Here is a 57,671-nt window from a genome sequence, read left to right as displayed (position 1 = left end):
AAAAAATCGGCGACCTTAAATAAAGGAAAAAGCTTAACATTAACTGCTACCATTAGTCCAAAAAACACCACTAATAAAACAGTGACATGGAAATCATCCAATACAAAAGTGGCAACTGTGAATAGTAAAGGACAAGTAACAGCAAAAGGTGCGGGAACAGCCAAGATCACGGCCAAAACGAGCAATGGCAAAACGGCGACAGCCACGATCACCGTACCTTACGTAAAAAATTTAAGTGCGGGAACTTGGAAAGCAGGAACAGATATACCTGCTGGGCGTTATCTGATTACGACCAAGTCGGGGAGCGGTAATTTGGTGATTACCATGAAGTCATACGACCGTTTTGTGAATGAAATTCTTTCGAGTAAAGATGATGGGTTTGGTGTCACTCACGTAGCGACTGATATTAAGGCCGGAGATAAAATAGAGATTATGGGTTTAAATAGTGTCCAGTTTACGCGTGTAAAAAATGTAAAATCCAATACGCTGCATGCAGGATACTGGACAGTCGGCAAAGACATATCACCTGGGAAGTATAAAATTACAACCCCAAGCGGAAATGGCAATTTAATTGTTCATAGGGGGAGCCGATTACTTGTAAATGAAATTCTTACAAATAAGTCTGATGGATTTGGAGTAAGAAGTGTGACAACTACACTTAAATCAGGGGATAAAATCCAGATATCTAGTTTAAACAAGGTGAATTTTACAAAAAAATGATGCAAGGAGGACGCCTTCTAATGGGCGTCTTTTTTTATCCATTAAAAAGATTCCGTTCAATCTACTTACTATACGCACAAGACACACTTATTTATCTCTCAGCATATTAATCAACTAAACAAGAAACGTCTAACATAGGAATTTGCCAGACATGTTATAATTAGACAATACTATTTCCAGTATTGGTATAGTACAGGAATTAAATGTAATTTTCCTATATAAAAAACTTATTCTCAGGGGGGAACAAATGAAAAAGCTATCTGCCATTTTTTTAATAATGTTAATTTTCTTTTCTTATCCAAGCCCGTTACACGCTGAAGTAGCCAAAGGAACCCAATCTACTGTTGAGAAGAAAATAAGCAAACTTGGTCATATAAACAATTCTAAAGTAAAAATCTATTCAAATTTACAATTAAAGTCATTTAAAACGGCTGGTTCCAAATTTACAAACCAAGTCTATTACATTAAAAAACAAGCAACTATAAAAAAAGAAATCTATTATTTAATTAGCAATCAACCCAGTGATACAAAAGGTGTGTTTGGCTGGGTAAAAGCTAAAGACATGTCGACTCGGCAGCATAAAGGAGTAGACAAAAAGAAAAAGACGCTTTATGTAAAAGGAACCGGGAAAGCTTTTAGTAAAGCTTGGGGTGGAAAAAAAGACTATGTATATAACAACTTGTCCAAATATAAAAATCGCTCTTTTCAAGTCCATTTGACCGAAAAGGTTGGAAACAATTTGTGGTACCGAGGGACGCTTGATGGTAAAACAGTTTGGATCTTGGGCAGCGATGTTGTACAAGCCAAGGAAAGCAAGACAAGCAAACTCGGCCATATCAAAAATTCAAAAGTGAGAATCTATAAAACGCTTGGTTCTCCATCTTCAATAGCTGCAGGTTCAACATATACCAACTTTGTTTATTACATAAAAAAACAGTCGATTATTAATGGAACCACCTATTATTTAATCAGTAAACAACAAAGCGATACAAAAGGCACGATTGGTTGGGTAAATGAGAAAGATTTATCAATAAGATTACATAAACACTTGGATAACTCAAAAAAGGATTTATATATTAAGGGAACTGGCAGTGCCTACAGCAAAATATGGGGCGGCCGGAAGGAACTAGTGTATAGTGATTTAAAACAACATACAGACAAAGTATTTAAGATAAATCTTGCTGAAAAGGTTGATAATGATGTTTGGTATCGGGGGACCTTAAATAGTAAAACGGTCTGGATTCACTCTTCGAAACTAAAAGAAAGTAAGAATACATCTACTCAAAATAACATGACTCTTAAAGAAGCCGTTGATATTCAAATGAAGCAAAAACCGCAAACGGATAAGTATCGCGATAAAAATGCTTTTGTTCACAAGGACTATATAAAAATTGAAAAGTCCGGAGAAATTATAGGGAATGAAATCGCCCTGCGCACTTCTCCAAAACTTGGAGATAATGTGCATACAACTCTCAAAAATAAAACCAAGGTAATGATTTTGGACACGGTCACCGGAGACCAATCTGAAGGAACCAACAAATGGTATAAAATAAAATATAACAATAAGGAGCTTTATGTAGAGTCCTCTTTGGTGGATCTAAAATCGACCACAGCTTCTGCCACATCAAATGTGGATGTTATGGAATCGGCAAATACAAACAGCCATGTATATGCGACCCTTGGAAAGGGAACTGAGGTCATAATTGTGAACGAGGGAGAAACCTGGCATGAAATTCAGCTTGGGACATGGAGAAACGCAAAGGCAAGTGACGTGGAACAATATTTAAGTCCAAACAACAACAGCCAGTATCAGCATTTACTATTATCTTCAAGTGCGGGTGTGTCTGCCGCTGAATTAAATAAAGTATTAGCTGGCAAGGGCATCTTGGACGGCCTTGGCAAGGCCTTTCTTGATGGTGGAACAAAACACAAGGTGAATGAAATATATTTAATTTCCCATGCGTTTTTGGAGACTGGTCAAGGGACATCGCAATTGGCTGAAGGAATTGAAGTAGGAAAGGATCAAGAGGGTAAAGCTGTACTTGTTACTTCCGAGAATCGAAAAAGCTTAAAGGAGATTAAAAAGGTATATAATATGTTTGGAATCAAGGCGTATGATTCCTGCCCAAACACTTGCGGTGCTGAGCATGCATATGAAAAAGGGTGGGATACACCTTCCAAGGCTATTATCGGCGGTGCAGAGTTTATTGGAAAACAGTATATCCATAATGAGTACAAACAAAATACCATCTATAAAATGAGATGGAACTTTGCTAATCCATCAAAGCAATATGCGACAGATGTTGGCTGGGCTGTAAAACAGACTTCAAGAATCGAGTCGATCTATAAACAGTTGGATCATACAAATCTGGAGTTTGATATTCCCAAATTCAAATAGAAACTAAAAGAAAAAGGCATCTAAGGTCAAGGGAAGCTGACCTCAGATGCCTTTATTATTTCGGAAAACAAGAGCGGTAGAAAATGAGACATTCCGCCGACTTTATGGAGCCTGTTCTAACGTTTCATCCTGTTCCTGTTCTTGTTCTTGTCCAGTCGGTTTGGCCATCTCAGTATTATCATAAGTGGCAATGTCCAGATGTTCTTTCAGCTTGCCTTTGACATCCGCCAGGCTATCTTCATTAATCTGCCAGTAATAAATATTCTGTCCCTGGCTGTTCATGATTCGTGTATCTTCACCCTCAAGTGTATAGGATTCAATGCTCAAATTGCCGGAAACAGCGTAATCAACAAAGGCTTTAATTTCATCGAACGTCATATCCGTTCTCATATTGTCACCGATCGCATCAATCACTTTTCCATATTTGGTTATTGAAGCTCCACTGGCAGCTTTTGCCGCAATGGCTTTCATGATCTCCTGCTGGCGTTTACCACGCTCAATATCGTTGTCCAGCTTTCTGGTTCTGGCAAGTGCCAAAGCCTCTTCGCCATCCAGCTTTTGCATTCCGGCTTCCAGTGAAATAGCACCAGCCTTGTCCTTAGAATTCTGTTCTGAGAAGGCATATGGAACATCCACATCTATGCCGTCTAAAGCATCGACAACAGCCATGAACGCTTCAAAGTCAAGACGAACATAATAATCAACAGGGATATCCAATAATTCCTCAACAGTTTCTATAGTGGCACGAGGCCCGCCGTACTTGTGGGCATGGTTAATCTTTGTGCTATAACCAACCTCTTTGATGTAGACATAAGAGTCACGAGGAATCGTCAACAGCTTCACAGACTTTTCCTTTTCATTCAAAGTGGCGAGCATAAGGGCATCGGAACGGGCATTATCGGAAAAACCACGTTTTTCACTCTCATCGATACCAATAAAAAGAATCGAGACATTATCAATGTGAGGGTCTACCTTTTTATCACGGAGATCAGATTTGCCACGATCATCAAAAAAGGCTCCGCCCATCATGTTCTCAGCTTTTTTATATAAGTATGTGCCATAAGAAGCGCTTACTGCTGCAACAAGCAGCAAAGGAAAAATCGCAAACCAAAATATACGCCTTCTGCGCTTCCGCTTTTTAGTTTCTGTAGAATTATGTCGTCCCATTTGGGGTGAACTCCTTTTCAATTAGAGATACGCTATTCTCTATCATACTATCATTTCACTCAACCGTACATACCTTTCATTAGAAAATTACCCTCTACTAATTGTTTCTGCACTTTTGTTTTTCGAGTAAATAGCTTGAATTAAGCGTATACTGGAGGTTCCTGTCGAAAATTCATTCCACTCATTTGCAAATTTCACAATTTGGTCATAATTATACTTGTTTGTTTGAATGGCTTCAACAAGCTCTTTTGAATTATAAACTACTGGACCTGGAACAAGCTGTTCGTAAGGCTCCCAGAAGCCACGGGACTTACCGTATTCCTCCAAATCGTACGCGAAGAAGATCATGGGTCTTTGTAAAAGCGAAAATTCAAAAGGAATGGAGGAGTAATCCGAAATTAAAAGGTCGGTTACTACCAACAAATGATTGATATCCGGGTAGTCGGAAACATCATATACAAAGTCTGGATATTGATTAGCAAAATCATAGTGGACAGCAGGATGAAGTCGCAACAATAATATATATTCATCTTTTAATTCCCGATACATATAGTCAATATTCAGCGGAAGGGACGTAATATTGAAATCACCCTCACGATAAGTCGGGGCATATAAAATGACTTTTTTCTCTTGAATGATCGGATATGTCTTTTTTAAAGCAGCTACGGTTTTCTGTAGGGCCTGCTCTTCAAAAAAGAAATCTGTCCGGGGAATTCCAGTTCGAAGAATATTTTCTTCTCTTATCCCGAAACTTTCCCGATAGATATCCGCCATTCTTTCGCCGCCGACAACAACATAATCGAATTTGCTATATACCCTTTTAAAGCGTTCAATCGCTTTAGGTGATCGACCTGCATTGGAAGGATCCTTAAGGCCAAATTGTTTAATCGCACCCGCTGCATGCCAAAGCTGGATACATTTCACATTCGGTTTAAATTTTACTGAAGCCAAAAAACCGAAATAATTGTCGATAAAAATCATATTTGACGTCGCTAAATGATAAATCGAACGTATCCAACCCCAAAAATGTCTCAACTCAAAATTCAATTCAATTCCATCGAAATTTACCCGACACGAATCAGTTTTTAACACAACAATTTTTTCATCAGTTTGCTTTTTCAGTTCTTTTAACGTAAACAAAACATTGTCCCCAAAGGAAGCAACGAAAGTTGTTTTCTTCTTTTGGGGACAAATGCTGAATATTGTAAAGAAAAAGCGAAAAACAAACAGATATAACTGAATTGCAACTTCCCTAGCCATTGTTTGCCTGGTTTAAATCATTCTTAATTTTTGTTGTTGAGATACCAACAGTCCTTGGAAGGTAAACAACATCGCAATATTCTTTTAAGAAGTCGAACTTCCCTTCCCAGTCATCACCCATTACAAAAACATCGACATCATGATTTTGAACATCTTCGACTTTTTGCTCCCAAGTATGCTCAGGAATGACCTCATCTACATACCGAATTGCTTCCAAGATCGCCTTACGCTGCTCAAAAGTGTAATAAGCCTTTTTCCCTTTTAAGGCATTAAACTCGTCAGATGAAATGGCCACAATCAAATAATCGCCGTATTCTTTTGCGCGGCGTAAAATATTGATATGCCCTGTATGGAGTAAGTCGAATGTTCCATACGTGATTACTTTTTTCATTATAGACCCTCCGTTAATAAGTAGGTACTATATCAATCGATAAAAGTCCGTCTAAATCCTCATCACTCATTATACTTGATTTATTTAAAAATAAAAACCACACTTTTAAGACCAAAAGGCCATACACTGAGAAGTTGTATGATTTTAAAGGTAGTTCGGCTGTAATCCGTTCGCTAGTAGCTTAATAATGAATTTCGCATAATATCACCCACTAGGTGAGGTTGCTAAATTCACCTAATGGGTATTATACCTGATTTCACCAGCTTTTGTGTGAATTTCAGATGAATTTTGACACGGTTTCAGGTCATTTCTTGTCAAAAGTGAAAAACTGATCCGGTAACCAATCGGCTCCAAATAATGCATCATAAACAATGCTTCTGTAATCATCCACCATCTCAAGAATGTCGTTTTCTAAGTTTTCATCCATAACTTTGCCTTGGTCTGTTACGACGAAATTATTCCCAATCCTTTTTACACCTTGATCTAATAACTCATCCATCAATCCTTGAAAAGGTGTTACAAAATAGTTCCCTTCTCTTAATAAAACAGTCGTAAAAAATATTGGAGATATACCATCTAATTTTAAACCTCCATCACTTCGACCATGATTCATATAAATAAACCATGGTGTTTCATGAAGTTGGTCATTCGGAAACTTCTCTTCAAAGCCTCTAAACAAACTTGGAAAATGATCTCCATATAGTAACAGATTTATTTTTTTATCGGAAGAAGCAAACTCCTTTACAAGCTGCTCTATAGCTTCATCCGAGGCTCTTAAACCTTGAAGATAATTTACTAATCCTTTCGCTTCACTTTCAGGATAAACATTAAAGTTAATCTCCGGTCGATAGTCCATATCTGGAATCTCTCCCGTATATGGTGAATGATTTTGCATAGTTAAGGCATGAATAAAGCCAACCTCATCATCACTCGCGACCCTTAACAAATCTTTATGGAATTCTTTATCTGCTACCCTCTTATGAGTCCCAAGTTTTCCTGTATGCTTAATTCCATTTTCTAAATATAAGAAGTTATCAAAACCAATAGCTTTGTATACAGAAAGCCTCTTATATAGGTGGGCTGTATACGGATGAATGGCCACTTTATCCTTTTGATAAAAATTCAAAACAGTATGGTGGTTCTTCGACTGGACATAGAAGTCAGAATAAGGTGTAACCGACAATGGTTCATTAAATACTTCTAGACTAAAAGAAGTTAAAACTGACCATTCTATATTTGCAGTTCCTCCGCCAATATACTGACTGTACATCTTTCCACCGATATGATCTTCTATCATTTTAGAAATATTTGGAGTTGGCGTTTCGTTTTTTATTAATCCAGGCAATTCAATAGGATCAATTAATGTTTCGCTTAAATAAAAAATTGTTTGGGAATCTTTCAATGAATTATCTCTATTTTTATTAATTTTTTCTGCTATTTTAGTATATTTATCGTTGATTCTATGCATGTTTTTTTTATGATAATGAGCTGGTTTATTCATATAATTAGGTTTAACTGTTTGGATAAAACTGGGAATAAAACCATTCTGCTGAGCCCGTAAAACAGGGTTCCAATTATGGACGTGTACCTCTTCATATTTCAACATGTATTTATTATAAATGCCTGGCTCTGTGAAAATGATGAATAACGGGATAAGAGCAATTAAAAGAATCCCAACCCTAGTCCTAATCCCTATTTTAAAATTCATTTTTTTGGATATTCCTTTACTGATGAAATGAAGAATAGCAAGTAGTGAAATAACCGATATAACAATGAGTAAAGCCATTCCAATTGGCACATCAATAAAAGATAATAGTTCCTTAGGCGATCCAATTGTCTGCAATTCCTTAAATGTAATAAATTCATTTCTCTCTTTCACTTTAATTTGATTTGCAAAGACAAGGGCACCGAAAAGTAAATTTGTCATTAATATACTTACAATAAAAGTGCCAAATATTGCATACATAATTAAGAAGATAACAAAAACAAATGAAACCCCATTGTAAAAAGATTCATTCACACTAAAATTTGTATCCATAGAAAAATCTACAAATAAACTTTTATTAAGCCATTCAACTATCACAGTAGAATTAAGTCCCATAACTATACAAATCAACAAAAAATATAAACCTAAAATAATCTCCTTTTTCCACTTAGACATCTTTCTTTCACTCTCTCGAAACATAGTTATAAAATTTAGTTAGAATAAACAAGATATTTGATATAGAAACATCCACTTAAAAATAGTTTAAATATTAATTAAGATAGGTATTGTATCTCCTACTTTTTATTGGAATAGTTTTAAATACTACAAAAAATTCTGTTTTATATTTTGATAATTTTCTGAATGATGACCAGTTCCTTTTATGATTGATAAACTAAGTTGGCTAAGGGTTCAATTGATTAATGAAGCAATTTCATAAACACCTTCATTTGACTGCAGTACTTTTTTATAAAGTTGATTCATAGTCGAAGCCCAAGAGTGTTCAACAAAGGAAGTGATCTTCTCATTAGCCTTGCGATATATGGCAAATAAGGAGTAATAGTGAATCTGAGATTACAAATAAATAGTACATAACCCCTATTAGAAACCACTAGTGTTGCATACGATTATTCCAAAGTTTAGACACATCTGAAAAAGAAAAAATCCTTTATAATGGACGGATAGGTGATAGCCTGTCCAAATCCATTACAAAGGAAAACCCTATGGACAAGCATACACTATTCACGTCATTTGGTAAATGGGTTAATCCCATCACCGATCAATTATTTGGTGATGGAGCTTTTCAAGTCCCACAAGATCTATATACAAAGAAACTAACTACCACAAGGTGTTTGCTTTTGTTCCTGTATGCCCAGCTACAAAAATGCGGGGGGTTAAGGGCCATCAGCGACGATCTGCTCATGAAGGACTTTCAAAAAGAATTGGGTTTGGATTTCATCAGTGCTTCACAGCTTTCCAGAAAAAACAGGCAGGTTGAACCCGTATGTCTCTTGCACATCTGGCAATCCCTGACACAGCGCGTTCGTATGGTATCTTGCGGGCGAAAAAGGCACATTTCGGTAAAGCTTCTTGATTCATCGACGATCCCACCTAGCCTTAATCTGTATGAGTGGGCAACGTTTCGTTCGACCAAGTCAGCCCTTAAGCTCCATTTACTGGTTGAGTTTATAAATGAACAAGACATCCAGCCGGAAAAATTGGCAGTGACACCAGCTGAATGGTCCGATGTGCTTGAAGCCCCACGATTTATAACAGAACTTGGTGTTACTCATGTGATAGACCGGGGATATTATGACTTCCAGCTGTTTGATCAGTGGTGCCATGATGATATGTTCTTTGCGACCAGGGTTAAATCCAATACCGTGGTGGATATCAGGGACTTAATCTATGATGATCTGGAGCAAAACGGTTTCCGTGAATCCTTAGTTATCATAGGCTCAGCCCAAAAGAAATGGACAATCACTTAAGGCTGGTTGAATTTTATGATGATACCGGAAAACTGTATCAAATCGTCACCAACCGTTTTGACCTGTCGGCAAAGGATATTTCTGAACTCTATTGATCCCGTTGGCAAATTGAACTGATGTTCAAATGGATGAAGCAGTATCTGCAGGTAAACCATATCCATGGCCGAACGGAACAGTCTGCTTTCTGACTTTGATGAACTGTTGGAAATTCTTCAGCCTACATAAGGAAAAGTCGACCGTCCCTCTAGTCTCCGATACTCAATTTACATATTTCACCAAATGGACATCGTCACCTTTGTTCGGAATAATGAGATAAATAACTTTAACTTTTTAATGCAACACTAGTGATTAGAAAGACGATTAAGAAATATATGTAAATTGCTACCAATAGTTTAATCTTTTATTTTGTGCCTGAGTCTATGCTCAATATTAAGTTAATTGCTGATTCAATTGATCTTAATCTCTTACCTTTTTTCATGTGTACACCTGCAAATTATATCATTAAACATTATAAAGGCTAATGAATATTTATGTATAAGTCAATTAAGTGTTGGTAGATATTTTTTCTCCAATTTTGTCATGAGCGTTGTTAAAAAACAAAAGTATATCCAAACAGTGTTTAATTTTAGATTGGATATTCAGTTATATATTGATGCCGAATGAGAAAAAAGAGTCACAGGGATTTAAAGGTGGTCTTCCCTCTTGTTTATTACAATATAATTAAATAAGAGGAACAGAGATTTTGTTTTCTCGTATTGTCTGTCTTATTAAAGTATTTTTGCTACTATGATTTCGAACTTCTGAGGCCGCGGATTATTAACCCAGTTCATGTTCCAATAGAGTACCTGTATCTTATCAACAAGGAGAGGCAGAAGGTAATATAGCTACGTAAAATCAAAATGGGCAGCAGGATGAAGCCGCAACAATAATATATATTCAACTTTTAATTCTTGATACATTTCCTCGATATCAAGTGGAACGGATGACACATTAAATTGATTCTCACGATAAGTCGGCGCATATAAAATGACTTTTTTCTCTTGAATGATCGGATAAGTCTTTTTTAAAGCAGCCGTGGTTTTCTGTAGGGCCTGCTCATCAAAAAAAATCTGTTCGGGGGATTCCGGTTCGAAGAATATTTTTTTCTCTAATCCCGAAACTTTCACGATCTGTCTGCCATTTCAACTTTTTTAACTAAACAAAACATTGCCCCCAAAAAGGGGAGCAACGAAAGTTGTTTTCTTCTTTTGGGGACAAAAGCTGAATATTGTAAAAGAAAAAGCGAAAACAAGCAGATATAACTGGATGGAGGTTGGAAGATAAACCACATCGCAATCTTCTTTTAAGAAGTAGAACTTTCCTTTCCAGTCATTACTCATTATAAAAACATCGACATCATGCTTTTGAACATCTTCGACTTTCTGTTCCCAGGTATGCTCAGGAATCACCTCATCTACATAGCGAACTGCTTCCAAGATTGCCTTGCGTTGTTCAAAAGTGTATTAAGCCTTTTTTTCTTTCAAAGCATTAAACTCGTCAGATGAAATAGCCACAATTAAGTAATCTCCATATTCTTTTGCTCGGCGGAGTATATTAATGTGTCCTGTATAAAGCAAATCGAAAGTTCCATACGTAATTACCTTTTTCTAAGGAAAAACCTCCATTAAATTGTTGAAGGATAAAGAAAAACTTACAAACAATTATACTAAATTTTTAAAGAATTACATATAAAAAAACAGTGAGAAGAAAAATTGAGTTGTCTAAAAAGCCCTTAAAATAAACCAGTTGGAGGAAAACATATTTTTTTGAAGTGACCCAAATGTTCAGGATAGAGATAAAAAAGCTGTTTAGAAAATAAGTGAATACTTATTTTCTAAACAGTCCCATAAAAAAGTCAACGTTCCATCATTCTTAAACGATATTTTCGTCTCTTAAAAAATTTACAATCCTTTCGGTATTTTTTCTATCATTAAATTCATTGATTTTTAGATATTTTTCTTGGTATTCTTTTTCTAAGAAATAATTTTGATCTATTGCTTTCTGTACTAAATTCATTAATTCCTTCGAACTATAAGCTATTGGTCCAGGTGCATTTCTATCATTAACAGGAGGGATTGCTTTATAATTCTGGATTAGATAGTCCTTTTCTTCCCAATAAAAAATAGGATAGGCACCTCTAAAAATTCCATCATATATGGCTGAAGAATAATCAGTTATAAAAACCCTTCCTTTTTTCAGGGCATCAGTAGGGTTTTTACTAATAATATGTTTGTATTTGGGCATATTTTCATAGATGAATTGAGAAAATTTATTATGAGGGACGATTAATAGCCTATCGATTAAACCTCTTTCTTCGAACGAATCCACTACTTTCATTATCGATTTATAGTATGAAGTTTTCTCAATATTGTTATTGTATACTAAGCTTTCTTCCCAGTAGCGATACGTAGGCATGTAAACAATTTTATCCGCATCTTTATCTAAGTATGCATAATCTAAAGTTGCCAATCCAGTTAAGATCAAATCTCTGTCATCGTAGCCCATTTTATAAAACTCATTTGCTTCTAATTGTGAACTAATGACTGATTTGTACATATTATATAGGTTTTTTCCTTTATGAAACCCAAAAGCCATGGGATTATCTACAGGTTTAGCAAACATTATACCATGTTGAAGAAAAATAAGAGGCACAGACATTATTTTACTACGAATACTATCTATATATAAGCGGTCATTTAGTAAATGGTTTGATAGTTCACTAGAAATAAAATAATTTGCACGGAAAATATTTAGGTAGTGTTTAAAGCTATATTTTTTTATTATTCTATCTCTGTATTTTTCTTTTAAAGATACATATTTATCAGAGTGTTTGTTAATTATATAAAAGTTCTCGGAAGAACGGGGGTTATGAGACATTACATTTTCAAAGACCCTAAATCCTGATTCATCTGCCCTCTCACTTTTCTTTTCAAAATAAAGGTTAGTGTTTCTTCCGCTCTTAGGAAAAATCTTCGCAAAGAACTTTGCAAAATTAATTTTTATTCTGTTGGTTAAAGTATATTCTTCGCTAAAAGGCACTAAAGTCACGGTCAAATTTCCATTAAGGTTCGTTCTGAGGACCAGTAATTGTTTTCCCCATTTTTTAAAAGCAAGGGTTTTTGCTTTTTTATCCTTGTGTTTTCTTCTAAGGTTATGGATTATAGTTTCGTTGTCGCCTACATATAAATTATTATGAATTTTATCGTTAATAATAAGGGATTCAATTGGCACTTTAAAATAACCAAACCTTTGAAGGAACTTTATAGATTTAAACGGTCTTACGAAGTTTCCTAGTTTGTGATTGTTAGAGTGTAAATATAAGCTTTCATATACACCTTTTGCTTGGTGAGCGTAATGAGTATACCTCCCTGCAAGGATCACATGTTTCTTTGTTAAAAATACCTTTAAATTAGGGTGATGACCAGTAACTTTATAAGGTGATCCTCTCATAATAAAGATATACTTTGTACTAGTATAAATATAGTACTTTACTTTATTTATATAAAAAATGCACAAGATATTTTGTTTTTTTGCTCCTTGTACAGCCTCTATATTAAATAATTTGTGTTTTTTACCTCTTATCACTTTTTTAAAATTAATATCAGTGCTCTCAAATTTATTACGTATTTCTATAATGTTATTATCAATCAAGTTAATATCTATTTCGTCATGCTTTCTCTCTATAGTTAATATCACTTTTTGTATTTGAAATTCTTTTCTAAATAGATCGTAGGTTATTACTATATTATATATATCATAATTGGCTGTGGCTATAACAGTATACCGGAAATCAATTGTAGTAAATCCCGCATCATAATGTATTCCATAACGGTTAACAGTCTCAGTTAAAAAGTCTTCAATAAAAAAAATAGCTTCTCCATCTGTGTTTTTTAGAACGAGTCTAGAAGAACCATATTGAACAAGTTGAACTTTTTCATCATAAAAGTTATTAATTTTATAGTTGAACCTATCATTACTTCTAGAATAGTTTCCAATCTCAACATTCTCCAACACTGTGTAGGCCATGTTGTTTTTAACATACATAAAAAAAATTTTTTGAGGACTTGGTTGGTACTTTAACAAGAGCTTATCTGTTGTCTCATAGGGGTGAACAGCCTTGGGCATGTCAATATTGTTTAAAGATAATTCTGTTGTAATTAATTTGTTGTCTTGTTTAAAAAAGACTTCAATATATTGGTCATTATATTCAAATACTTCCAAAGAAGTATCAAAGACCTTAATTAAGGAAACCTCATTGTTTAAAGTTTCCAAATAAGTATCAAGAGTATTCATATAGACACCTCATCTCCTAGAAAGCAAAGTTAACATAAAACTTCTATGAAAATATGTCATTAATATTGTTTGTAAGTTAGTTACTTTGATAAGTATACAAGTTGAACATAAAAAAAACAACGGAAGTAGTTCTTTATACCTATTAACAAAGGAATAAGTAAATTTCAACTGATTTTATCCAAAATGATCTGTATATTATACTTGTGTCATATAGGAAATCTCAATAATGTTAATAGGTCTGATATTTGTTGATCATTTTGAAAAAAGTATCAACATGTTATATGATATCGATAGTAATGTTACAGGTAAAGGATGATAAAAATATGCCTAAAAAAATAAAAGTAATGACAATTTTCGGGACAAGACCTGAAGCAATTAAAATGGCTCCGCTTGTACTTGAATTACAAAAGCAATCCGAACATTTTGAGTCTATTGTTGCTGTAACAGCTCAACATCGGCAAATGCTGGATCAGGTACTCAAAATATTTAAGATTCAACCTGATTTTGATTTAAATATCATGAAAGATCGCCAAACACTGGTAGATGTGACCAAGGCCGCTCTAGAAGGACTCGATCGTGTGATGAAGGAAATTAAGCCGGATATTGTTCTGGTTCATGGCGATACATCTACTACTTTTGTGGCTAGTCTAGCTGCCTTTTATAACCAACTCACTGTTGGTCATGTTGAAGCAGGCTTAAGAACGTGGAATAAATATTCTCCATATCCTGAGGAGATGAACCGACAACTAACCGGAGTTATAGCTGATCTTCATTTCTCTCCTACTCGGCAGGCGGCTAATAACTTGATAATTGAAGGAAAAGAAAAAACAAATATATTTATCACGGGAAATACTGCAATAGATGCTCTTAAAACAACAGTAAAAGATAAGTATGATCATGAAGTCTTAGAAAAGATAGGCTCTGATCGGCTTATTCTTCTAACCGCTCATCGTCGAGAGAATCTTGGGGAACCAATGAGGAATATATTTCGTGCTATAAAGAGGCTGGTCGAAGAATTTTTGGACATTCAAGTAGTGTACCCGGTTCATCTTAATCCGACCGTTAGGGAGCTGGCAAAGGAAATTCTCGATAATAACCCAAGAATTCACTTAATAGAACCATTAGATGTCATAGATTTCCATAATTTTGCAAGTAGATCATATTTAATATTAAGTGATTCTGGAGGTGTCCAAGAGGAAGCACCTTCTCTAGGGGTTCCGGTTTTAGTGCTTAGAGATACAACGGAACGACCTGAAGGAATCGACGCAGGCACCTTGAAATTAGCTGGTGTTGAAGAAGAAAAAATATACCAATTAACCAAGGAACTATTAACTAATAAAAACTGTTATGAAAAAATGGCTAACGCTGCAAATCCTTATGGTGATGGAGAAGCATCTAGAAGAATTTTAGAAGCTATTAGGTATTACTTTAAAGAAACCTCGGATAGACCAGCCCCTTTCATTTGAAAATCTAAATAGGGAGTGCTGAACGAATTAAATAAGTGCTGGTTCATCTTCACCTTCAAATAAAAAATATCGTTGGATAAACGCCGAAAAAGAAGCCGGATCCGGCGTTCCAGGTTCATCACTAGGAATTGTAACGCTATGACCGCTTCGCTCGTTTCTGGAAGGCGTGCTTGAATAAGGCCAAGCCGGTGATGGCGCTTACCTTCCCCAAAATTGCCTACTACTGCGTTGCGTTCTGCTGAATCCATTTGTGCGATTCTTTTTTGTTCGCTTTGATCCTTCTTTGATGAACGACCAAGTGGCGGCCCACTTAGGCGGATACCCTTCATCTTACAGTAATCCCGATTCTCACGATTTCGGTATATCTGATCGGCCAGTACAGCTTGGAGGTAATATCCGTAACGTTCTTATAATTTTCAATGGATTCTTGTTAGGTAAGTGCTTCGTTGTAGGGATCCTAGCTCATTTTTCTATTAAAGCGTATCCGTTCACAAGACTAATGGCAACTTTTGAACCAAACTCTACATTGGCTTTTGCCTGCCCACGTACAATGGGACGAACATGTGGCTGACTGATATTTACAATACGATCGTCTACTCGGTGTGAACGGTTTGTATAGATTTCCTGTTGTTGGCCAAACAGTTCAGAAATAACGAGAAGTTGTTTGTACTCCTGTTTATTCAAGGTATTCAAGGAACTTTGATCTTTGAGTCGACCAATAATTTGAAGATTTCGTTTCACATACCTAAGTTGTTGCCCCACTGTTTTTCGAACCTTTTTCTTATTTACACGTCGCTGCTTTGCGATCGCCAAATAAGCTTTACGTGCCTTTTGGCGATAGGTGTGTGGTTTCTTTTGTTTCTCCTGATTCGGTGCATGAAGCACGTCAATAATGTTTTCTAATTTTTCACGTGCTTCGTTCAATAGGTTTAGATTAGTAGGATAGGTAATGTCAGCGGGTGCACAGGTGGCATCCAACAATAATTTTCCTTGATAGCTTCCAGCACTCCCACTGGGGCAATGCTCCTTGGTTTCCGAATAGTTCTAATCTAGAGTTTGATATTTCGAGATTTAAATAAAAGTAGAGACGCCACGATTCTTTTAAAAGAAACAAGGCGCCTTTACTTATGTAATGGCCAAGATGCACTCGTAACCATCATTTAATACTTATAGCAAAGTTGTCTCCTACTGTAGTATAAAAATCAATTTTTTTATCATCATAATTTATGATCCTTCTTGCATCCATTTTGATGAACAGCTTTTTATATACAGCATATTTGATGAACGTTGCATAGCTTGATGAAGATAGTTCCACTAATTGTCCATACGGGATTTTTGTTTCATAAGCATGGTCTTGCAGGTGTCGTATGGGTAATTCAATCTCGTTTAATTCATTGTCCCTTTGGCGAATAGCGAAGGAGTTAATTTGATTAATTTCGTCCCCGTATATATTAAAACGTAGTACTAAATGCTCCTTTTCCTTCAGTGAGGTTGTATGATAAGCAAGCATATTAATTCTTGCAAATTGATATTTATCATTGAATGGAAGCCGATAATACGGCAAACCATTTTTAATGATAGTTTCTTTTGTATGGTCCTTAAGGCTCCAATCTATTAAAGTGACAATGTCGTCGAATCGTCCTTCTCTAAATAAATCCACTAGGACTTTATGCCACGGCTCAAAAAAATTTTGGGTGAAGTTATAACGTAATTCATTCGTCGTGTTTAAAACTTCGGAAAATTTTTTGAAGTATTCTTCCTTATTGTTGGATTTTAAAAAGTGATTTCTATTAAACAATCGTGTTATGCAATCAAACTCGTATAGTCTATTTAAAACCATTTTTTCAACTTTTTCCGGGAGTTGCTTTTCAATCACATATTTGATTACTTTGATATTTGTATCTGTTTTTTCAAAAATAGAAGTCGTGGTGGTTAAGCTCTTGTTATCTTTTAATCGGTTTGCATAATAAATAACTTCTTTTGATGTTGAAATTGAAGAGCAATTTGTAAGAACATCAATAAAGAATTGCTTATCTTCCGCAAATTTCATATTTGGGAATTTGAATTTATTTTCTTTTATAAAACTTGTCTTCATCATTCGTGCTGTTGGGCCTAGATGTTGAAATAAGTGAGGAATGCTGTAAGGATCGATGTGATCTCTTGTTTCACAGTTATTGTATTCCCCGACAATATTCATTGATGTATCTGTTACTTGAATGGTCTTCCCTATAGCATAATTATCTCCGGTTCTTTCTAAAGTTTCATAAAGGATCTCCAGGCCACTTTTATTGAACCAATCGTCAGAATCAATGAAAGTGATATATTTGCCAGCTGCCAATTCAATGCCTATATTTCTCGGAATGGCTGGCGATCCAGTATTGTTTTTTAGGAAAACTGGAACAATATTCTTATACATCTCAGCGTACTCCAGAATAATATTGCGAGAACTGTCAGTCGATTGATCATCCACAATGATCAACTGAATATTCTCAAATCCAATCGTTTGATTAACGACTGAATCGATGGTTTTCTTCATTGTTGCCTCAGCATTATAAACTGGCATAATGACAGTAACTTTATAGTTGCTATTTGGATTTAAAGAGTGAATATAATATCCTTCTTTATTATAATTAAATTGATAATTTGAAATTTCGTTCTGATCTTTTTTAGTTGTTCTTGTTTCTTTACCAGCATGTGAAAACAGCCAATCTAAAAAGCTCATTTTTTTCACTTCCCCCTATTACCAATCGTCAATTTAGTATACTGCTTTGCCTCCGCCGAATGCAAGGTAATCTCTAAATTAATTATATCCGTTAAATTGGTCTGGTAAACTTTTAAATGCTCACACTTCATTGATTACAATGCTCTATTTAGTATATAATTTTGGCTGTAGGTTTTTTGAGAGGAGCCGTATCTCACAATGTCTAACGGTAGAATAAGAAATAATACATTGATAAATATAAGCTTGAATGATAACTCATATGACATCGAATTATCGATTAGAAAAAGCTACATTGAGGACTGGGATGAATATTTCTTTACATTGAAACAGCGAGATGGAGTCAGGGAGATAGAAATATCTTCTGCAGTTAAGGAAGAGGCCTCTGAAGAATTTTTAATTCTTACTCTTACTCTTCCGGTCGAAAAGCATCTAGATCTGCAAATGAGTAAAAAAATCTGGGATATGTACATTAATAGAAGAAATGAGGAGGATGTATTACAGACAAGGGTCCGTAGCGAGAATGACTATCTCCGGTTTTATTCAATTATACTACCTGAACAGGGAAAAATGTTTTATCCATTTACAACAAGAAACAGGAGGCTTTCCTTTTATTGTAATGACTACTGCCTATTCGCAAATGTGGAAGAAGCAATTAATAAGGGTGACGAAATTGTTTTTTCTGGTCACTTGAATTATCCCCCTATTTTTTATGAAAAAGGTTACGAAATTAAAAAAATTCAAATGGTACTGACGAATAGTCTGGATGATGAGATAAATGTTATTCCACTTGAAGAAGTAAATAGGCCAGATCTCTATGAAAAGTATAGTGGTAATGAGCTATTGTCCAGGGCAGGGTTTAAAGGTGCTGTAAAAATAAATAAAGATACCAATATAGAAAGAAAACTATTTTATAAATTTTTTCTTGTATTGACATATGAGAAGGATGGACAGGTAGGGAATATACGAAGTAATAGGGTACGGTGGCTAAAGAACAATATTGAAGTTCAAAAGAAAGTGATACGTACCACAAATGGAAAACTTAAGGTGCAGATAAAGCCGACAAAGAAATCAAAGTTTCTATCGTTGCAAATATCAAATTACAAATTCAAAGAAGAGATTATTAATGAAGCTAAGAGAAAGTGGGTGAAATTCAGAAGAGGAAAGTTTGTACAAAAAATATATAAGAGTGCCTTTCAACTCTTGGGGAAATTGCCTGTTAAGAAGAATTTAATCATCTTTGAAAGTTTTCATGGTAAACAATATAGTGATAGCCCAAGAGCGATCTATGAATATATAAAAGATAAGAATATGGGCTATGATATGTATTGGAGCGCGGATCGAAGACATGTTTCATATTTCGAAAAGTTGGATGGGATTAAATCGGTTCGCCGCTTTTCTATAAAATGGTTGTTAATAATGGCTAGAGCCAAATATTGGGTGACGAATGCTAGGCTACCTCTTTGGTTGCCTAAGCCGAAAGGAACAATTTATCTCCAAACTTGGCACGGTACTCCGCTCAAAAGACTTGCAGCGGACATGGAAGAAGTGCACATGCCTGGAACAAATACTGACAAGTATAGAGCCAATTTTTTGTTTGAAGCAAGTAAGTGGGATTATCTGGTTTCCCCAAATGCTTATTCAACTAAAATCTTTAAACGTGCTTTTGGTTTTCAAAAAACAATGATAGAATCAGGCTACCCAAGGAATGATTTTTTAATTAATAGTAATAATGAAATGGCAATCAGAAAAGTAAAAGAATCGTGCCAACTCCCATCTGACAAAAAGATTATATTGTACGCCCCAACCTGGCGGGATAATCAATTTTATTCTAAAGGTAAGTACAAGTTTGATTTGCAATTGGATTTTAAGCTCTTGAAAGAGGAATTTGGGAACGATTATATAATTGTATTAAGGCTTCATTATCTGGTGGCAGAAAACCTAGACTTAACAGGTTATGAAGATTTTGTATTTGACTTATCTACGCATGATGATATTAGAGAACTTTACTTGATCTCTGATGTAATGATCACCGATTACTCCTCAGTCTTTTTTGACTATGCCAACTTAAAAAGGCCGATGATTTTCTTTGTTTATGACATAGAGGATTACCGGGATAATCTTCGGGGGTTTTATTTCGATTTCGAAGCAAAAGCACCTGGGCCATTGGTGAAAACGACAGAAGAGCTGATTGCGGAAGTGAAAAAAATAGATGAGCTTGGGTTCGTTCCATCTGAGAATATCGAGGAGTTTTATAATAAGTTCTGCTATTTGGAGGATGGACGCGCGAGTGAGAGAGTTGTGAAGGAAGTTTTTAAAAGTTAATGATCCAGAGGCGGTTGTTGCATAGTCAGCAGCTGCCTCTAATCTTTAATTGTCTTTTTCTCTGCCTACTTGTATAATTTACTAGGATATCGGCTTGAAAAACTGATGATTTTATCTAAGAAAAGCATCCAGATAAAACCAGGCTTTCGAAAGGACATACTGAATGAAATCTGCTATTACAGTAATTAAAGAGCAAATAGAGCATTTTTATTTGATCAGAAGGCTTTCACTTTATGAATTGAAGAGTAAAAATAAAAATAACTATCTGGGAATGGCATGGGAAGTAATTAACCCTGTCATACAAATTTTAATCTATTGGTTTGTGTTTGGAAGTATCCGCCAACGGGCCGATATAGAGGTAGTACCGGGGATGGAAGTCCCTTTCATCAACTGGCTCCTTGGGGGGTTTGTGTTGTGGACCTTCTTCTATCAATCTACAATCCAAGGATCCAAGTCTATTTATACAAGGCTGCGCATGTTATCCAGAATGAACTTTCCGATGAGCGTCATTCCTAATATCGTGATTTTTTCCCAATTTTATACACATTTGATTTTATTGGGAATCACGTTTCTTATTTTTCAGCTGTCAGGTTTTTTTGTGAGCATCTATTTTATTCAAATTATTTATTTTATTTTTGCCTCGTTTTGCTTAATTTTTGCTATATCGTTAATAACATCGACTTTATCAACGATTATTCGTGATGTTCATATGTTATTAAATGCGACATTGAGAATGCTTCTGTATCTATCGCCGGTATTGTGGCAAATAACCATGTTGGACGAACCTCTGCCGACAATCATGAAGCTGAATCCTTTATATTACTTAATTGAAGGATATCGATCTGCATTGTTTGGTACAGGATGGTACTTTATTGAACACTGGCAATATTCCCTATATTTCTGGGGATTCGTCATTATCTTGTTCTTATCCGGTGCCAAGATCCACTTGAAATTCAGAAGACATTTCATTGATTACTTATAGATGGTTGGGATCAGCATGGAAAAAGCCATTATTGTAAAAAACATTACAAAAAAATATAAGTTGTATAATGGGACGAAGGAGCGCATCTTAGATCTATTGTTGCCAAAAAGCTACGGTGAAGACTTTTTCGCTCTGGCCGATGTCAGCTTTGAAGCGGAAAAAGGCGACGTGATTGGATTTGTCGGCATGAACGGTTCAGGAAAATCAACGTTATCCAATATCATTGCCGGCATCGTTCCAGAAACGTCGGGCTCTGTCCAAGTGAACGGACAAGCATCATTAATAGCGGTTGCTGCCGGTCTTAAAGGTGATTTATCAGGCAGGGACAATATCGAATTGAAACTATTAATGCTCGGCTTTTCAAAAGAGGAAATTAAAAAACTTGAACCAGAGATCATTGAATTCTCGGAGCTTGGCAAATTCATTGATCAGCCGGTCAAGTCATATTCAAGCGGGATGAGGTCGCGCCTGGGGTTTGCCATTTCGGTCAACGTGGACCCTGATATACTGATTATTGATGAGGCGCTATCAGTCGGAGACAAGGCTTTTGCCGAAAAAAGTCTGGATAAAATGAAGGAATTCAAACAGCAAGGAAAAACCATGATCTTCGTTAGTCATTCGATTGGGCAAATGAAGAAATTTTGCGACAAAATTTTATGGCTGGAGTACGGAATGGTGAAGGATTTTGGTCCTGTAAATGAAATTCTTCCAAAATACGAGAAGTTCCTGAATGAATTTAAAAAGCTGTCCGGAAAAGAAAAAGAGAAGTACAAGGCGGAAGCGATAAAAAGGCAGCAAGAGGCCTTATTTGCAAAAGCTTAAAAGAAAATGCCTGCACAATGCAGGCATTTTTGGATTAGCAGCTCATAATTCTTCTTTTTTGGCTCATAAATGCACATTGCTGGATCATAGGCCGAATTTTCCGGATCATTAATCATCACTTTCCGCCAATTCCTAAGATCGAAGTCGATCTTCTTCCCCTCGTTGAACCACCATATTCATTATAATGCCGCAAATTCCTACTTCACATTCACCCCAAAGTTATCCCCAATCGTCGTATAAAAATCAATTTTCTTCCCGCCGTATGCGAAGATCCGTCTTGTGTTCATCTTGATGTGCAATTTCCTATAATCGTGATATCTAATGAAGAGGGTGTAACTTGCTTCATTTAATTGTGCAAGTAATTCCAGTGGAATTTCCACTTCAAACAGTCTCTCTTCGATTCGTTCGATGGGGAGGGTATATTCCTTCAATTCATTATCCCGCTGGCGGATGACAAAGCAGTTTACTTTATCAAGGTCGTCTCCGTAAATGTTAACCCGCAAAACAAACTGATTTTCCACTTTCACATGCTCTTTATACACCGCCAGCATGTTGATCCTCGCCCATTGATGTGGTTCTGCAAGCGGCAGCCGGTAGTAAGGCAGGCCATCTTCCCGTATCACCATTTCTTTTGTCGTATCTTTCAAGCTCCATTCAATCAATTTAACGATACTGTCATAGCGTTCCTGTTTGAACAGATCGACAAGCACCCTATGCCACGGCTCAAAGAAATTATCTGTAAAATCGTACTGTAGTCCCTTGGTTGTCTCGAGCACTTCTCCAAACTTCTTATAATATTTATCTTTTCGAATAGATCGAAGAAAGTGGTGCCTATTAAACAGCCTTGTTATGCAATCAAATTCATACAGCCTATTCAGCACCATCCGCTCGATTTCCTCTGGCAACTCCTTCTGGATAACATGTTTGACGACAGCCAGGTTCGTGTCCGTTTTTTCAAAAATGCTCGTCGTTCCCACAAGGCTCTTATTATCTTTGAACCGATTTACGTAGTAAATAATGTCTTTTGTTGTTGAGATGCTTGGGCAATTCGTCAGGACATCAATGAAAAACTGCTTGTCTTCCGCGAATTTCATGTGAGGGAAACGGAAGTTATAATCTCTTAAAAACTGTGTCTGCATCATCCGGGCTGTAGGCCCCAAGTGTTGAAAAATATGCGGAATGGAGCAGGGGTTGATCGACTCTCGGTATTCGCAGCTGTTATATTCTCCGGTCACAACGCGTTTATTGTTTTCCACTTTTATTGTTCGTCCGATTGCGTAGGGGTCACCGGTTTTTTCAAGAAGGTCATATAGAGCCTCAATTCCATTTGGGCTCAGCCAGTCATCCGAATCAATGAACATCGTATATTTGCCTCTAGCAAGGTCAATCCCCACATTTCTCGGCTTCGCAGGTGAGCCGTTGTTGTTTTTGAAAAAAACAGGAACGATATTTGGATATACGTCCGCATAATCCAAGATAATCGAGCGGGAACCGTCCTTCGATTTGTCGTCGACGATGATGAATTCAATCTCCTCAAAACCAATTGTTTGATCAATCACGGAATCAATCGTCTTTCGCAGTGTTTTTTCAGCGTTGTAAACAGGCATGATTACGGAAACCTTTGGATCAGGCCTTCCATTTGTTGGATGGATATAGTAGCCCTCTTGATTGTATGTATAGGAATCTGTAGCCGCTGCGGCTGATGTATTTGAAAAAATCCTAGTTAAAAAGGTAAGCATCTTAAACCTCCATGCAATTAATATAGCACTACCTATTATTTTCATTGAACGGTTTTTATAAACATCAACCGGTTTATGTACCCATTCATTGGACATACTTTGGGTATATCCAAAAATCAATGTGGTGATTAACTGTGAAAAAGAAACTGAGAAAACACCTGAAAAAACTATATAAAAAGATGTTCAGATTCATGGGCTCCTTTCTGCCCAAAGATCAAAAGCTTATCATCTTCGAAAGCTTCCTTGGAAAACAGTACAGCGATAATCCAAGAGCAATCTACGAGTACTTGAAGGAAAATTTTCCGACTTACAGGATGTACTGGAGTGTTGATAAAAGAACGGTTCATGAACTGGAGGATCGACCGATTAAAATCGTCCGCCGTTTTTCTTTAAAATGGCTTTTTCTAATGACAAGAGCGAAGTACTGGGTGACGAATTGCAGGCTTCCGCTTTGGATCAGCAAACCTTCCCAAACCATATATGTCCAGACCTGGCACGGAACTCCTCTAAAAAAGCTCGGCCTGGATATTGAACAAATTCATATGCCCGGAACAAATACGAAGAAATATAAACGAAATTTTAAAAAGGAAGCGGCAAAATGGGATTATTTGATTTCCCCAAATGGCTATTCCACTGAAATATTCAGGCAGGCATTTGATTTTAAGAAAAAAGTGATTGAGTCCGGGTATCCGAGAAACGATTTTTTAATCCAATCCAATAATGCCGTGGAGTCCGCCAAGATCAAGAACGCCTGCGGGCTTCCTATTGATAAGAAGGTGATATTGTACGCTCCGACATGGAGGGACAATCAGTTTTATGCCAAGGGGAGATATAAGTTTGATCTGCAGCTTGATCTGGATACGCTGAAAATAGAATTGGGAAATGAATACGTCATTTTGCTCAGGCTTCATTATCTCGTTTCGGAAAACCTGGACTTGTCCGGTTTGGAAGGCTTCGCATTTGATGTTTCGTCTTACGGAGACATCCGTGATCTGTATCTCATTTCCGATGTGCTGGTTACTGACTATTCATCCGTCTTTTTCGATTATGCTAATCTGAAGCGACCGATGATCTTTTTCGTCCACGATATTGAAGAGTACCGCGATCAGCTGCGCGGGTTTTATTTCGATTTTGAAAAAGAAGCGCCGGGACCGCTGGTTCGGACAACGGAAGAAGTGATTTCAGAAGTTCGTAGTATTGAGCAGTCCGAATTCACACCGTCCGAAGACTTTTATAAAAAATTTTGCCATCTGGAAACTGGGAAGGCTAGTGAGCAAGTGGTGAAAGAAATATTTCAATAGCAAAGAGGCGGGATTTTTGTGAAATCTGCCGTTATGGTCATAAAGGAACTTATTGAGAATTTTTATTTGGTCAGAAGGCTGTCACAGTATGAATTAAAAAGCAAAAATAAAAGCAATTATTTGGGAATGGCCTGGGAATTCCTAAATCCCATGATTCAAATATTGATTTATTGGTTTGTATTCGGCAGTATCCGTCATCGTGCGGATATTGAAGTAGTGCCGGGATATGAGGTTCCTTTTATTTATTGGCTGTTAGGTGGATTCATTTTATGGACATTTTTTTACCAGTCAACCATTCAGGGATCAAAATCCGTCTTTACAAGACTACGGATGTTATCGAGGATGAATTTTCCGATGAGCGTCATTCCGGCCATCGCGATTTTTTCACAGTTTTATACTCACGTTATCTTGTTCGGGGTCACGTTTGTGATTTTCCAACTGGGTGGCTTTTATGTCAGCGTGTATTTTTTGCAAGTGATTTATTTTGTTTTTGCCTCCTTTTGTTTGGTCTTTGCTATTTCTCTGATTACGTCAACTTTATCAACAATTATTAGGGATGTGCATATGCTGTTAAATGCGATGCTGCGAATGCTGCTCTATTTGTCACCGGTCCTTTGGCAATTTTCCATTTTGGAGGAGCCATTGCCGACAATTCTTAAATTGAATCCGTTGTATTATTTGATTGAAGGCTATCGTTCTGCGCTGTTTGGAACTGAGTGGTATTTACTCGTACACTGGCAATATTCCCTTTATTTCTGGGGCATTGTGATCACTTTGTTTTTAATCGGGGCTAACATTCATGCGAAATTCCGCAGGCATTTCATAGATTATTTATAGGTGTGATTAGTATGGAAAAAGCGATTATCGCGCAAAACATCACAAAAAAATATAAGCTTTACAACAGCAATAAGGAGCGTATATTGGACCTCATTACCCCCAAAAGCTATGGAGAGGACTTTTATGCGTTGGCGGATGTAAGCTTTGAAGCAGAGACAGGCGATTCTGTAGGCTTTATTGGCATGAATGGATCCGGGAAATCCACGTTGTCTAACATCATTGCCGGCATTGTACCTGAAACGTCTGGGAGCTTAGAGGTGAACGGAATAGCGTCTTTGATCGCGGTGGCGGCCGGATTGAACGGCGATTTATCAGGAAGGGATAATATCGAGCTGAAGCTGTTGATGCTCGGTTTGTCAAAAAAGGAAATTATTGACCTGGAACCGGAAATCATTGATTTTTCTGAGCTTGGAAAGTTCATCGATCAGCCTGTCAAATCCTATTCCAGCGGAATGCGGTCTCGTTTGGGGTTTGCCATTTCGGTCAATGTGAACCCGGATATTCTAATCATCGACGAAGCCCTTTCTGTTGGGGACAAGGCCTTTGCTGAGAAAAGTCTGGATAAAATGAAGGAATTCAAACGGGAAGGGAGAACCATGATTTTTGTTAGCCATTCTTTGGGACAGATGAAAAGATTCTGCGATAAAATTTTGTGGCTTGAATATGGAATGGTGAGGGAATATGGTTCTGTTGAAGGCGTGCTTCCCAAGTATGAACAGTTTTTAAATGAGTTCAAAGGGCTGTCGAGTAAAGAGAAGGCAGCTTATAAGGAGAAGGGAATGGAGAAGCAGCGTGAATTGTTGGAGCAGACTGTTCTGTAGTAACGAATTAACGCAGTGGGGGTCTGACCCCAGAAAATAAGACGGTGTTGTAAAAAATATTTTTAATTTTTATCCCCATAGGTTACAATCCTCTTAGACAGTCATTATTTTCCAATAGAAAGGTCAAGAGGATGAGACATATAAAAAGAACTCTTATTTGTATACTGATTATATTATTAAGTATGCCTGCTTCTGTATTTGCGGAGAATGAAATCGAGATAGATTCCAATCCCAGAATGCAGGTAAGCCCGCAAACAGGGGAACCGGCTGCGAATGTTTTAAATCAACCGGCTAAAAATTATATGCTGATCAGCAATGAATCTGTGAATCCCAATAGCAAACAGTCTACAGGGACTCCTGTCATCAATAACGAAAAATATCAATTAGAGAAAAATTTAAGACCAGAGGCCTTTCGAATGGATGTAAATCTTCCGTTCGATACCGAGAAACATGAAGATCGGAAGCTGCATGGAAGGTCTTTGATGTATAAAACTCTTAATAAAGTAGGGACAAAGCGGAATTTTAATGTTTTTGACTTTGATAAATTCATAGAATACAAGATTCAAGCCCAGCTTCTTTATATAGGAGAGAAAGCGAATGTATGGGGCTATGATAAGAATTTTACAAAAGAAGATGCAAAGAAGTTAGGCGATGAATTTGATGAAAATATTTACCCGACGATCACTGAGGATTTCGGGAATGAGTCCGATGTGGACGGCGATGGTAAGATCAATATTCTCTGTTACGATATAAAAGATGGATTCGAATATAACGGAGGATACATAGCTGGTTATTTTTACTCGAGGGATTTGTATGATGTGCCAGGCTCGAACAAGTCGGAAATTTTTTACATCGACACCTATCCGACAATGGGCATGGAATCAGAGAAAGATGTAACAGCCGCATACAGCACACTGGCCCATGAATTTCAGCATATGGTGAACTTTAATCAAAATGTTTTGGTTGAAGGCGGCGAGGAGATGGAGCCGTGGCTCGATGAAGGCCTGGCAATGGCAGCTGAGCAAATTTATACAGGAAGCGTATTAAAAGACCGGATTGATTATTATAATTCGTCCTATTCCGTTACAAACGGCCACTCCCTTTTGTATTGGGATGATTATGGGGACGTGCTGGCCAACTATTCCCTATCTTATCTTTTTATGCAATATGTAAAAGTACAGTCGAAACAGGGCGATGCAATTTTTAAAGAAATCATCAGTGATCCTAGCAATAGCTACAAAGCTGTTGAGAAAGCAGCCAAAAAATATATGGATCCCAAGCTTACATTCGGAAAATTAATGACGAACTTCCGAGCTGCCTTACTTTTAAAAGAAAAAAGCGGAAAGTACGGATTTAACAGCGAACCAGGCTTCAACACAATAAGGCCCCGCATTTACAAGGGATCTACCGCCAATTTACGGGGTGGGGGCGCGGTGGTTAAAGAAGCAACGGGCAATGAAACGATCCCAACTTCTAAAGGAAAGAATATTAATTACACCTTTTTTGGGCCCGGTGAGCCGAGAGATCACACAGCACCTGCCAAACCAGTTGTACAAAAAGTGAGTGATCGGGATACCGTTGTCAAAGGTAGTGCCGAGGCAGAAGCTACGGTATATGTAAAAGCAGGTACTGCAAATTTAGGAAAGGCCGTTTCTGATAGCCAAAAGTCATTCTCGGTCACGATTAAAAAACAAAAAGCCGGTACCAAGCTAGAAGTATACGCCGTTGATAAAGCCGGGAACAAAAGTGATGCGGCTACTGTGACAGTGATTGATAAAACGCCGCCAGCCATGCCAACTGTATCCAAGGTCAGCAATCGGGATTTGAAAGTGACCGGGAAAGCGGAGGCAGGCTCCAAAGTCACCGTTAAAGCCGGTGGCAAGGTCATTGGCTCAGCTACGGCCGATAAAGCTGGGAAATATGTGGTGACCCTGAAAGCGAAGCGAAAAGCCGGGACTGCTCTATATGTGAAAGCTACTGACAAAGCCGGCAACGCCAGCAAAGAGCGGAAAGTCATTGTGGTGGATAAAATCCCTCCCAAAGTACCTGAAGTAAATAAAGTAACAAATAAAACAACGACGGTTAAGGGCAAAGCAGAGAAGGGAGCCACTGTCTACGTGAAAAGTGGAAAAAAAGAGCTTGGTACTGCCGTCGTCAATAGTAAAGGCAACTTCTCTGTGAAAATAAAGAAACAAAAAGCCGGAACAGTTTTGAACATATATGCAAAAGATAAAGCCGGGAACACGGGCAAGGCAGCAAAAGTGACAGTGAAAAAAGCATAGCAAAAAAGAAGGTCGTCCTCAAAAATTAAATGTAAGTGATAAGGTTGCCAGTTCCTTTATCCAACAAATTTAGCGGAGACTTTCTAAATTAGAAAGACCGTTAGTAACCGCCAGAGGAGACCAAAAAAGTTATATATATGCGAACTTTAATCCCAAATTGCTTTAACCATCTTACGAACCTTCTTGGGATAAAGAAGAATTAACTCCAGCTCAAAGAATCGGGCTAATAGATAAGGCTTCTACAATATATTTCAGATAGAAGGAAGGTTCGTATGATGGATAGAGAGTACAAAATTTATGCGGAAAAAGTATTGAAACATCTCTTCTTAGGGGCGCAAGTTGACGGAATGCAGTTTGGGATGTCTCCAGCTACAATAAAGATTTATTTTACAAATTTCAAAGGTTCGGGTGGATCGGATGATTATGGTGGGCAATTATATCTCAACATCGAATCAAAATGGTGTTTATTTGATAGTCCACCCGAAAAATATCCATCAAATGAGGATGAAATTGAAGATTATTCTGAGGATGAAGAATACAGTAGAATTTATAAAATTAGGAGACAAAAAGTTGTAGATATAAAATTAGAAGAAAAAACACCGCATCTGTTTATAACATTAGAAAATGGGTATACAATTTTTGTGAATGGTTTTCACGAAAAATACGAATGTTGGCAAGCAGGAGTACAATTTGGCGACGAAACTTGGCTTGTAGTTTCAGTTCCTAACAATGAAATTGCTGCTTGGGCTCCTGATAGGTTTAATGCCGAATAAAAAATAGCTGATGGATGACAATCCATCAGCTATTTTTTCATGTTTACTGTGTTTTTTGGTGCGAAGTCACAAAAGATTTGATATTAGATTAACCTTGTTTGTATCTTAACACGGAACTCGGTTACCATAATAGGACGGCTTTTTTTTATAGATAATCAAAATTTAAAAACATCTAGCTTTTTTTAAATGAATGCATTATAATCAATTAAATCGTTCTTTTTCAAGAACGAAATAGGCCAATTTTGTGCACATTGTTCAGGTGTGCTTTTTTAGAAAATGATTGTTCTTTATAAAGAATTTTGTGAGGGGGGATATTGTGAGTCATGTTGGTTTTGATTACTCGAGCGCATTGAGCTTTTTCGACGAGTATGAACCGTGCCATTTCCAAGATACGGTTACCTTCATTCATGACCGACTGCATCAAAGTCATGGCAAGATGCTGGGCTGGGTTGATCTTCCTAGAGATAATGACCGTGAACGGATCCAGGACGCTGCAGCTAAAATTCAGAATCAAAGCGATGTCTTGGTGGTCATCGGCGTCGGCGGTTCTTATTTGGGGGCCCGCGCTGCTATAGAGATGCTCAATCATCATTTTTACAATGTCCTATCTAAGCAGGAAAGACGGACCCCTCAAATTTTTTATGTGGGGCATACCTTTAGTCCTGTCTACATTGCGGATCTGGTAAAACTGTTGAATGACAAAGATTTTTCAATAAACGTCATTTCAAAATCAGGAACCACAATGGAACCAGCCATTGCTTTTCGGATTTTCCGTAATTTGCTTGAGGAAAAGTATGGGAAAGCGGGAGCGCGACATCGCATCTTTGTTACAACTGATCAAAAGAAGGGAGTCTTGAAAGCGTTAGCCGATATAGAGGAGTACGAAACATTTGCTGTTCCTGACAATATTGGTGGTCGTTATTCTGTATTAACTCCAGTTGGTTTGCTTCCGATTGCGGTTAGTGGGATAGACATAGAAGAGGTTATGACTGGGGCAGAGCAGGCACGTTTTGACTTGGGGAAACCGGTTATCGAGGAAAATCCTGCTTATCAATATGCAGTCATTCGACATATTTTGTACCAAACAGGTAAAACGATAGAACTGTTCGTTCATTATGAGCCATGTTTGCGTTTCCTGGCTGAATGGTGGAAACAGCTTTTTGGAGAAAGTGAAGGAAAGGATTACAAGGGCATCTTTCCAGCTTCCGTCCAATATTCAACTGATCTTCATTCCATCGGTCAATATGTGCAGGAAGGTCGGCGTGATCTGTTTGAAACGGTAATAAAAGTTCTGAATCCAGCTGATGACATAATGATTAAAAAGGATGAAAGGGATTTAGACGGACTGAACTTCCTGGCTGGGCAAACCTTGGACTTTGTCAACAATCAGGCCCTTGAAGGAGCTAAGATTGCACATACGGACGGAGGCGTCCCGAACCTTGTCATCGAAATTCCGAGAGTCAATGCGTACACATTTGGGTATCTTGTCTACTTTTTTAAAAAAGCCTGCTCAATGAGTGGCTATTTGAACGCAGTCAATCCATTCGACCAACCAGGCGTGGAAATGTATAAGAATAATATGTTCGCGCTGCTTGGAAAGCCTGGTCATGAACTAAGGATGAAAGAGTTGAAAAAGAGGTACTTGGATACGTTTGAAAAAGTGTGATTTCTGTAGGGGGCAGTCAGAAAGATACTGTCCGGAGTTCGGAGATACTGTCCAGAATTGAGAAATACTGTCCAAAGTTCGTGGGAAGTTGTCCAAAGTAAAGAAATCCAGTTCAAAATCCGCACTGTTGTCCCGAATATCGAAATACAATCCAAAGTCTGCGGAATACTGTCCGAGACATAGAAATACTATCCAATTCCCGCAGCATACTATCCTAATTTCAAAAATACTGTCCAAAGTTCGCAAAATACTAGCTAACATTCCAAAATACCAAACTCCTATCCTAACTTGGCGCAGCCCCTACGGCTCGCACAAAGAAAGGCGTGAAACTTAATGCAGTGGAAATCGATCATGGCTCATTGGCTGGAGCACTTGCCCCCTGAAGATCCTCTAAGAATAGAATTGCAGAATGAGCCTAACCCAGAAGATTGCTTTGACAACAGTTTAGAGTTTGGAACCGCGGGGATCCGCGGGCGTCTTGGACCAGGCACAAATCGGATGAATATTTACACTGTGCGAAAAGCGGCCGCAGGGCTGGCAAAATATATCACAGATCAGGGGCAGGACGCGATGAAGTGTGGTGTAGCAATTGCCTACGATTGCAGGCATATGTCGCCAGAATTCGCACTCGAATCGGCGAAAATTCTTGGGATGTATGGAGTTCGCTCTTTCCTTTTCAAAGATCTTCGACCGACACCGCTGCTTTCGTTTGCCGTTCGCTATCTCAGGACGTACGCCGGCATTATGGTCACAGCCAGTCATAATCCGCCTGACTACAATGGATTAAAAATGTATGGCCCAGACGGAGCGCAGCTTCCGTTGCAAGCAGTTGACAGCATTGTCAATAAAATTCAAACAATCGAATCTGAATTTTTACTGAATCCCCCTCACGAAAAAGAACTTCAACAACAGGGTTATATTACATATATTGGTCATCAAATAGACAATGCCTATCTTGATTCACTTACCACAATCAGGTTGAACAAAAAAATCCAGAATGACTTGCGGATTGTGTTCACTCCTTTGCACGGAACTGCCACTCAGCTTGTCCGAAAAGCTTTTAATGCGGCTGGCAATTACAATGTAACTTTAGTCAAAGAGCAGATGCATCCCGATCCTGATTTTCCGACAGTCACATCACCTAATCCCGAAGAGCGTGCTGTGTTTGAGCTCGCCATTCAGTACGCAAAGGAAGTCGATGCCGACGTTTTATTGGCAACAGATCCGGATGCTGACCGCCTTGGGGTCGCGGTAAAAAATCCTGCAGGAGAATATGTTGTGTTAACGGGTAATCAATTGGGAGCACTCATGCTTCATTACTTGCTTGAGCAAAAAAGCTTGCCACATAATGGTGTCATTATCAAAACAATCGTCACTTCAGAGTTGGGAAGAGCCATTGCGTCCGATTTTTCGGTTAAAACCATTGATACGCTGACAGGCTTTAAGTTTATTGCGGAAAAAATAGATGAATTTGAGAGTACAGGAGAGTGTCAGTTTTTATTTGGGTACGAGGAGAGCGGCGGTTATCTGATAGGAGATTTCGTCCGCGATAAGGATGCAATCCAGTCGGTGATGCTTGCTGCAGAAATGGCATCTTATCATAAGCACCAGGGAAATTCGCTGTACGAGGTACTGACGGGTCTTTTTGAAAAATATGGGTACTATCAGGAGTCGCTAAAATCTATAAAATTGGAAGGGAAGGATGGATCAAAACAAATCGCTCGTATTATGGATGCCTTTCGAATGGACCCACCTAGCCAAACCATAGAATTGGAAGACTATTTAGCAGGCGAATCCATACATGCTCCAAGTGGATTAAAGTCTCTCATAGATTTGCCAAAGTCAAATGTACTGAAGTTCAAGCTTTCCGATGAATCTTGGTTCTGCATCCGTCCATCCGGAACTGAACCGAAATGTAAATTTTATTTTGCCGTAAAAGGTAAGACGATGGCCGACAGTAAAGAAAAACTCTCATTGTTGGAAAAAGCAGTGATGAAAAAAGTAAAATGGTTAATAGAGTATATGGCCGCTGGAAAATGACCATCCAGTGCTTTTTTTATAAGGCTTTCAAGGCATGGAAAAGGACTTTACCTGAAGTGCCAAAGTTTTAGCACTGACTTTGGCATCCGATGAAAAATTCCAAAGATCAATAAAGATGTACAGAGCCGATTTTGAACGGATTTTTAGTGAAAATCTAATTTTGTAAAATGCTCATATTAAATATCCTTCCACCTATAGTATAATTAGCAAAAATAGATAATTTTTCCCAGAAAGAAAGAGGTGGGGATATTGTACTGTCCAAATTGCGGTGCAGAAAAACAAAAAAGGGGTCAATATTGCAGCGAATGTGGAAAGCCGATCAAAGCTGCTAAAGGATCACGTTCAACATTCATCATGTCTTTGCTGGCTTTACTGATCGCATTAGCTGGAACGGGGTTGGGAATCTTTTTCTTTTTTAATAAAAAAGAAGAACCAGTACAAGTAATAAAGGCAGGCCATGAGCCTAAACCAGCTACACAAGTCATAGAAAAAGATCAGAAAAAAGAACAGGATCAAGAGAAAGAACAAGAACAACAGCCTGAAACGAAGCCAGAGCTGGAAAAGCAGAAAGAGGTAAAAGCATCCGAAGCTCCAGAAACAAAAAGTAAAACAGAAATTATTAAAAATTCCCAAGATAAGGTATTTACTATTTTCACCGACACAAGTCAAGGGTCAGGATTTTTATTTTCCAATAAAGGGGATGTCGTAACCAACGCCCACGTAGTTGCAGGGTTTACAGATGTAATGGTGAAAAGCAGCGATGGAACGGAATATCAAGGGCGGGTTATCGGTATTTCGGATGTAGTCGATATTGCCCTCATCCGCGTTGATTCATTGTCTGGAAAAGAACCGCTGTCAACAGAAATGGCACAAACTGCTGCGGGTACAGAAGTCATTGCGCTTGGCAGCCCGCGAGGATTGGAAAATACGGCATCCATCGGATATTTGACAGGAATCGACCGTGATATCCTAGGTGATTTTAATTATGAAAAAGTATATCAAATCGATGCCCGGATTGCGCCGGGAAGCAGCGGTGGCCCGCTATTGGATGCAACAACAGGAAAAGTGATCGGCATCAACTCTGCTGTATTGATTGAAGACGAATCCATAGGCTTTTCAATACCTATGTTCAGTGTACATAACCAATTTATTACATGGTCTCAGAACCCGATGAGTGCGGAAGAGGTCAGCAACTTGTTCGACTTCTACGATGAATATAATGATTATTGGGAGTGGAACGACTCAGATTGGGAATACAATGAAGATGACTATTACGACTGGGAAAATGATGACGAGTCGGAAAATCAAGATGTGGACGGCTCTCATGATGAAGAGCTTGAGGAATCGGAAGCTCCTTCTGAAGATGAACAACCTAAATCCGATCCAAAGTTAGAAAATGATGAGTCAGGCAACGAACATCCAGATGAAGAAGCGAATACAGAGTAAAAGCAGGGGCAAGGCTCTATTTTATGGGGCCTTGCCACTTGTTTATGGACCAACGTATTCTTTTATGGACTCTCTCCAAAGGATATAACCTTTTCCAGTTAAATGGATTCCATCTACTGTATACTCTTCCGGAAGCTGATCATCCTTGGCGAAAGTGGAGTAAAGATCAATAAAGTGAACACCTGAACTGTTTGCCAAAGAGCGCAACTTCATGTTCATTTTCTTGATTTTATCGTTTGTTAAAATATTGCCATACCTGCTGTTATTAACAGGGAGCAAACTTTGGATAAAGATCTCCGTATTGGGTGAACCGGTTTGAATTCGATCAATGATGACAGAATAACTTTTGAAGGTAGCAGAAACACTGCGGTTCTTTAAATCATTCACACCGATAAGAAGAAAAATTTGCTTTGGTTGAGCAGTAATTACACTATCCAGCCGATCAAGAACCCCTTCCGTCGTATCACTGCCAATACCTCGGTTAATCACATTTTTTCCAGGAAAAAGCTCACTCCATTCCGTTCTGAAAGTAAGGCTATCCCCTAAAAATACGATGGAACCCGGTGGAATTGGCAACTCGTTAAATAAAGTCGTCCGTTCATAATAATGAAAGCCCGTTCTTTTGACAGCATTGGACTTCTTTGCACCCGCATCAACTTTATCAAACTTAACGAAAGAGAGCCCCGTTATAATAAGGAACAGCAAGTTAAACCCGATAGAAATAAAAAGAATTTTTCTGCCCATGATACACCTCAGGATTGTTGTAATAACAAGAGTACCATAAAAAGTCGTGAAGGTTTACATGAATTTTAAGGTTCGAAAACCTTGCTGCTTGGCCTGGAGAGGGTGGAAGTTCTGCCTTTGAATCACTATCCTTAAAAGCGGAAAAACTGTTTGGGATGTTGATTTACTGTCCGAAGTTCCGGGATACTGTCTGAGATTTCGAATTACTGTCCGGGAAGGAGTAATACCATCTGTAAATTTGTAATACTGCCCGTGATTTGAAAAGCTATCCGTTTTACTATAGATACTGTCCAGAATTCATAAATACTATCCATTTTGCTATAGATACTGTCCCCGATTCGAAATCTCACCCTGTTGCCCGAGTTACTCTATCCGAAATTAGAAACAATTGTCCGCCCAAGCATAGTTACTGTCCACGCACTCCAAAATAAAAAAAGGAACCAGCTCCCCGCTGGTCCCCTCGCTTACTTCGCTATAAAATAATCTCTCAAAAATTCGAACCACACTTCGTGTCCCTTTTCGTTTGGCGCACTTTGCTTATCTTGCAAATATGTGCGGAGCTCTTCATTTTCCGGCTCTGGCCACTCACTCCAGTGATCCAGGTAGTCTAAGCCCTCTACGTTGGCAAATTCTTTCAATTGATTGACTTGAGAAGGATAGAAGGTTGCGCCATGAATCGGATGCGGCGGCTGCAGGACCACAAGTGCATCCTCATTCTGCTCTTTTACAGTAGAAATAAACGTTAGAATGTTTTCTTGGCTGTCTTCCACTTCGACATTTCCATTATCATTCAATGTAAAAGGTTCGAACAAAACAAAATCCGGATTGAATTTAGCGACTTCATCAGCGTGTCCATTATTGATGAATTCATCTGACCTCTCCGCGTATTCAAATAGTTCCACTTCCACGGTATCGCCATATGTTTTATCCATTGCTTCTTGGAGCATCACAGACCATCCTCCGTCCTCTTTACCGACTGATTCAGAGCCGACGAAAGCAATATTATAAGGGCGCCCTTCCTCGACAGCTTTTTTAAAAGCATCCTGAGCCTTCTTAGGCCAGTTAGCCGTAGAGGCCAATACATCCTTTGCCTCCGATTTGACCGGTTTCTTTGTTTTCCCTTTCGAACTAGCTGCATCTTTTTTCTCAACCTTTGGCGCCGGAGCATAAGCACTTGTCTTCTCTTTCCAATATAAGTGAGCTGCACCGAGAAAGAGGACTGTTATTACGATGACGATTAAGGTAAAAAACTTGCGCATATGAATCCCCCTGATTTTTAAAATAACATTAAGAATTTGTAAAAAATGTAAAATATGTATTCGTCCACTCAAAAACGTCTAGCTTTTTTCTATTATACGACATATAATCGTACCTAGTGGTCTATTTTTACATAAAAACCTATGATTTAACATGCCATAAATTAAAAAGTTTGTCTAGGAGGATAACATGGAAGAAACAATCAGTCTCAGAGAGCTTATGGAGACTATCCGGAAGCGTCTAAATTTAATCGTGCTCATTACTATGGCTGCCGTTCTGATCAGCGGAATTGTCAGTTATTTCGTTATCACGCCAATCTACCAATCTTCTACACAGCTATTGGTGAATCAGACGAAGAGCGACCAGACTATAGTGAATCCGGGAGAAATTCAAACAAACCTGCAATTGATTAATACATATAGTGTCATTATCAAGAGTGCTGCAATTTTAAATCAGGTTAATGAAGACTTGGATTTGGGCATGACAGTCAGTCAATTAGATAAAAAAATTACAGTCCAAAGTGAAAAAGATTCGCAGGTTGTCAATATAACCGTACAGGATCCCGATCCTAATCAAGCGGCGGAAATTGCCAACCAGATCGCAACTGTTTTTCAAAAAGAAATTGTAGACATCATGAACGTCGATAATGTCAGCATCCTTGCAAAAGCGGAAGTGGGAGAAACTCAGTCACCTGTAAAGCCAAGGCCAATTCTTAATATTGCCATTGCCTTCATTGTAGGACTTATGGCGGGAATCGGGATTGCTTTCTTATTAGAATATCTGGACAATACGGTGAAAACAGAACAGGATGTAGAAAAACTATTAGAGCTTCCTGTTCTCGGTGCCATTGCCACTTTTGAAGAACAGGATATGCAAAAAATGTCTCGGACAGAAAGAAGTCCAAGACTGAGGAGTGAGACACTTGGTTCGAAGTAGCAAAGGTAAAAAAGCCATGCAGTCTACAAGGCGAAAGCTGATTACAAAACTGAATCCTAAATCTCCAATCTCGGAACAATACCGGACGATTAGGACCAATATAGAATTCTCGTCTATAGATGAAGAGATTCGCAGCATCATGGTGACATCTTCAGGGCCAGGTGAAGGAAAATCAACTACGACGGCCAACCTGGCGATCGTATTCGCCCAACAAGGGAAACGTGTGCTGTTGATTGATGCTGACCTTCGGAAACCGACAGCGCATTACACATTCGGTATCACGAATACATTTGGCCTGACAAACGTATTGACCCGACAAATGGAGTTGAAGGATGCGATCAAAACGACGGATGAAGAATTACTCCATGTGTTGCCTTCCGGGCCCATTCCGCCAAATCCCGCTGAATTGTTAAGCTCAAAAGGTATGAAGGAGTTTTTCAAAGAGGCGAAAGACGCATATGACATGATCATTTTCGATACTCCTCCTGTTTTGGCAGTGACAGATGCACAGATTCTGTCGAATCAATGTGATGGTACTGTACTGGTTATTTCGAGCGGTAAAACAGAAATTGAAGCAGCAGCTAAAACGAAAGAACTGTTGGAAGCAGCCAATGGTAAAATCCTTGGTGTTGTTTTGAATAATAAAAAGATGAACAGAAGCAATGACTATTATTACTATTATGGGGCAAATTAACTAATCGACAAGTTTTGCTATTTACTAATGCGGAAATTCCAGTGGAATGGTAAAATATTAAATAATGTCTATACAATAGGGGAGGAAACCGCATTGATAGATATACATTGTCATATATTGCCCGGTATTGATGACGGCGCTGGTGATTTTACAGAAAGCCTGCTTATGGCCCAAAAAGCTCAAGAAGAAGGCATCAAGAAAATCATTGCAACGCCGCATCATCAAAATGGAAAATATAATAACTTCAAAGAGGAGATTATTCAAAAGACGAATGAACTGAATGATTACCTCAAAAGTGAACAGGTAAAAATAGAAATCTTGCCAGGACAGGAAACTCGCATTTACGGAGAAATGGTCGAGGACTTTGACCAAGGCGAGATTTTAACATTAGCTAACATTTCTTCCTATGTATTTGTCGAACTGCCATCTGGTCATGTGCCACGTTATACGGAGCAGCTTTTGTACGATCTGCAGATGAAGGGTCTTACACCTGTTATCGTTCATCCAGAAAGGAATTCCGAACTGATAGAACAGCCAGAGAAATTGTACAAACTGGTGAAAAACGGAGCAGCTACACAGATAACGGCTGGGAGTTTCGTTGGTTACTTTGGGAAAAAGATCCAGAAATTCACTGCGGATCTAATCGAAGCTAATCTCACTCACTTTGTGGCATCGGACGCACACAATACGCACAATCGAACGTTTAAGATGGAAGAAGCTTGTGAATCTATCCACAAACAATATGGAACAGACGTCCTGTTTATGTTTTTGGATAATGCTGAAGCCATTGTAGACGGAAAAGATATTTTTAGAGAAATCCCTGAACGAGTAAAAAAGAAGAAACTCTTTGGCCTTTTTTAATTCACCAAAGGTTTTGGAAGTTTTCGGTTATGTCTCCTCACCGCTATCAACGGAGACACTCGACCATGCCGTGGGTGGGACAGGACCCCTAACCTTAGACGCCAGTCGTCATTGGTGTGGTGTGAGGGCGGGTTGGATGCCCATATTTTACTATTTTATTAGGCTAAAGGTACTAAATGTCTAATGAAAGTGCATAGATCTGTGCGTTTTCATTAGGCATTTATTTTATAGATTTCTTATTGATAGAAAAAAGATTTGTGAATTTTTGCACAGATAAAAACTGTTGATTGTTCCTTTTAAAATTTAAAAGAAAAGAAGGGATCCATGTTGACCTATCAAAAGCGTGTACCGCTGCTGATGCTGCTAGATTCCGTCATCGTTTTGTTTTCGATCTATGTCGGTTACTTCATTTTGCATCCATATTCAAATTTTTACAGTTCAAAATTATTATTGGTAAGCTCACTTATCCTTCTAGTCAGCCATCATATTTTTGCTTTCCGCTATCGCTTGTATCACAAAGCATGGGAGTATGCGAGTGTGGGCGAACTGGTCACGATTACAAAAGCTGTGACTTTTTCAATTGTAACTGCTGCTGTTGCCCAGTTGGTTGGAGTGGGTCAAGTACATATCCGTGTCCTTTTTCTAACTTGGATGTTACATATGCTATTAATCGGCGGCTCAAGGTTCTCCTGGAGAATGTATCGGGACCGCTATATTAAAACAAGAAATAAAAAAGCAAGGACGCTTATTGTTGGTGCTGGTGCGGGTGGTACAACCGTCACCAGACAACTATTGCATAACAACGATGTAGAGTTGGACCCGGTAGCTTTTGTAGACGATGATCCAAGAAAGTACATGCTAGAAATGTATGGAATTAAAGTATGCGGGACGATCACAGACATACCGAAAATTGTGAAGGAAAAAAGAATCGAAAACATCATCATCGCCATCCCATCTCTCTCGAAGAAAGAAGTACGCCGCATTTATGAGATTTGTGCTAAAACCGAAGTGGAAATCAAGATTATGCCACTATTGGAAGATGTCATGACGGGTAAAATTGAGGTAAGTGCACTGCGTAATGTCGAGGTCGAAGACTTGCTCGGACGCGAACCTGTAGAACTGGATATCAGCAGCATCTCAGAATCCATCACTGGAGAAAAGGTGCTTGTTACTGGAGCTGGTGGATCCATCGGCTCGGAGATATGCCGGCAAATATGCAAATTTACCCCGAAAGAGATCATACTTCTTGGCCATGGAGAATTCAGCATTTATAACATTGATATGGAACTGCGCCAGGAATACGGTGAGCATATAGGGATAATTCCAGTCATTGCTGATGTCCAGGATCGTGACAAAATCATGGAGGTTATGGAGCAGTACAGGCCAAGCGTCGTGTACCATGCAGCAGCTCATAAACATGTGCCGCTGATGGAAGCCAATCCGAAGGAAGCAATTAAAAACAATATCTTTGGAACAAAAAATGTAGCAGAAGCAGCAGAAGCATTCGCAGTAGATACATTCGTCCTTGTTTCAACAGATAAAGCAGTCAACCCGCCGAATGTGATGGGAGCGACTAAGCGGATTGCCGAAATGATTATTCAGAACATGGCGAAGGAAAGCTCAACGAAATTTGTGGCTGTCCGTTTTGGAAATGTACTTGGAAGTCGAGGAAGTGTCATTCCTTTGTTTAAAAGGCAGATTGCTGCGGGCGGTCCTGTCACAATTACCCACCCGGATATGACAAGGTATTTTATGACCATCCCGGAAGCCTCTAGGCTTGTGATTCAGGCAGGGACGCTTGCACATGGCGGAGAGGTATTTGTATTGGATATGGGTGAGCCGGTGAAAATATCCGATTTGGCGAAAAACCTTATCTCTCTATCAGGATTTACAGAGGAAGAAATCGGCATCAAATATACCGGTATCAGGCCGGGGGAGAAAATGTACGAGGAATTGTTAAATGAGAATGAAATACAAAAAGAACAGATCTTCCCGAAAATTCATATTGGGAAGGCGGAACCTGTCGGTGCTTCGGAATTATACCATTTCATAAATACATTAGAGCATGTGCCATTAGAACAGGTAAAAGGAATGATTGTGGAAGTTGCTAACAGCAAACCAAAACGAGTGGTTCAACTCATAAAATAAACCTAAGGTAATGAAAGTGACCTGCATTTAAAAGAAAAAAAGGGATCCAACTAAACGGTGGGATTAGGAACTAGTTTTTTAATGGCCGAAAATAATGTAAGAAATAAATAAACGACAATTCCTCGCTAAGTGGGATAGGTGAAGAAATTAACTGTTATTATTGTTGAGAAAGACAAAGATTTAATATTGTAAGTACCTTTAAAAGTTTAAAAAATAGCATTGGCTGCTTAAGCAGCCAGTGCTATTTTTAATTGGTCACAGTAAGGAATTATTTGGCGAGTAAAGAATAACTTGGTAGTTATGCAGTTGGTTGAAAGAAAGAATTTTAAATGAGGTTCTAATTTACTTAAATCTATTCAAGGAGTGTTACAAGGATGTATTTGAGGATTAAAAGATTGATAGATATAGTTCTTTCTTTAATAGGACTCATTTTGCTATCACCTATATTTTTAATACTAATTATTGCAATTAAACTCGATTCAAAAGGTCCTGTGTTGTTTAAGCAAAAGCGGGTTGGAATCAATAAGACACATTTCAATATATTGAAGTTTCGTACTATGAGAATAGATACACCCCAGGACACTCCGACTCATTTATTAGGTGATCCAGAGCAGTATATCACAAACATGGGTAAGTTTTTAAGAAAGACTTCACTTGATGAGCTACCACAAATTCTGAATATCTTTCTTGGGCAGATGAGTATAATTGGTCCACGTCCGGCATTATGGAATCAGTATGATTTAATTGCAAAACGTGATAAGTATGGCGCAAATGATGTACTACCGGGGCTTACAGGTTGGGCACAGATCAATGGTAGGGATGAGATCCCTATTAACGTTAAAGCCAAATTAGATGGAGAGTACGTTGAAAAGCTAAGCTTTAAGATGGATGCTAAGTGCTTCTTTGGAACCATTGTAAGTGTTGTAAAAAGTGATGGGGTTGTTGAAGGAGGGACTGGAGCAATGGGGAATAAGGATGTTCCAAGTACGAAGGAGAACATCTCTAGATGAAAAAGTTACTGATTACGGGCAAAAGCAGTTATGTAGGGACGAGCTTTCAAAATTGGCTTAGGAATTATCCGGATAGATATTTAATAGACTCTATTAGTTTGAGAGATGATTCATGGAAGGAAGAGGACTTCTCAGGATATGATGTTGTGTTTCACGTAGTTGGGATAGCGCATATAAAAGAAACAAGAGAAAATGCACATGTTTATTATAAAATAAATCGTGACTTGGCATTTGAAGTTGCTAAAAAGGCTAAGGATGCTGGTGTTAAACAGTTTATATTTCTAAGTTCAATGAGCGTTTATGGTATTGAAAGCGGCGTGATTGATGAAAATACTTCACTTAAGCCTAAAAGCAATTATGGGAAGTCCAAGCTACAAGCGGAGGAGTTGATAACAACTTTAGAGGATGAAGTTTTTAAAGTTGTCATTGTGCGCCCTCCTATGATTTATGGTAAAAATAGTAAAGGTAATTATACTAGATTGGCTAAACTTGCAGTTAGAGTGCCTGTTTTTCCAAATATAGAAAATAAGCGTAGCATGATTTATATAGATAATTTATCTATGATTATACAATCGGTAATCGATAATTGTGATAGAGGGCTACTTTTCCCACAAAACAGTGAATATGTGAGTACAAGTAAAATGGTCAAATTAATTGCAGAGGCTCATGGAAAGAAAATCCGAGTCACCAAGTTATTTAATCCTTTGTTAAATAGAATGAAGAAGAACGGTATAGTTAAAAAAGTATTTGGAGATTTGATCTATGAGAAAAAACTCTCTAAATATAGTGATATTCAATCTAATAGCCTTATTGGCTTTGAAGAGTCAATAAGGTTGACGGAGGATTAAGATGAAAAAAGTTGTGATATTCTCCAACCATCATGCATATACGTATAACTTTCGCAAGGAAATCATACAAAGGCTTTTGGATGAACACTATAAAATATATGTTGTCCTCCCTTACGGTGAAAAAGTTGAACTGTTAAAAAAAATGGGTTGTGAATTTATTGATCTCCCCCTTGATAGGAGGGGAATGAATCCAATAACTGATTTGAAGTTACTATTAAGCTATAACAAAGTTATTAGGAAAATTAAACCTGACGTAGTCCTTTCCTATACCATTAAACCTAATATTTATGGAGCATTAGTTTGTAGAAGACAGAGAGTCCCTTTTATTGCAAATGTTACAGGTTTAGGTTCAGCTGTGGATAATAAAGGATTATTCCAAAAAATAATAATACAACTGTATCGTTTAGCGTTTAGTAAAGTAAGTTGTACTTTCTTTCAGAATCAAAGTAACCAATTATTCTTTAAAAATAAGCAGATCATTAACGGAAGGTATAGAGTTATTCCCGGCTCTGGGGTGAATTTAAAACAACATTCTTTTGAAGAATATCCTATTGATAGTGGTTTAATTAGATTTCTTTTCATAGGAAGAGTTATGAAAGATAAAGGAATTGAAGAATTGGTAGATGCAGCAACTTTAATAAAGAAAGAGTATAGTAATGTTCAATTTGATGCAATCGGATTTTATGAAAAGGATTATGAGGAGAGAGCTAAAGAGCTAGGAAAGCTAGGTGTAATAAATTTTCATGGCGTTAAGGATAATGTTCATGAGTATATAAATAAAAGCAACGCTGTTGTATTGCCTTCATATCATGAAGGTATGGCTAATGTTTTACTTGAAGCAGCTTCAACTGGACGGCCGGTCATCGCTTCAAATATTTCAGGATGCAAAGAAACCTTTGACGAAGGAGTTAGTGGTTTAGGATTTGAGGTTAAAAACTCTGCTGCTCTAACAGATGCATTAATTAAATTTATTAACTTACCGTATGAACAAAAAAAGGCAATGGGAGTTGCTGGTCGGAAAAAAATGGAAAGAGAGTTTGATAGGAATATAGTGGTCAATGCCTATATTGATGAAATAGATAGAATAACAGATGAAGTGAATTGATATGAATTTGATTATCTGTGTATATTTAAATTCTGATTTGCGGAATTCCTGAAGTTAAAGAATAACATTCGCAGAGAACCAGAGGATTGGAGTATTTTCATTGGTATCCTTCCTTGAATAAAAGTAATTAAAAAATGTGAATGTCATAAAACGAAATTAAAGGTAATTGATCCTGAAAGTTGATGACATCATGACTTGTAAAATTTCTGTGAACAAGCCAAGATGTGAGAGTAGTGGAACTGCTTGGGCGTGAACTAGTGAGCCCAATTAACAACATGTCTGAAAATGTGAATGACCATACCACGATGGTAACCAAAGTAATACCCCTTTACTTATAATATACTACTCAATCCATGAACTAGATGGAGATAGCAATATAAATCGGCTGGTAGTTATGGAAAAGCCTTAGAAAGTGCGCAATATAGCGATATACGACTGGAAAATAAGTTTGCCAAGGCTTCTTTTATAAAAAAGTTGGATATATACCCATATTACGAAAGTTAATTGACCGAACTTTATTCACAGTTAGTCACTCAAATTTTCCAACGCTTGGGTCATGTTTATCAAATCATTTGAAAGTTTAAAATATTTATAAATTGAATAATTTCCTTGCGAAACTTTGGATTGAGTAGCTTTTTATGGGAGTTAAATAATGATCCGTCTTGTAAGTATAATAAGTAAATTTAAATAAGCGGGTTGCATGAATCGAAAATAAAAGAGCCTCGTATAGAATGCAATTGATCATATCGTTATCTATCTTGTGAAACGGAAATTGCGAATTCCTTTTCTTCATTGTTCAAAACAGCGAAAAACTTCGATTACCGTTTCTTTCAGGAACTAAGTAAACTTGCAATTGTGGTTGCGAATTTTTTGCTAAAGTGAGTTTTATATTTGATAGATTTTGTGATAAACTTACTTTTTATTTTTTAAAAATCCACCATATATTTTACTTAAGGCCAAGCCCTATTAATATTTAGAGGCAATATATTATTTTCTTAATTCAGGGTTATAGCAAAACAATAGGTAAAAATAATAATATTTGTTTAAAAAAATGAATACAAGGATGTCTCTATGAATTACAGTATGAGTTATTTTATCTTAAGAGTAGCGGTCTTAATACCTTCAGTTATTACCACGTTTTTATTACTAGCGGATACTTATAAACCTAGAGGTATGGAATTATTCCCTTTAGTACCCCTTGTTTTTGGGGTAAGTTATTTTTTTAATACCAGAATGTCTAAACATATCTTTAATAATATTGGTCTTTTAGGCTTGAATATTACAATGATTATTAGATATTTAGTAACGCCCTTATTTATGTGGTACGAAGGATATTATGTGCATTTGGGGGCAAGTCTAAACTCACATGAATATAAAATAGCCACTTTTTTGATGTTGTTGGAAATAATCGTAATAATGTTTGTCTTTAGATTATTTTCTGAAAAATATTATGAAGGAATAAATCGTGACTCAACATTTAATAAATCATTAAAAATCAATACCAATCATATTTTTATAACATCATTATTTCTTATGTTTTCTTTATTAATAATCATAAGGTTTCCTGCTTTACTAGATAGATACTCCTTTGTATTTACTGCTAGTGAATTTACAAAAAGTGATTTAAATATTCCATTTGGTAGTCTATTAATGACTATTGCGCAGTTTGGCTTACTTTTATTCGCACTTTCTATTTTAAACTTTTTATATCATCGGTATCTTATAAAGGGGGCTAAATCTTTAATTTATATATCAATGTTTGTGGTTATTCTAACATCATCATTTATTGTAGGAACCAGTAGATTTAGTATTGTGGTTCCAATGGTTGCAGGAATGTACTTGATCACTAGACTTTACCCAAGTCATAAAAAAAATATATATATATTTTTTGGAATTGTGATTAGTTTCTTAGTCTTACTTACAACCCTAATAAAACAGTTTGGTTTAAACCTACTAACAAAAGTAAATAATTCAACAAATACAGGGCTGGATACAGTCAGTAGTAATTTGCAACTTTATTTTTCAGGTATTCATAATGTCGCTGTTTCAGTTAAGGCAAGAGACTTATTTAAGGACTCTATAGATTTTTCAACAATCTATAGTGATTTATTTTCATCTGTAGCATTATTAAGTGAAAAATTTCATTCTAATTTTGGTGGTATGCGAATGTTTAATTATTCATTTTACAATCACACTAATTCTACAGATCAAATTTTGCCTATGATAGGTCAAGGTTATCTATATTTTGGTTTCGTGTTCTCACCAATATTAGTAATACTCTTTATGTGGTTAATGATGTTCTTTGATAAAAAAAGCAGAGAAGCTAATACAGTTTTTGAAGTTTACATTTTTGCTTACGCATCTGTAAGGCTAGGTCTTTTCATGATGGGCAACGCAATTAACTTGACTTCATTTATGATTAATACGGTTCTTTTGTTATTAATAATTATAAGGTTGAATAAAAAAATTGTACTATAGTAAACAGAAAAACTCTTTTTAAATTGGGCTTAGTAAAGGAAATGCATAAATGACAATAAATATTAATAAAAAAGATGTAATTTGGAGTTATTTAAGCTTAATAATTTTTAATGGAATTAATATTATTTTATTACCATTTATTTTAGCTTATCTAAGTAAAGCTGAAATTGGATTATGGTACACATTTACAGCTGTTGCAGGATTAGTAGTGATAATGGATTTTGGATTTCAGTCAACATTATCAAGAAATGTAACCTTTGTTTGGGAAGGTGCAAGAGAAATTACTGTAACTGGTTTTAAGGAAAGTAAAAGTAAATCTCCAAACTATAATTTATTCGTAAATTTGTTTAAAGTAACAAAAATAATATATCTATTCATTGGTTTAATTATTTTATTTATATTATTTACTTTAGGCACCTGGTATGTTTACAGTGTCTCGAAAAATGATTTATCTATGTATACAATATTTATTTCATGGGGGTTATATGCTACTGCTGTTTTCTTGAATATGAAATATGCCTATTGGAATGCAATATTAAAAGGGATTGGGGCAATCAAGTTACATCAGCAGATTTTGATTATCACCAAAATGATTCAATTAATATTGTCTATTATTGGAATAATACTGGGATATGGACTTATTGCGGTATCACTGGCATATTTAATTTCAATAATTGTAAATAGAATTCTAGCATATATTAAATTCTTTTCTTACCAAAATAATAGAGAAAATATTAAACCACTGATTAAGAATCAGATTAATAAAAAAGAAGTTACTGCTATATTAAAGAAAATATTGCCTAATACTTATCGACAAGGATTGATTTCGATCTCCAATTATATTAACTTACAATCTACTACTTTACTTAGTTCAGCTTACTTAGGGTTAAACGTGACAGCCTCTTTGGGTTTAGTTCTACAAATTATAAACTTAATAACTACTGTTGCGAATACTTTCTTTAATACGTATTTATCGCAATTTAGCTCTTATAGATTTAAAAAGCAATATAAAGAATTGAAATTAAAATTTAAACAAGCTTTATTGGTGAATTATGGTATTACAATTCTTTCTTTTATAGCCGTGTTTTTTTTGGGTGACATCATACTTATATTTTTAAATTCAAATGTATCTTTATTAGATTCGAAGTATTTATTAATTATTATGGTGTATATGTTTTTATATAATAATCAGTCTGTTTTTGGAACTTTTATTGCAACAGATAATAAATTACCGCATTATAAGGCTTTTTTTATTTCCAGTCTATTGGTAATAGGGACACAATTACTATTAATAAATATTTTTGAACCTACTTTATGGAGTTTACTTGTCCCTATTATGGTGATTCAGATGGTATATAACAATTGGAAATGGCCGGTTGAAGTGTTTAAAAGTTTTAAAAGCCTTAAAAAGATGACTGAAAATGTGGGATGTGATTTGGGAAGATGACACCAAAAAAAGTACTATTTGTTATTAATAACTTTAATATAGGAGGTCCGCAAAAAAGTTTATTATCTCTTTTATATAGGTTGAACTATGATCAAATTGAGGCTTCGCTCTTAATACTTAGTGGAAAGGGGAGTTTAACTAAGTATTTACCAAAACAAGTGAATTTGTTAAAAACACCAGACATTGTAGAATATGCAACTCTTACACCGGATAGGTTTATAAAAAAGACAGTGAGTACATTGTTTTCAAGGAACTTTTTATTTTCTTTAAAGGCTATTTCGAAAGTAATTTCTGGTCGAACACGTAACAAAATGACGCATATAAAACAAGAATATTGGATTGAGATTAAAGATGCGCTACCTAAATTAAACAATAGTTTTGATGTGGCAATTGGTGTTTCCGGTGGTCATTCAATGATGTATATAGCTGATTGTGTTAAAGCAAGCATGAAAATAGGATGGATAAGAACAGATTATAGAGTCTTAGGGAGAGATCAGGAAATAGATGCAGTGTATTTCAATGAAATGGATAAAATAATTTCTGTTTCAAGTATATGTAAGGAGATATTTATAGACGTATTTCCAACAGAAGAATCAAAGGTACAGGTTATGTATAATGTTCTCCCATTTGAGATGTATAAAAATATACCTGCAGATACCAAAGCTTTAACAAGAGAAGAAAAATGCTGCAAATTATTATCTATTAGTAGGCTTGATCCTCATAAGGGGTTAGATTTAGCAATAGAAACATTAGAAATTCTTCTTAAGAAAGGCTTTAAAATAAAGTGGTATGTATTAGGGGACGGTAATTATAGAAAAGAAATAGAAAAATTAGTAAAAATTAAAGGTTTGCAGAAAAATTTTGTTTTATTAGGTTTTCATGTCAATACCGCAGCATTTATTCAAGAATGTGATATTCTTGTCCATCCCTCAAAATTTGAGGGTAAATCCAATGTGATAGATGAAGCTAAATATTTATTAAAGCCAATTGTAGCAACAAATTTTAATACAGTAAATGAACAACTGTCCCATGAGTGGACTGGATTAATTTCTGATATGGACCCTGAATCATTATCACAATGTATTCAAGACGTTCTTACAAAAAAAGAATTAAAAGATAGATTTCAAAAGAATTTATTAAATGAAAGATACGATGATAGTAAAAGTTTAGAAACGTTTTATAGTATAGTAAATATTTAGAGCCAATGTTCTAATAATCCGGAATTAATATAATGAAAGAGTGATAAATTGTTTTTATCTATATGTACTCCAACTTATAATAGAGCATATACGTTGGAAAGAGTATATAAAAGTTTAGTAGATCAAAGTGACCAGGATTTTGAATGGATTATAGTTGATGACGGATCTAGTGATAATACTAAGTCTCTAGTGGATAGGTGGATTCAACAAAAGTTAATTAAAATTACTTATTATTACCAAAACAATCAAGGTAAGCATATTGCTTTAAACAAAGGTGTAAATCTTTCCCAAGGTAAATTATTTACCTGCTTAGACTCGGATGACTGGTTCTATAATAACACGGTTGAGATAATAAAAAAAACTTGGGTTAGCATTAAAGATAAGAAGAATATCGCTGGTATTATTGGTTTAGATACCTTTGAGGATAATTCAATTGTTGGAACGGAATTTCCACACCACTTAGAAAAAGCAAACTGGATTAACTTAATGTATGAACATAAAGTTAAAGGTGATAAAGCTTATTTCTATGAATTAAATATTTTGAGAGAGTATGACTTTCCTCATATTGAAAACAATAAGCATATGCCACCTAGCTATCAGTTATATATGATAAGCAAGAAGTATGATATGTGGTTACTAAACCAGCCTCTTAAATATGTAGAATATCTTGATGACGGGATTACTAATAACATTTGGAAAAATTATTTAATTGCTCCAGATAATTATGCGAAATATCGAATAGAAATTATGGATTTAATTCCTGATACAAAGCGAAAAGTAATAAACGCAATTCATTTTAACTCAAGCTTAATTTTAGCAAAAAAGAAATACAGGACCAATGGTTTTAAAAATAAGGTTTTAATACTTTTGACGAAGCCATTTGGGTTATTATTGTACTTTTATTTAATGAGTAAAGTGAAAAAGGAGAAAAGAAATGAATGGAAGAAAAAAGATAGAAAAGTATAGATGGTTATTAAGTATTATTTTAAAACTTAATAAAATTACACCTAAAATAGTGTTAAGTTTTCTATGGGCGCTAACAAATTCTTCTGAAAAAAACATACCTTTACTCATAAGATACTGCTATCTAAAAAAAAGAGCAAAAAGTTGTGGTGATAATATATATGTTGGGAAATACGTTACTATAAAAAATCTTAAGAAGTTGAACTTGGGGAGTAATATAAGTATTCATGCATATGGGTACATAGATGCTTACGGTGGTATAACTATTGGAGATGATGTTTCTATTGCAAACCATACAACAATAGTCTCATTTGAACATACTTGGGAACAAAAAGAAATACCCATAAAGTACAATGAGACTAGGCCGAGTGAAGTGGTTATTCAAAATGATGTTTGGATTGGCAGTGGATGCAGAATTTTATCTGGAGTTACGATTCATGCAAGAAGTATCATAGCAGCAGGCTGTGTAGTAAATAAAAGTGTTCCATCTAATGTTATTATGGGAGGTATTCCCTGTAGAGTTATTAAAGATATTTAACTTAGGTTGAAAGGAAATTTTACAATGATAATAATTACTGGATCAGCAGGTTTTATAGGCTCACATCTATCAAAAAGATTATTAAAAGAAGGCCATCAAGTCATTGGGATAGACAACATTAATGACTACTATGATCCTCAATTAAAAAAAGATAGATTAAAAAACTTAGAGCATAATAATTTTAAGTTTATTCAAGCAGATTTAGAAGACTTGGAGACGATTAACCAAACATTTGAGAAGTATGAACCGGAAATTGTGATTAATTTAGCAGCGCAGGCTGGTGTGCGTTACAGTCTGGAAAATCCGCATGTGTATGTAAACTCCAATGTTGTAGGATTTACAAATATTCTGGAAGCATGTCGCCATTACAAGGTAGAACATTTGATTTATGCTTCATCAAGCTCAGTTTATGGGGCAAATGAATCTAAGCCATTCTCTACAAGTGACAATATTGATCATCCGTTGAGCTTATATGCCGCGACGAAAAAGTCCAATGAATTGTTTGCACATACGTATAGCCATTTGTACGGTATTCCCACTACAGGTTTACGCTTTTTTACGGTATATGGACCATGGGGCCGACCGGATATGGCTTTATTTTTATTTACAAAAGCTATTGTAAATGATGAGCCAATCGATGTATTTAATCATGGTAATATGATGCGAGATTTTACATATGTCGATGATATTGTCGAAAGTATTACACGTTTAACCGAAAGACCAGCACAACCAAACCCGGAATGGTCAGGTATGGATCCAGATCCGGGCTCCAGTTATGCACCATATAAAGTTTATAATATTGGAAACAATAGTCCAGTTAGATTGATGGATTTTATCGAAGCAATCGAAAATAAACTCGGTAAGAAGGCAAAGAAAAATTTCTTACCACTTCAGGCTGGAGATGTTCCGGAAACATATGCAAACGTTGAAGATTTGTTCAGGGATATAGATTTTCAACCAAGAACGTCCATTCAAGAAGGTGTAAACAAATTTATTGATTGGTATCTTGATTATTATGAGGTGAAACTATGATAGATCGTAAAATAGCTGTGGTAGGCCTAGGTTATGTTGGTCTTCCCGTTGCAGTAGAGTTTGGTAAAAAACAAGAAATTATCGGGTTTGATATTAATGAAAATAGAATTGAAACGTTAAAAAGTGGTGTAGATACCACAAATGAAGTTACAGAAGCCGACTTACATGATGCTTCTATTAACTTTACTTCTAATCCAGAAAATTTAAGGCAAGCCGATTTTATCATTATTGCTGTTCCAACACCAATTACAGAGGACAAGCAACCAGATTTAACACCATTGCTTAAAGCATCGGAAACAGTAGGTAGCTATTTATCGAAGGGAACAATTGTAGTCTATGAATCTACCGTTTATCCTGGTGCAACTGAAGAGGATTGTGTACCTGTTTTAGAAAAGGTATCCGGAATGACATGTGGGGAAGACTTCTTTGTCGGCTATTCTCCAGAAAGAATCAATCCCGGAGATAAGGTACATACTTTTAAAACAATTACTAAAGTGGTTTCTGGGCAAAACAAAGAAGTACTTGATATCGTAGCGGAGGTGTACGATAGTGTTGTCGATGCTGGTGTACATAAAGCAAGCTCCATTAAAGTAGCAGAGGCAGCAAAAGTAATTGAAAACACACAACGTGACTTAAACATTTCACTGATGAATGAATTGGCGATTATTTTTGATAAACTAAACATTGATACAGCAGAAGTATTAGCCGCATCAGGTACAAAGTGGAACTTCTTGAACTTTACACCAGGTCTTGTTGGTGGACATTGTATCGGAGTTGATCCATATTATTTAACACATAAGGCACAAAAAATCGGTCATCATCCAGAAGTGATTTTAGCTGGAAGAAAGACAAACGATAATGTCGGCAATTTTATTGCAACATCTTTAGTCAAACAAATGATTAAAAAAAATATGCCTATCCAAGGATCTAAGGTAACTGTTCTAGGACTTACGTTTAAAGAAAATGTTCCGGATTTACGGAATACAAGAGTCATAGATATTGTTCATGAACTAGCGGACTTTGGCGTTGAGGTGCAAGTGACAGATGCTCATGCGAACTCGGTAGAGGCATATAACGAGTATGGTATAGACTTAATTCCTTATGAAGAACTAAAACCGGCGGATGCAGTTGTCTATGCAGTTCCACATGAAGTATACGTAGAAAAAGGCTGGGAAGTGTTTGATCATTTATTGAAGCATCGAAAAGGTATTGTTGTCGACGTGAAAAGTAAGTTAGAGAAGGAAGCTTGTCCGGAAAGTATTCAATTGTGGAGGCTTTAACAGGTGAAGCATGCCCAAGCAATCTGAAATTAATGCAATATCGAATGGAGTTTGGGTTAATTGATGCGGAATAAGAAAAGAATGCTATGCTCTTATATGTGTTTGTTCTGAAAGATTCAGAGAACTAATTAATGTTTAACTACCGCCACTCTGAAGGTAGAGGTCAATTACTTGAAATAATTACCTCTACCTATTTTTTCTGCTGATTATCAAAACCGTAACGTGGAGAAGATATCTCTGAAGTAGCTTGATACAGAGCACTATTTAGTTTGAGCAATAATGAAATACATCAAGGGACTACTCTTAACCTTTTTTAAAAAGGTACAATTAAAATTATTAAATAATTTGAAAAATACTTTAATTGCACAGTGCCTCGGAATTAGTTTTTGTACTTTTTTCTTATACTTCGACACAGGAGCCCGAAATACATGATAAGTGTCTTTCATTAAGTTCTATCCTGTCCATTAAGTTACGTAACAGTTTAGATGCTCAAATCAACTAAAATTGAAATGCGCGCGCAAGAAAATCAATCACTAACTGATGAAAGCAATGGGCTCCGTTCATTGCGAATAATGCCCCTTTTAAAAAACATTATTTAGACTAGAGGGTTTTGAGGGCGTCAATTAGAAAAAGCAAATAAATTATAAATTTCATTTTGAAAGGAAGAATCCATGAAAAATAGAAATAAAAAAGGAACTTGGTTAAAGGTCATTCTTTTGTTGATTATATTTGTAGTTGTCGGAGTCGGAGCGTACGGCTACTCAATTTACCATAACCTTCAAAAGACGGCGAAAGGTGTGCACACACCCATTGATCGTGATTCGGTCGTTGAAAGGCCATCTAAGCTTGATATGAAGAAAAAGGAACCCTTTTCCGTACTGATGCTTGGAATTGATGAGAGGGAAGGGGACAAAGGCCGTTCAGACACGATGATTGTCATTACGGTTAATCCTGAGAAAAAATCAATGGAAATGCTGAGTATTCCTCGTGATACTCGGGTGGAGATTGTTGGAAAAGGGATTGATGATAAAATCAACCATGCCTATGCTTTCGGTGGTGTGGAGATGTCCATGAATACTATTGAGAAGTATTTGGATATTCCTATTGATTACTATGTGAAGATGAACATGGAAGGATTTAAGGAAATTGTTGATGCTGTAGGAGGAATCACGGTCAATAATGATTTGGACTTCTCTGTGAGTACCACTCATTTTCCAGAAGGAGAGATTTCCTTGAACGGGGAGGAAGCCTTAAAATACAGCCGCATGCGTAAAGAGGACCCTCGTGGCGACTTTGGTCGCCAGTTGCGTCAGCGTCAAATTATTCAAGGTGTCATCAAAAAAGGGGCAAACGTTTCTACCTTATGGAAATATGATGATATGCTCAAAGCTGTCGGTAACAACGTTGAGACAAATATCTCCTTTGATGAGATGAAGAGTATTCAGAAGAACTACGCTGAGGCGCGTCATCATGTAGAACAGATTGAAATTGAAGGCAGCGGTTCAAAAATTGATGGTGTTTGGTATTATAACGTTCCTGAAGAGGAGCGGGTGAGTGTCCAAAATAGCCTGAAGGAGCATTTAGGGCTATTATAAGCAATTTAAAGAGAAGCCTGGAACTTCTATGGATTTCAGGCTCCTCTTTTTTGTGATCACGGAGACGGAAGTTTAACTGGGAGCCAATGTAGCATTTGAAGCTATTGGTATCCGAGTTCCACCAAGAGTACTAATGGACAAATAAATGGAGTTTTGCTGAAAGCAAGAAACACTGAAATCTAAATGGTTTCAGTGTTGTAATAGGGGGTAGTCAGACCTGAGTTTAAGTCATACTATTTATCTGGAGATTATTCCGATCCCCCCTGTGGCAGTTTCTTTTGGGCTTCGGCCGTATATTGATTTATATAATTGAGAAAATCTACCTACGTTATAAAACCCCCACCGCATGGCTATTTCTGTTACTGTCTCCCCTGTATAAAAAGCATTTTCAAGTTGCTCATGGGCACGCTGCATTCGAATATTTCGCACATATGTCATTGGACTGACACCCAAGTGTTGTTTAAAACCAATTTGAAGTGAGCGTGCACTTATTCCCGCATAGGTGGCGAGATCTGCCAATTCAGGTAACTCATGTGCATTCTCCTCAATATAATCTTTCACCTTTTGAACAAGCATTTTACCAGGACTTTCATTTTTTCGGTGGGTATCGTAAATTTTTTCGGTATAAGAATTTGAACTAGCCAACAGAAAATTGGTCATTACTAACGATTCAATATTGCGCCGCGCTGTAGGTGTCAATATGAGTGTGCTTTGTTCCTCCCATTCTGCCTGTAGAAGAATGCAGGCTCGAAGTAAGCTCCTTCCCGCAGTATTTTGTAAATTAAATGTTAAATCAAAATTTATTGGATCATCTACACTTTCATTAATTAATGCAGATAAATGGTTTTCCAGCTTATCTCGCGGAAATTTCAAAGCATATTGCTTTGCATCTTTTGACCACAGGATACTTGCTTTTTGGTCTGGAAGTAATACCGCTCCACTTTTCATCCCTTCTGTTATCGAAGACTTGCCATTTCGACTTATGCAACTTTTACCTGCTATGGTAATATTCACATGGTAGCATGGTGGCAACGGTGGTAACAGAATCTCAGCATCCACTCCATAAGTTAAGTATCCAAAGGTAAGCATTGTTCCTTCTACTGCATTCAATTTAGCTTTTACTGCTGTCCCTTGCACTGGAACGAGTGAGTGCTCGCAATATACTTCTGATACTAATGATTGTGAGAAGTCGACATCATTCGATTGGAGTAGGTTAAAATTGCTTAATGGCTCGTTTCCACGTAATAATGGCATGACTATCCTCCTCGATAACCTTAACTAAACCAGAACAAAGGGGGCTGTAGACAAACAATTAGTGAATAAATGAATTTTATAGAAAGCGCTTTCTTTGAGAGGTGTTTTCTATTATATATTACAAATCTTCCATAGCTCAATATATTTTTTTGAGTTTAATTTTTGATTCAATGTTTCAACATTCCAGCTCAACCTATGTCAAAGTCGTGTGTTTTGTAGCGTTCAATGTCTATCCGCTTGCTTCTAATACTAAACTGGAACAACGCTTACCTGTTTTTGGTAATAAAACATCGGCTTATTTTCAGTTCTTTGTAAATCAATGACCTCGCCTATTAAGATAAAATGATCACCAGCGTCCACTTCTTGAAATTTTTTACATTCCAAAACGGCAAACACTCCTTCCAAGATGGGAAGGTGATTAGATGATTTTGTCCACGATACTTTTGAGAAACGATCACTTTCTGTACTATTCCCAAATATAAAGCACTCTTCTTTTTGATGCCCCGATAAAATATTAACGGCAAATTTATCGGAGTGAAGGAACGCTTTCAAACTATTTGACTTTTTATCAATGCACCATGATACCAGCAATGGATTTATTGAAACAGAGGCAAATGAGTTAACGGTTAATCCTACTGGCTTGCTATCAATCATTGTTGTTACAATAGAGACGCCAGTTGGATAACTGCCCATAATTTCTTTAAATGTCTTATCCATACAATCACATCCCTTCAATAGTTGTATTGATTAACTTCATTCAGGAGAAGTTTCCCGCTTCTGTGAGTGGTGGGAGGAGGTTAAACCTCAGCTGAATAAAGTTAAAGCCTTCGGCGGATGCCACAGATTTTCATAGAAAATTTATTAAGCGCAAATACGCAAAGGCGCATTTGATTATACACGCTCATAAATTCGATTATTTTCGTTCCAATATTTATTGAGTCTCTCTGTTAATTTTCCACTACCGAACTTTATCCTTGTTTGTTCCTGATGATGGTAGTTCGCAGCTATGTGCTCTAAAAAAGCTAATATTTCTTTTCGGCGTTTCACAATATTCTCTATGCCTTTTGTATAAAACCAATGATCAATAGTATTATAAATACCGCGGTTTATGCCAAATTGTTCATCGCAAAGCTTTTGAAAAAAATAGTCTGTATGGTGAATGGTTTTATGGCTAAAGTACATCATTAAACCTCCCTCTATAAATATTGATATATCAACGGTTTGAACCGTTATTAGGGTGTCAAAACTTTTTTTCGACACGCGAATTCCCAATAATTATTTATTCTGTAAAACTATTACAGTGTAGGGGTACGCTACGCGGTCG

At 36.8% G+C, this 57,671-nt stretch carries 43 protein-coding genes and 4 pseudogenes (1 of these 47 running past the window's edge); 32 read left to right on the top strand and 15 right to left on the bottom strand.

The features are described from left to right. Positions 1 to 720, top strand: the final stretch of a protein-coding gene (locus H9631_RS04310) for an Ig-like domain-containing protein (RefSeq protein WP_191810271.1). The gene continues 1,359 nt to the left of window position 1, outside the view; 720 of the gene's 2,079 nt are visible here — the last part of the coding sequence; its start codon lies beyond the left edge, outside the window; it ends in the stop codon at positions 718 to 720. A gap of 247 nt (positions 721 to 967) precedes the next feature. Then, positions 968 to 3,118: an N-acetylglucosaminidase gene (locus tag H9631_RS04305; RefSeq protein WP_191810269.1), complete on the top strand. Its 2,151-nt coding sequence runs from the start codon at positions 968 to 970 to the stop codon at positions 3,116 to 3,118. A 102-nt stretch (positions 3,119 to 3,220) separates the two neighbouring features. Here the strand turns inward: H9631_RS04305 and H9631_RS04300 are convergent, their stop codons facing one another. The 4 genes from H9631_RS04300 to H9631_RS04285 all read right to left on the bottom strand — a co-directional run bounded on the left by H9631_RS04300 (position 3,221) and on the right by H9631_RS04285 (position 8,097). Next, positions 3,221 to 4,285 (bottom strand): LCP family protein, encoded by a 1,065-nt coding sequence (locus H9631_RS04300; protein ID WP_191810267.1) that lies wholly within the window; start codon positions 4,283 to 4,285, stop codon positions 3,221 to 3,223. Positions 4,286 to 4,372: 87 nt separating this feature from the next. Beyond that, positions 4,373 to 5,425 (bottom strand): CDP-glycerol glycerophosphotransferase family protein, encoded by a 1,053-nt coding sequence (locus H9631_RS04295; RefSeq protein WP_225220856.1) that lies wholly within the window; start codon positions 5,423 to 5,425, stop codon positions 4,373 to 4,375. A gap of 112 nt (positions 5,426 to 5,537) precedes the next feature. Further along, positions 5,538 to 5,936 carry a glycerol-3-phosphate cytidylyltransferase gene (gene tagD, locus H9631_RS04290; protein ID WP_191810263.1) on the bottom strand — a complete coding sequence of 133 codons (399 nt, stop codon included), beginning with the start codon at positions 5,934 to 5,936 and terminating at the stop codon, positions 5,538 to 5,540. 304 nt (positions 5,937 to 6,240) lie between these two features. Then, complete coding sequence (locus tag H9631_RS04285) at positions 6,241 to 8,097, bottom strand: LTA synthase family protein (RefSeq protein WP_191810262.1); 1,857 nt, start codon at positions 8,095 to 8,097, stop codon at positions 6,241 to 6,243. A gap of 545 nt (positions 8,098 to 8,642) precedes the next feature. On the opposite strand from H9631_RS04285, the gene H9631_RS04280 reads away from it, so the two are divergent. After that, positions 8,643 to 9,407, top strand: a complete 765-nt coding sequence (locus tag H9631_RS04280) for a DUF4372 domain-containing protein (RefSeq protein WP_191810260.1) — start codon at positions 8,643 to 8,645, stop codon at positions 9,405 to 9,407. A gap of 107 nt (positions 9,408 to 9,514) precedes the next feature. Further along, a complete protein-coding gene (locus H9631_RS22805; RefSeq protein ID WP_404801713.1) occupies positions 9,515 to 9,595 on the top strand; it encodes a hypothetical protein in 81 nt (26 codons plus the stop codon). A gap of 696 nt (positions 9,596 to 10,291) precedes the next feature. Here H9631_RS22805 and H9631_RS04270 read toward each other — a convergent pair. The 3 genes and pseudogenes from H9631_RS04270 to H9631_RS04260 form a co-directional block, all read right to left on the bottom strand. After that, a complete protein-coding gene (locus H9631_RS04270; RefSeq protein WP_191810258.1) occupies positions 10,292 to 10,573 on the bottom strand; it encodes a CDP-glycerol glycerophosphotransferase family protein in 282 nt (93 codons plus the stop codon). A gap of 147 nt (positions 10,574 to 10,720) precedes the next feature. Then, positions 10,721 to 11,044 (bottom strand): annotated as a pseudogene (locus H9631_RS04265) (adenylyltransferase/cytidyltransferase family protein); the annotation flags it as partial. A gap of 274 nt (positions 11,045 to 11,318) precedes the next feature. Beyond that, complete coding sequence (locus H9631_RS04260) at positions 11,319 to 13,739, bottom strand: CDP-glycerol glycerophosphotransferase family protein (protein WP_191810256.1); 2,421 nt, start codon at positions 13,737 to 13,739, stop codon at positions 11,319 to 11,321. A gap of 323 nt (positions 13,740 to 14,062) precedes the next feature. Here H9631_RS04260 and wecB point away from each other — a divergent pair, with 323 nt between their 5' ends. Next, positions 14,063 to 15,205, top strand: a complete 1,143-nt coding sequence (gene wecB, locus H9631_RS04255; protein ID WP_191810255.1) for a non-hydrolyzing UDP-N-acetylglucosamine 2-epimerase — start codon at positions 14,063 to 14,065, stop codon at positions 15,203 to 15,205. Positions 15,206 to 15,264: 59 nt separating this feature from the next. Here the strand turns inward: wecB and H9631_RS22280 are convergent. After that, positions 15,265 to 16,231 (bottom strand): annotated as a pseudogene (locus H9631_RS22280) (transposase); the annotation flags it as partial. 130 nt (positions 16,232 to 16,361) lie between these two features. Continuing rightward, a complete protein-coding gene (locus tag H9631_RS04240) occupies positions 16,362 to 17,927 on the bottom strand; it encodes a glycosyltransferase family 2 protein (RefSeq protein WP_191810251.1) in 1,566 nt (521 codons plus the stop codon). A 198-nt stretch (positions 17,928 to 18,125) separates the two neighbouring features. Between H9631_RS04240 and H9631_RS04235 the strand changes: the two genes are divergently transcribed. From H9631_RS04235 to tagH (H9631_RS04225), 3 genes are all read left to right on the top strand, one after another. Next, the gene (locus H9631_RS04235) at positions 18,126 to 20,249 is read left to right on the top strand and encodes a CDP-glycerol glycerophosphotransferase family protein (RefSeq protein WP_191810249.1); all 2,124 of its coding nucleotides are present in this window, start codon (positions 18,126 to 18,128) and stop codon (positions 20,247 to 20,249) included. A gap of 163 nt (positions 20,250 to 20,412) precedes the next feature. Beyond that, positions 20,413 to 21,231, top strand: coding sequence for an ABC transporter permease (locus H9631_RS04230; RefSeq protein WP_191810247.1), 819 nt, complete (start codon positions 20,413 to 20,415; stop codon positions 21,229 to 21,231). 15 nt (positions 21,232 to 21,246) lie between these two features. Continuing rightward, positions 21,247 to 22,053, top strand: a complete 807-nt coding sequence (tagH, locus tag H9631_RS04225) for a teichoic acids export ABC transporter ATP-binding subunit TagH (RefSeq protein ID WP_191810245.1) — start codon at positions 21,247 to 21,249, stop codon at positions 22,051 to 22,053. Between the two features lie 197 nt (positions 22,054 to 22,250). Here the strand turns inward: tagH (H9631_RS04225) and H9631_RS04220 are convergent, their stop codons facing one another. Then, positions 22,251 to 23,888, bottom strand: coding sequence for a glycosyltransferase family 2 protein (locus H9631_RS04220; RefSeq protein WP_225220855.1), 1,638 nt, complete (start codon positions 23,886 to 23,888; stop codon positions 22,251 to 22,253). A 38-nt stretch (positions 23,889 to 23,926) separates the two neighbouring features. Between H9631_RS04220 and H9631_RS04215 the strand changes: the two are divergent. The 9 genes and pseudogenes from H9631_RS04215 to H9631_RS04180 all read left to right on the top strand — a co-directional run. Next, positions 23,927 to 25,093 (top strand): annotated as a pseudogene (locus tag H9631_RS04215) (CDP-glycerol glycerophosphotransferase family protein); the annotation flags it as partial. An 18-nt stretch (positions 25,094 to 25,111) separates the two neighbouring features. Further along, the gene (locus H9631_RS04210) at positions 25,112 to 25,930 is read left to right on the top strand and encodes an ABC transporter permease (RefSeq protein ID WP_191810241.1); all 819 of its coding nucleotides are present in this window, start codon (positions 25,112 to 25,114) and stop codon (positions 25,928 to 25,930) included. 11 nt (positions 25,931 to 25,941) lie between these two features. After that, positions 25,942 to 26,751 carry a teichoic acids export ABC transporter ATP-binding subunit TagH gene (gene tagH, locus H9631_RS04205; protein WP_191810239.1) on the top strand — a complete coding sequence of 270 codons (810 nt, stop codon included), beginning with the start codon at positions 25,942 to 25,944 and terminating at the stop codon, positions 26,749 to 26,751. Positions 26,752 to 26,882: 131 nt separating this feature from the next. Continuing rightward, the gene (locus tag H9631_RS04200) at positions 26,883 to 29,033 is read left to right on the top strand and encodes an Ig-like domain-containing protein (protein ID WP_191810238.1); all 2,151 of its coding nucleotides are present in this window, start codon (positions 26,883 to 26,885) and stop codon (positions 29,031 to 29,033) included. Between the two features lie 25 nt (positions 29,034 to 29,058). Further along, a pseudogene (locus H9631_RS22685) lies at positions 29,059 to 29,292 on the top strand (insertion element protein); the annotation flags it as partial. Between the two features lie 16 nt (positions 29,293 to 29,308). After that, positions 29,309 to 29,806, top strand: a complete 498-nt coding sequence (locus tag H9631_RS04195; protein ID WP_191810453.1) for a hypothetical protein — start codon at positions 29,309 to 29,311, stop codon at positions 29,804 to 29,806. A 313-nt stretch (positions 29,807 to 30,119) separates the two neighbouring features. Further along, entirely contained in the window at positions 30,120 to 31,472 is a 1,353-nt protein-coding gene (locus H9631_RS04190) for a glucose-6-phosphate isomerase (RefSeq protein WP_191810451.1), read from the top strand. 333 nt (positions 31,473 to 31,805) lie between these two features. After that, entirely contained in the window at positions 31,806 to 33,512 is a 1,707-nt protein-coding gene (locus tag H9631_RS04185) for a phospho-sugar mutase (RefSeq protein WP_191810236.1), read from the top strand. A gap of 249 nt (positions 33,513 to 33,761) precedes the next feature. After that, a complete protein-coding gene (locus H9631_RS04180) occupies positions 33,762 to 34,958 on the top strand; it encodes a trypsin-like peptidase domain-containing protein (protein ID WP_191810234.1) in 1,197 nt (398 codons plus the stop codon). A 42-nt stretch (positions 34,959 to 35,000) separates the two neighbouring features. Here H9631_RS04180 and H9631_RS04175 read toward each other — a convergent pair whose 3' ends face one another. Together H9631_RS04175 and H9631_RS04170 are read right to left on the bottom strand one after the other, a co-directional pair. Beyond that, a complete protein-coding gene (locus H9631_RS04175) occupies positions 35,001 to 35,702 on the bottom strand; it encodes a GDSL-type esterase/lipase family protein (RefSeq protein WP_191810233.1) in 702 nt (233 codons plus the stop codon). Positions 35,703 to 36,166: 464 nt separating this feature from the next. After that, a complete protein-coding gene (locus H9631_RS04170) occupies positions 36,167 to 36,961 on the bottom strand; it encodes an SGNH/GDSL hydrolase family protein (protein WP_191810231.1) in 795 nt (264 codons plus the stop codon). 187 nt (positions 36,962 to 37,148) lie between these two features. On the opposite strand from H9631_RS04170, the gene H9631_RS04165 reads away from it, so the two are divergent. The 15 genes from H9631_RS04165 to tagU all read left to right on the top strand — a co-directional run bounded on the left by H9631_RS04165 (position 37,149) and on the right by tagU (position 55,093). After that, complete coding sequence (locus H9631_RS04165) at positions 37,149 to 37,895, top strand: YveK family protein (RefSeq protein ID WP_191810228.1); 747 nt, start codon at positions 37,149 to 37,151, stop codon at positions 37,893 to 37,895. A gap of 16 nt (positions 37,896 to 37,911) precedes the next feature. Further along, a complete protein-coding gene (locus H9631_RS04160; RefSeq protein ID WP_191810450.1) occupies positions 37,912 to 38,589 on the top strand; it encodes a CpsD/CapB family tyrosine-protein kinase in 678 nt (225 codons plus the stop codon). A gap of 93 nt (positions 38,590 to 38,682) precedes the next feature. After that, a complete protein-coding gene (locus tag H9631_RS04155) occupies positions 38,683 to 39,450 on the top strand; it encodes a tyrosine-protein phosphatase (protein ID WP_191810226.1) in 768 nt (255 codons plus the stop codon). Between the two features lie 327 nt (positions 39,451 to 39,777). Beyond that, positions 39,778 to 41,598, top strand: coding sequence for a polysaccharide biosynthesis protein (locus H9631_RS04150; protein WP_191810225.1), 1,821 nt, complete (start codon positions 39,778 to 39,780; stop codon positions 41,596 to 41,598). Positions 41,599 to 41,972: 374 nt separating this feature from the next. Further along, entirely contained in the window at positions 41,973 to 42,608 is a 636-nt protein-coding gene (locus tag H9631_RS04145; RefSeq protein WP_191810223.1) for a sugar transferase, read from the top strand. Then, positions 42,605 to 43,456 carry an NAD-dependent epimerase/dehydratase family protein gene (locus tag H9631_RS04140; RefSeq protein ID WP_191810221.1) on the top strand — a complete coding sequence of 284 codons (852 nt, stop codon included), beginning with the start codon at positions 42,605 to 42,607 and terminating at the stop codon, positions 43,454 to 43,456. The genes H9631_RS04145 and H9631_RS04140 overlap by 4 nt, the downstream gene beginning before the upstream one ends. 1 nt (position 43,457) lies before the next feature. Further along, the gene (locus H9631_RS04135) at positions 43,458 to 44,561 is read left to right on the top strand and encodes a glycosyltransferase family 4 protein (protein ID WP_191810219.1); all 1,104 of its coding nucleotides are present in this window, start codon (positions 43,458 to 43,460) and stop codon (positions 44,559 to 44,561) included. A gap of 1,071 nt (positions 44,562 to 45,632) precedes the next feature. Next, a complete protein-coding gene (locus H9631_RS04130) occupies positions 45,633 to 47,039 on the top strand; it encodes a hypothetical protein (RefSeq protein WP_191810217.1) in 1,407 nt (468 codons plus the stop codon). 49 nt (positions 47,040 to 47,088) lie between these two features. Further along, on the top strand, positions 47,089 to 48,486 hold the full coding sequence (gene wzx / locus H9631_RS04125) for an O-unit flippase-like protein (RefSeq protein ID WP_191810215.1): 1,398 nt from the start codon (positions 47,089 to 47,091) through the stop codon (positions 48,484 to 48,486). After that, positions 48,483 to 49,685 (top strand): glycosyltransferase, encoded by a 1,203-nt coding sequence (locus H9631_RS04120; RefSeq protein ID WP_191810213.1) that lies wholly within the window; start codon positions 48,483 to 48,485, stop codon positions 49,683 to 49,685. The genes wzx and H9631_RS04120 overlap by 4 nt, the downstream gene beginning before the upstream one ends. 48 nt (positions 49,686 to 49,733) lie before the next feature. After that, positions 49,734 to 50,651, top strand: coding sequence for a glycosyltransferase family 2 protein (locus H9631_RS04115; protein ID WP_225220852.1), 918 nt, complete (start codon positions 49,734 to 49,736; stop codon positions 50,649 to 50,651). Beyond that, positions 50,620 to 51,186: an acyltransferase gene (locus H9631_RS04110; protein WP_191810209.1), complete on the top strand. Its 567-nt coding sequence runs from the start codon at positions 50,620 to 50,622 to the stop codon at positions 51,184 to 51,186. Before H9631_RS04115 ends, H9631_RS04110 begins: the two co-directional genes overlap by 32 nt. Positions 51,187 to 51,210: 24 nt before the next feature. Next, the gene (locus tag H9631_RS04105) at positions 51,211 to 52,218 is read left to right on the top strand and encodes an NAD-dependent epimerase (RefSeq protein WP_191810207.1); all 1,008 of its coding nucleotides are present in this window, start codon (positions 51,211 to 51,213) and stop codon (positions 52,216 to 52,218) included. Next, on the top strand, positions 52,218 to 53,498 hold the full coding sequence (locus H9631_RS04100; RefSeq protein ID WP_318246769.1) for a nucleotide sugar dehydrogenase: 1,281 nt from the start codon (positions 52,218 to 52,220) through the stop codon (positions 53,496 to 53,498). Before H9631_RS04105 ends, H9631_RS04100 begins: the two co-directional genes overlap by 1 nt. Before the next feature lie 671 nt (positions 53,499 to 54,169). Beyond that, entirely contained in the window at positions 54,170 to 55,093 is a 924-nt protein-coding gene (tagU, locus tag H9631_RS04095) for a polyisoprenyl-teichoic acid--peptidoglycan teichoic acid transferase TagU (protein WP_191810203.1), read from the top strand. 237 nt (positions 55,094 to 55,330) lie between these two features. Here tagU and H9631_RS04090 read toward each other — a convergent pair whose 3' ends face one another. From H9631_RS04090 to H9631_RS04080, 3 genes are all read right to left on the bottom strand, one after another. Next, a complete protein-coding gene (locus H9631_RS04090) occupies positions 55,331 to 56,347 on the bottom strand; it encodes an AraC family transcriptional regulator (protein ID WP_120115553.1) in 1,017 nt (338 codons plus the stop codon). Positions 56,348 to 56,596: 249 nt separating this feature from the next. Next, positions 56,597 to 57,064 carry a flavin reductase family protein gene (locus tag H9631_RS04085; protein ID WP_225220851.1) on the bottom strand — a complete coding sequence of 156 codons (468 nt, stop codon included), beginning with the start codon at positions 57,062 to 57,064 and terminating at the stop codon, positions 56,597 to 56,599. 174 nt (positions 57,065 to 57,238) lie between these two features. Next, positions 57,239 to 57,529, bottom strand: a complete 291-nt coding sequence (locus tag H9631_RS04080; RefSeq protein WP_191810201.1) for a hypothetical protein — start codon at positions 57,527 to 57,529, stop codon at positions 57,239 to 57,241. Positions 57,530 to 57,671: the final 142 nt, after the last annotated feature.

It is taken from the genome of Bacillus norwichensis (assembly GCF_014836955.1).
Classification (GTDB): domain Bacteria; phylum Bacillota; class Bacilli; order Bacillales; family Bacillaceae_C; genus Siminovitchia; species Siminovitchia norwichensis.
Note: the sequence above shows the minus strand (reverse complement) of the source record. Positions and strands in the feature narration are given on the sequence as shown.

What these genes read in the sequence shown, in the direction of transcription:
- H9631_RS04120 (WP_191810213.1), top strand. Translation starts at nt 48,483, where the DNA reads ATGACACCAAAAAAAGTACTATTTGTTATTAATAACTTTAATATAGGA.
- H9631_RS04090 (WP_120115553.1), bottom strand. Translation starts at nt 56,347, where the DNA reads ATGCCATTATTACGTGGAAACGAGCCATTAAGCAATTTTAACCTACTC.
- tagH (WP_191810245.1), top strand. Translation starts at nt 21,247, where the DNA reads ATGGAAAAAGCCATTATTGTAAAAAACATTACAAAAAAATATAAGTTG.
- H9631_RS04185 (WP_191810236.1), top strand. Translation starts at nt 31,806, where the DNA reads ATGCAGTGGAAATCGATCATGGCTCATTGGCTGGAGCACTTGCCCCCT.
- H9631_RS04085 (WP_225220851.1), bottom strand. Translation starts at nt 57,064, where the DNA reads ATGGATAAGACATTTAAAGAAATTATGGGCAGTTATCCAACTGGCGTC.
- tagU (WP_191810203.1), top strand. Translation starts at nt 54,170, where the DNA reads ATGAAAAATAGAAATAAAAAAGGAACTTGGTTAAAGGTCATTCTTTTG.
- H9631_RS04240 (WP_191810251.1), bottom strand. Translation starts at nt 17,927, where the DNA reads ATGAGCTTTTTAGATTGGCTGTTTTCACATGCTGGTAAAGAAACAAGA.
- H9631_RS04195 (WP_191810453.1), top strand. Translation starts at nt 29,309, where the DNA reads ATGGATAGAGAGTACAAAATTTATGCGGAAAAAGTATTGAAACATCTC.
- H9631_RS04140 (WP_191810221.1), top strand. Translation starts at nt 42,605, where the DNA reads ATGAAAAAGTTACTGATTACGGGCAAAAGCAGTTATGTAGGGACGAGC.
- H9631_RS04235 (WP_191810249.1), top strand. Translation starts at nt 18,126, where the DNA reads ATGTCTAACGGTAGAATAAGAAATAATACATTGATAAATATAAGCTTG.
- H9631_RS04280 (WP_191810260.1), top strand. Translation starts at nt 8,643, where the DNA reads ATGGACAAGCATACACTATTCACGTCATTTGGTAAATGGGTTAATCCC.
- H9631_RS04230 (WP_191810247.1), top strand. Translation starts at nt 20,413, where the DNA reads ATGAAATCTGCTATTACAGTAATTAAAGAGCAAATAGAGCATTTTTAT.
- H9631_RS04220 (WP_225220855.1), bottom strand. Translation starts at nt 23,888, where the DNA reads ATGTCCAATGAATGGGTACATAAACCGGTTGATGTTTATAAAAACCGT.
- H9631_RS04160 (WP_191810450.1), top strand. Translation starts at nt 37,912, where the DNA reads ATGCAGTCTACAAGGCGAAAGCTGATTACAAAACTGAATCCTAAATCT.
- H9631_RS04300 (WP_191810267.1), bottom strand. Translation starts at nt 4,285, where the DNA reads ATGGGACGACATAATTCTACAGAAACTAAAAAGCGGAAGCGCAGAAGG.
- H9631_RS04260 (WP_191810256.1), bottom strand. Translation starts at nt 13,739, where the DNA reads ATGAATACTCTTGATACTTATTTGGAAACTTTAAACAATGAGGTTTCC.
- tagH (WP_191810239.1), top strand. Translation starts at nt 25,942, where the DNA reads ATGGAAAAAGCGATTATCGCGCAAAACATCACAAAAAAATATAAGCTT.
- H9631_RS04165 (WP_191810228.1), top strand. Translation starts at nt 37,149, where the DNA reads ATGGAAGAAACAATCAGTCTCAGAGAGCTTATGGAGACTATCCGGAAG.
- H9631_RS04175 (WP_191810233.1), bottom strand. Translation starts at nt 35,702, where the DNA reads ATGGGCAGAAAAATTCTTTTTATTTCTATCGGGTTTAACTTGCTGTTC.
- H9631_RS04200 (WP_191810238.1), top strand. Translation starts at nt 26,883, where the DNA reads ATGAGACATATAAAAAGAACTCTTATTTGTATACTGATTATATTATTA.
- H9631_RS04105 (WP_191810207.1), top strand. Translation starts at nt 51,211, where the DNA reads ATGATAATAATTACTGGATCAGCAGGTTTTATAGGCTCACATCTATCA.
- H9631_RS04170 (WP_191810231.1), bottom strand. Translation starts at nt 36,961, where the DNA reads ATGCGCAAGTTTTTTACCTTAATCGTCATCGTAATAACAGTCCTCTTT.
- wzx (WP_191810215.1), top strand. Translation starts at nt 47,089, where the DNA reads ATGACAATAAATATTAATAAAAAAGATGTAATTTGGAGTTATTTAAGC.
- H9631_RS04135 (WP_191810219.1), top strand. Translation starts at nt 43,458, where the DNA reads ATGAAAAAAGTTGTGATATTCTCCAACCATCATGCATATACGTATAAC.
- H9631_RS04130 (WP_191810217.1), top strand. Translation starts at nt 45,633, where the DNA reads ATGAATTACAGTATGAGTTATTTTATCTTAAGAGTAGCGGTCTTAATA.
- H9631_RS04110 (WP_191810209.1), top strand. Translation starts at nt 50,620, where the DNA reads ATGAATGGAAGAAAAAAGATAGAAAAGTATAGATGGTTATTAAGTATT.
- H9631_RS04080 (WP_191810201.1), bottom strand. Translation starts at nt 57,529, where the DNA reads ATGTACTTTAGCCATAAAACCATTCACCATACAGACTATTTTTTTCAA.
- H9631_RS04305 (WP_191810269.1), top strand. Translation starts at nt 968, where the DNA reads ATGAAAAAGCTATCTGCCATTTTTTTAATAATGTTAATTTTCTTTTCT.
- wecB (WP_191810255.1), top strand. Translation starts at nt 14,063, where the DNA reads ATGCCTAAAAAAATAAAAGTAATGACAATTTTCGGGACAAGACCTGAA.
- H9631_RS04145 (WP_191810223.1), top strand. Translation starts at nt 41,973, where the DNA reads ATGTATTTGAGGATTAAAAGATTGATAGATATAGTTCTTTCTTTAATA.
- tagD (WP_191810263.1), bottom strand. Translation starts at nt 5,936, where the DNA reads ATGAAAAAAGTAATCACGTATGGAACATTCGACTTACTCCATACAGGG.
- H9631_RS04285 (WP_191810262.1), bottom strand. Translation starts at nt 8,097, where the DNA reads ATGTCTAAGTGGAAAAAGGAGATTATTTTAGGTTTATATTTTTTGTTG.